This window comes from Pseudomonas sp. (genome assembly GCF_050739935.1).
In the GTDB taxonomy this organism is placed as follows: Bacteria; Pseudomonadota; Gammaproteobacteria; order Pseudomonadales; family Pseudomonadaceae; genus Aquipseudomonas.
Genome location: NZ_JBOICF010000121.1, coordinates 1 through 56,248, shown reverse-complemented (window position 1 = coordinate 56,248; position 56,248 = coordinate 1). Strand labels below are relative to the sequence as shown.

Sequence of the window (56,248 nt, the reverse complement as noted above, 5' to 3'; positions counted from 1 at the left end):
CATTTTCATTGCCGGACCCACCGCATTCGCCAGCAAGCCGGCTCCTACACGTGGTTGCGAAAATTAGTGAATCACCCCTTACCCTTCGTCCGCGTCATGTGCGGCCCGCCGTTCTTCTCGATGTATTGAATGATCATCCCCGCCACATCCTTGCCGGTCGTGGCTTCGATGCCTTCAAGGCCTGGCGATGAGTTCACTTCCATGACCAGAGGGCCGTGGTTGGAGCGCAGGATGTCGACCCCTGCGACGCTCAAGCCCATGACTTTGGCCGCGCGGATGGCGGTCATGCGCTCTTCCGGGGTGATCTTGATCAGGCTAGCGGTGCCACCTCGGTGCAGGTTGGAGCGGAATTCGCCGGGTTTGGCCTGACGCATCATCGAGGCGATGACTTTGTCGCCCACCACGAAGCAACGGATGTCCGCGCCGCCGGCTTCCTTGATGTACTCCTGCACCATGATGTCCTGCTTGAGGCCCATGAAGGCTTCGATCACGGATTCCGCCGCCGTCGCTGTTTCGCACAACACCACCCCAATGCCTTGGGTGCCTTCCAGTACTTTGATCACCAGCGGAGCACCGTTGACCATCTGGATCAGGTCGGGAATATCGTCGGGGGAGTGGGCAAAGCCGGTCACCGGCAGGCCGATCCCGCGCCGCGACAGCAGCTGCAGCGAACGCAGTTTGTCCCGAGACCGCGCGATGGCGACGGATTCATTGAGCGGGAACACGCCCATCATTTCGAACTGACGCAACACGGCGCAGCCGTAGAAGGTCACGGAAGCGCCAATGCGCGGGATCACCGCGTCGAAGCCTTCCAGGGGTTTTCCTCGATAGTGGATCTGCGGCTTATGACTGGCGATGTTCATATAGGCGCGCAGGGTATCGATCACTACGACCTCATGGCCACGCTGAATACCAGCTTCGACCAGACGACGAGTTGAATACAGACGCGGGTTTCGCGAAAGCACAGCGATCTTCATGCACCACCTGTGGCAGAGGAATTTGAAGCCGGATATATCGGCTTGTCTTGAACATAAGTAATGCCCGGATTAACCACTAACTGGCCGTCAATCAAGGCTTTGGAACCCAATAACAACCGGTAACGCATGGCCTTGCGACAGGCCAGGGTAAACTCCACTGGCCAGACCCGATCGCCCAGTGCCAGCGTGGTGCGAATCACATATCGCACCTGCGCGTGGCCGTTAGAGCTTTTGATGGTCTTCATCGCTACCAGCTGGGCTTCGCATCGGCGGTGACGCAACTGCACGACCGTGCCCAAGTGAGCGTTGAAACGCACCCATTTCTCGCCATCGCGCTCAAAAGGCTCGATTTCGGTAGCGTGCAGGCTGGACGTGCTGGCGCCGGTGTCGATCTTTGCGCGCAGGCCCGCGACCCCCAGGTTGGGAAGTGCCACCCATTCGCGAAGGCCGATGACTGTCAGATGGTCGAATGTTTTCAAAGCGATCCCGTACGCTACGCGTTCTGCCAGGCACCAGGATCGACCTGGGCCAACGACCTGAATGCGGGCTTGGCGAACAAGTAGCCCTGCATCAGAAAAATTCCGCAGTCGGCGAGAAAGTCGCGTTCCTCGGCATGCTCGATGCCTTCGGCAATCACTGTAACGCCCAACTCCATACACATTGTGACCACCGCCCGAACGATGGCCTGCCGCGCACGATCACGGTGCACGTCGCGCACCAGAGCCATGTCCAGCTTGATCAGGTCCGGCTGAAAGTCAGCCAGCAAGGTGAGCCCGGAATACCCTGCGCCGAAATCGTCGATCGCGGTCTTGAAACCGAATTCACGATACTCCGACAGAATATTCGTCAGATGGAGATTGTTATCCAGATGTTCACTTTCGACAGTCTCGAAGATCAGCCGGTCCAGTGGAAAGTGGTGCGTACGCGCGGCTTCCAGGGTGCTGCGAATGCACAATTGCGGCCGGTAGACCGCGTTGGGCAGGAAGTTGATTGACAGGTGCTCGGTCATATTCAGGCTCGCAGCCGTTGAAATTGCCCGCGTTCGGCACAATTGATCGAAACGGTATCGATTCTGGTCGTTGACGCGGCTCAGCATCGACTGCGCGCCTTCGCCGTCCAAGCCCCGAACCAGAGCTTCATGGGCGAATACAGAGCGACTGCGTATATCGACGATAGGCTGGTAGGCGAAATCGAAATCGAACTCCAGCTCGGGGCTGTCTTTGCAGCCCTTGCAAGCGCCAGTCAATGAGGTTGGAAAGTCTGTCACGTCGTACTCCGGAGTCGGCGCCATCTGTCTTGGCTGGCAGTGTAAACGACGGTCGGGATAACTGCGTGCCCGACGTTGCGTAGTACAGTTCTGACTATCACCATATTGAGGAATTCAGATGACACAAAAGTCAGACGAGGACGACAAGGTTCGCCTGGATAAATGGCTGTGGGCGGCGCGTTTCTTCAAAACTCGCGCACTCGCCAAGGCGGCGATCGAAAGCGGCAAGGTGCACTGTCGGGGAGAGCGTTGCAAGCCTGGCAAGGAACCGCGCATTGGCGACGAGTTTCAGATTCGCGCCGGGTTCGATGAGCGCACGGTGGTGGTTAAGGCGCTGTCCATCGTGCGCCGTGGCGCTCCGGAGGCTCAGCTACTTTATAGCGAAACCCCGGAAAGCCTGGCAAAACGGGAACAGGCCGCCGAAATGCGCAAGGCTGGAAGCCTGGGCTTGACCACCGACGGCAAGCCGACCAAGAAACAGCGTCGGCAGTTGTTTCAGTTTCATTCGGGGGATGATTGAGTTACCACGGACTCCCCCCTGTAACAGCACGGCTCGCCAGCGGTATTGATCTTCAGGATCTCACCGCCGGCAAGCCGCACTGTTACGGAGAAGATGAATTAGAGTCTTGCACCTGGCTTTATGATGCTCAAGCATTTGAGCACCGGCACCTTGGCGAGCAGATTGAAAATCGGCGCGGTCGCCCGCAGCAGGAAGCTCGTGACCAGCGCCGCGAACGGCGTATAGCAGCTCCAGCCCAATGCCAGCAAGGCGATCATCACACCGCCAATGTAGTCGTCCTGCCCCCAGTGAGCCCCTGCTACCAGACGCGGCATCATGAACAGGAATGCGAGCAACCAGATGATCACGCGCTGGCCAACGGTCCGACTGAATACTGTCATGAACATCGCCCAAATCAGCAACACCGATGCGTGATCGCCCGGAAAACTCTGGCTCGAGCGATCCTTGAGTTGCCATTTGTCTTCCAGCGTCGGAAAGATATCGCTGAGCTTGATCGCGTCCGGAATCATCATTGAGGCGCTGTCATGCTGCAGCGAAGAGTGATCGATGATCTTGGAAAATACGGTACGAATGATCAGCAACAGGATCAGCGTCGTCACGAAGCCGATCAAGGCAGCGCGGGTCTGTGCCGCTTTGAATACCCAGTCACCCTTGATCAGCAGCACCAGCAGGATCAGCCCGACGACGATATCGAAGGGGCGCATACTGGCAACTGTCCAGATCCACAGCCACACTTTGTTCTGCTCCAGAGGCCGGTTCAGCAGGTGGAAAAGCCACTCGTCGAATTGGGTAAAGGCGGCATGAGCCGTTGGCCAGATCCATACCAACAGCAGCGCCAGCGCTACCAGATTGCACAACAGGAATTTTTTGACGTTCCACCTGGGTTGGAACAACGCGGGATAGTCCATAAGATGCCCCCATCGGCATGGCAGTGCACCCGTCGGTGCTAAACCGCGCTTTATAAGCGCTTGTCATCACTTTGTCATTACCTCAGATACTTTCTCCTATGCATGATTTCCCCGATATCGATTACACCCAGCGTTTCATCTTCGACGAGAGCGATGTGCGCGGTGAGCTCGTGGCACTCGAACGAAGCTACGTCGAAGTGCTGGCCAAACATCCATACCCAGAACCCGTTGCGCAATTGCTTGGTGAAATGCTCGCCGCTGCAGCGCTTTTGGTAGGTACCCTGAAATTCGACGGTCTGCTGGTTCTGCAGGCGCGCTCCCTTGGCCCGGTCTCGCTGCTGATGGTCGAGTGTTCCAGCGAGCGAGAGATCCGCGGCATCGCTCGTTATGATGAAAGCCTCATTACTCCGGCAGCCACGCTGCAAGAGCTGATGCCCGATGGCGACCTGACCATGACCATCGATCCGCGTCAGGGCAAACGTTATCAAGGCATTGTCGGGCTGGATGGCGTTGACCTTTCGGCATGCCTGTCGAGTTACTTCGTGATGTCCGAGCAATTGCCTACACGCTTCTGGATCAAGGCCGACGGCAAGCGCGCCCGTGGCCTGCTGCTCCAGCAGCTGCCTCCCGCACGTCTAACTGATGCGGAAGAACGCGAAGCCAGCTGGCAACACGTCAACACGCTGGTCGACACTCTGACCGCCGAAGAGCTGCTAAGCCTGAACAACGAAACCGTGCTGCACCGTCTTTTCCACGAAGACGCCGTGCGCATGTTCGACGTTCAGCCTCTGGTGTTCCGCTGCAGCTGCTCCCGTGAACGTTCCGCCAATGCGCTAATCAGCCTTGGCCTGGAAGATGCACAGCAATTGGTGATCGAGCACAACGGCACCGTCGAGATCGATTGCCAGTTCTGCAATCAGCGCTACCTTTTCGACGCCGCCGATGTAGTGCAGCTGTTTGCAGGTGGCGGAATCGACACCCCTTCGGACACCCGCCATTGATGTAGTGCTCACGCCGGGCTGAATGGTTTCCGCCCGGCCGGCCTGGTTTTTCATTATGTAGTTCTGACAGTTGGCCCCTACCTTTTTTGGGCTTTTCTGGCATAATCCGGCCCACTTTTCAGCTGTAGTAGTTTGGGTTTTTCTACTACAAAACGTTTGGAGCACTCGGCCAGCGGGCCGACGGGGAATCTCATGACGCAAGCCAACAACGCCGTTTACACCGATCTCAGTGTCGACGAACTGGTTAAAGAAGCCCTCAAACGCGAAGAAGGCGTACTGTCCGATACCGGCGCACTTGTCGTAGAAACCGGCCACCGTACGGGTCGTTCGCCAGCAGACCGTTTCATCGTTGATGAGCCGAGCACCACGGCAGCAATCGCCTGGGGCCCGATCAACCGTAAATTCCCGGCTGACAAATTCGATGCCCTGTGGGCACGTGTCGAAGCGTTCAACAATGCTCAAGAACACTTTGTTTCCCACGTCCACGTAGGTTCTGCCGAAGATCACTACCTGGCCGTCAAGATGACTACCCAGACTGCCTGGCAGAATCTGTTCGGTCGTTGCCTGTTCATCAACCCCGCCCAGTACAACCCGGCTGGCCGCGACGAGTGGCAGGTGCTGAACGTTGCCAACTTCGTGTGCGAGCCTGAGCGAGACGGCACCAACTCCGATGGCTGCGTCATCATCAACTTCGCACAGAAGAAAGTGCTGATCGCCGGCATGCGCTACGCCGGCGAGATGAAAAAAGCCATGTTCTCGGTGCAGAACTTCCTGCTGCCAGCGGCCGACGTGTTGCCGATGCACTGCGCTGCCAACATCGGTGAAGAGGGCGATGTGACCCTGTTCTTCGGTCTGTCCGGCACCGGCAAGACCACTCTGTCTGCAGACGAAAGCCGTTACCTGATCGGCGACGACGAACACGGCTGGGGCGAAGGTGTAGTGTTCAACATCGAGGGCGGTTGTTATGCCAAGTGCATCGACTTGTCCGAGAAAAACGAGCCTGTCATCTGGAAAGCCATCAAGCATGGCGCAGTTCTGGAAAACGTCATCCTGGATACGGCCGGCCACGCCGACTATGCCGACAGCAGCCTGACCCAGAACAGCCGCGCCGCCTACCCGCTGGAGCATGTTGAAAAGCGCTCCGAGAAGAACTTCGGTGGCGAGCCAAACGCTGTGATCTTCCTGACCTGCGACCTGACCGGTGTTCTGCCGCCAGTCTCGATCCTCAGCGAAGAACAAGCGGCGTACCACTTCCTGTCGGGTTACACCGCACTGGTCGGTTCGACGGAAATGGGCTCGGGCAGCGGCATCAAGTCGACGTTCTCCACGTGCTTCGGCGCACCATTCTTCCCGCGCCCGGCTGGCGAATACGCCGAGCTGCTGATCAAGCGCATCCGCGGTTTCGGCTCCAAGGTCTACTTGGTCAACACCGGCTGGACCGGCGGTGGCTACGGCGTCGGTAAACGCTTCAACATCCCGACCACCCGTGGCGTCATCGCAGCCATCCAGAGCGGCGCGCTGATCGGTGCAGAAACCGAGCACCTGGACACCGTCAACCTGGACGTACCGAAGTCGGTCCCAGGCGTCGACACCGCACTGCTCAACCCACGCAATACCTGGGCAGACAAAGCAGCGTACGACGAAGCGGCCAAAGCACTGGCCGGCCTATTCATCGAGAACTTCAAGAAGTTCGAAGTGAGCGACGCGATCAAGGCAGCGGGTCCGAAGTTGTAAGCTCAGTTTACTGAACAAAAAAACCGCCCTTTCAGACTGTGTGAAAACCCAGCAATCTGGCGGTTTAGGAAAATGCCCCATATCGAAAGTTATGGGGCATTTTTCGTTTTTGGACATCAACTACTGTGTCGTACTTACGGACGGTTGTGATGTCCATTAGGTTTCTACAGCGATTAGCCACCAGAGTTTGTCGGCATCAAGTCCGCAGTCGCCTTCGTAGCAATAGGTTCGAGTCATGATTTCCGGCCTTTTTCAAAGGCTGGAAATGCTATGGCACAAGTCGCTATAGGCGGTGCAGCGCATGTCCGAGAGCGATGTCAGAAACGTCTGGTTGTTGGACCGACAGGGCGATCTTGGGTGCGTCGCGATCTTTGGTTCGGCGATGAGCCTCACCCCGCCTTGTTCATCGCTGGGAAATCCTGGGTGATGTCAAAGCTGCCCTTGGCGACAACGCTCTTGGCGTTGCACAGTTTTGCGTCGAAGCCGGGGTGGCGTTCGCCGTGTTCGGCGGCGTATTTGGCGGCTTCTCTGGTGCAGTCGTCGGGAGGCTGCTCTGGGGAAAGGGCAGCGTTGAATTGGAAGGTGCCGATGAGTCGATATCGGTCCAGCAGCTTGTTAGTGGACTCCAGTTTTTCGATTTTGCTGAAGTCGAGTTTGACGTTGCTGTTGGCGCCGCTTTTGTCGGCGTCGAAATATTGGTAGTACGAACCTGTGTCGTACGAGGCGCTGTTCTCATCGTGAGCGACTTCGACGCGGCCGCCCTGAAACATGATGGCCTGCTTCTGCTGATCCGGGTTGTCGAACGAAAAGCCGAGAATCGGACCGATGCTGACTTCATTTCGGTCGCCCTCGGCTTCCTGGTCTGCGCTCAGCGTCAGCCAGTTGGCCCCCGGCAGTTTTCCGGGAAGAAACCCCACACCGACCGCGTCGCCCTTGGCTTCGTAATGCAGATTCAGGGCGCCACTGACGTCGACTGTCATGGATTTCGTCAAGCCACGGGAGTCGGCAGAACCGCTGCTGGATTTTTCAGGGTTCTTGTCCCCACAGCCTGCGAGAGTGGCAATCAGAGCGGTGAGCAACAGCGGGAGGTAGCGGGTCGGGGTCATTACGGTTTCCTGAAGTGATCGGCGTAAAAGCCTCTGCTCGGCGGAGGTTATGACCACCGGAATCGGTTTTTGTCGACTCACGTCAGGAAAAATCTGCTATTGGCAGAAGCTCGCCCTCGACGGCAATTCGTGATCGCGGTCAAGGGCAAGCCGTGCCTGGAATTCTTGATGGCAGAGCATCATGTCATTTGATGTTTGGACATGAGCGCCGATCGGACTTTCGTTGTTACTTGGATATTCAGGATGATTTGTTCAGTCGGGGGTTCCAGTCAATATACTGCTCGTTTGTCAGTGTTATCCGAAACGTTGCGTCCTCAAGAAATGGGTTTATGGAAATTGGACGTTGGCGCCATCGGCGCGGCCAAGGCTGCATTGGGTAGAAAGACTGTACCGTTCACAGCAGAAAATTTAACGCCCTTGTCAGCCCAGGATACCCAGCGTTCGCCTGCATCGTGTTCGGTAATAGCGGTATAAGACTTTTTGCGCATATTGATAAATTCGCTTTCGTGACGCGCAATTGTTTTCAGATATTCGTCTATTTTTGCGGGAGTTAGTTTAAGCGTTTTATCCAGTGGCGCACCCCAACGCGTCAAACATTGTTCCGCGTAGTGACGAATGATGAGCCCCGGTTCTGGAAAGGCATGTTTACCGTTGTTGCCATCGATAGACGCGTTTCCAACTAACGTCGCATGGCGACCTGCCATTGGATATATGTGCATCTTTGTGCCGGGCGCCGTGCGCGGTATTACGCAGGCGAAGCCTTTGGAGCGCTCATCACGCGCATAGAAACCGACGTACTGTTTGACGTTCGGGCCGAGCGTAACGCGGTGGGTCTGAAAGTTTAATGCCCCCGGAACAGGATCGATTGCGAAGATGTTCACACTGATGTGCTTCAGTTGCGGATCCGCTTGCATCGCGTTTGCCAGCATGTGACAGCTGACGCCACCCCGGCTCCAGCCCACCAGATTCACCTGTTTCGGGATCGGCTGACCCTTTCCATCCTTCTTGCGGAAGAGGTGAATGATCTTTTCCTGAAGCTGCTGAGGCGTGACTTTACGCTCGCCATAATTGTAAGTCCGCCACAGCCACGAGCCGGTGCGGTCGAGATCTTCTACCGGAATATTGGCTTTCTTCAGCCGCTCGTACTCCTGTTTTGTCAGGGTTTTACGCTGCCAGTCCGCTTTCCCTTTGATGATATTGACCGCATGAGAGACGTTCTCCTCCCAGCCCTTGCCGAACAGTGTGCCGGTAAAACCGTAACCACCAGGAGCGGTGAACAATTCATCGGCCTGTAAGTTGCCGCTGCCGGGGCCATCGATAATGATCCAGTCGGCAAACTCCCGATTGGTCATCTGCGAAGCCAGCTTGGAAACAAGTTCACCATCCCAATAACTTTTATTGAATGGGTCAAAACGGTTGGAGCCGGTGCCACAAAAGAATACGGTAAAAACACTCATTGCTTAATACCTTTTGGTTGATTGGAAACCAAAAGGTAAAACGCCTTCTGCGAATTGGCAAAAGCGTGTTTGTTGCGCGATATGTAGTTTATTGGTTTTAAGCTGTAACCGATATTTCAATAATTAACGCCACGCCTCAATGCTCAGAAGCTGTTTCAAGGCGTGTAAGTTGAGCGGCCGCCCAATACTATTGTTAGGCCATCTGGTCGCTGGCTATTCTGAACTAGGCGCGGCAGATTGTCGGCAATTAGGGTTCAGGCGCAACTTAGATGACGTAATGTATCGGTGAGGTTAAAGGTATCCATGTGGTTTTGCCGGCAGTGCGTATTGATGCTCCGGCAGAGATGTATCCTGTCTGGCATTTCTGTAACGGTTTAGGTGTACTGCGCCTGAACCCAACGCGTTAAGGTCAGCACCTTCGCGACGGTCCATGGAGTGGCTGCACATGCATCAAACCCTTGAGCAGGTCTTCGGTTATCAGCAGTTTCGCCACGGCCAGGAGGCCGCCATCAGCGCGGTGTTGGCGGGACGCTCCGCAGCGGCGATTTTCCCGACGGGGTCCGGCAAGTCGCTGTGTTATCAGCTTCCAGCGCTGCTGCTGCCGCACCTGACACTAGTGGTTTCGCCATTGCTGGCGCTGATTCAGGATCAGTTGGCGTTTTTGCAGCGTCACGGCATTGCGGCAGCGAGCATCGATTCGGCACAGAGCCGCCAGGATGTCGCCGATGTGATGGCTCGTGCACGCTCCGGCGAGCTGAAGATCTTGATGATTTCAGTAGAGCGCCTGAAAAACGAGCGCTTCCGGCACTTCATCTCCCAAGTGCCGATTTCATTGCTGGTAGTGGACGAAGCGCATTGCATCTCAGAGTGGGGCCATAACTTCCGCCCCGACTACCTCAAGCTTCCTGACTATCAGCGCGAATTCAATATCCCCCAGACGCTGCTGCTGACCGCGACCGCCACACCACAGGTCATTGCCGATATGCAGAGCAAGTTCGCAATTGCGCCCGACGATGTGGTGACCACTGGCTTTTACCGGCCCAATCTCACCCTGGTGGTCGAACCCACACCGGGTCGCGACAAGCGCCGTAGCCTGGTGCAGTGGCTGGGCGAGCGCGCCGGGCAGCCGAGCATCGTGTACGTCACGCTGCAAAAGACCGCCGAGTTCGTGGCAGCTCATCTGGCGCAGAGCGGCATCCCGGCTCAGGCCTATCACGCCGGCTTACCCCACGATAAGCGCGAATCGATACAGCGGCAGTTCATGGATGGACGCTTGAACTGCATTGTTGCCACCATTGCCTTCGGCATGGGTATCGACAAGAGCGATATTCGGAATGTCGTGCACTTGGACTTGCCCAAGTCCATCGAGAATTACAGCCAGGAGATCGGCCGGGCAGGGCGCGATGGTGCCGTTTCTGAGTGCCTTGTGTTGGCCAACCGTGACAGCCTCAACGTGCTGGAGAATTTCGTCTATGGCGATACGCCTGAGCGCGAGGGCATTCGCCGGGTGCTGGATGACCTGCTTGGAGCGCGCGACGAGGGCCAATGGGAGTTTTTGCTGTTGCCGCTTTCGGACATGAGCAACATCCGCCAGTTGCCGCTCAAGACGCTGTTGGTGCAGCTGGAGCTGCGCGGAATCATCGCGCCGCGTTATTCGTATTTTGCCGAGTATCGCTTCAAGTATTTGATCGAACCGCAGGAGCTACTCCAGCATTTTCAGGGCGAGCGGCAGCAGTTCGTACAAGCGTTGATTGAGACTTCGCATCGCGCCCGGACTTGGGCGACGGTGAATTTCGACGCGATGTATCAGCAATATCAGGCTGAACGTGCACGGGTGGTGACAGCGCTGGATTTCTTTCAGGAAAAGGGCTGGATCGAGCTTGAGAGCAAGCAGATGACCGAGGTGTATAGCCTGTTGACGACCGACTTCGATGTACAGGCCTTGAGCGGAGAACTCCATGATTATTTCGTGCATCACGAGAGGACAGAAGTGGCGCGCATCCATGCGATGCTGGATCTGTTCGCCAGCGAAGAGTGCCTGAGCCATCGGCTGGCGCGCTATTTTGGTGAGGACCGTGCGCCTGAACGTTGTGGGCACTGCTCGGTGTGCGCCGGTCGTGTGGCGATCCTGCCTGAACCGCCCGCGCTGACACCCTTGGATCAACAGGATTTCGAGAGTTTGTGTAGCGAGTTCGTCGGCAAATATCTGCAAATGCGGGGGCATGATCCGAGCGCCGAATGTCTGACTCGATTTCTCTGCGGCATCAGCGTGCCGTTGTTCACCAAACTTAAAGCCCGGGCGATTCGCGGGTTTGCGGCGCTGGAGGATTATCCTTATGCGGTGGTGCGCGATTGGGTGCAGGGACAGATAGGTTAACGTTGCCGAGCGCGGAACTGTGAGAGTGGGCTTGTCACGAAAGCGGACTTTCAGACACCGAAAAACCAGTTGAGCGAGCTGGCCTTTTCGTGAGCAAGCTCACTCCCACAGGTGCAGAAGCGTTCCTTGAAATTGTCAGATCAGGGTCATCTCCAACGAGGATCAAGAATGAGCGAAACCCCACAACGCGCCGACTATCGCCACTTCCAACCGATCACCACACGGTGGCATGACAACGATATTTACGGCCACGTTAACAACGTCACCTACTACAGTTTTTTCGACAGCGCTGTGAACAGCTATCTGATCGAGCACGGCGGCCTGGATATTCATGATGGCGAGGTGGTGGGTTTTGTCGTCAGCTCGTCGTGCGACTACTTCGCATCGATTGCTTACCCGGACCTGATCGAGATCGGCCTGCGGGTCGGCAAGCTGGGCAATAGCTCAGTGCAGTATGAGTTGGCGGTATTCAAGGCAGGGGAAGCCGAGGCGTGTGCGGCGGGGCGCTTCGTGCATGTGTTCGTCGATCGGGCGTCGAACCAGCCGGTGCCGATCCCTGCGCAGTTACGCCATGCGATGGAGCGATTGCTGGCCTGAAATGACAACCGGCCGCGTTGTCGGCGGCCGGTCTGGACGCTTGCTATTAATGCGCGGACTATCAGCGATGGCGCCAGCCGCGATGGCGGCCATGATCGTAATGACGCTTACCGTGACCGTGGTAATCACGGCGGTCGCCACGATAGCTGCGGCGGTTGTCGTCACGACGACTCTCTTCGCCCATGTAATTACCCAACGCACCACCGGCGCCACCGCCCGCAGCTGCGCCAATCAGGCTGCCGGTGCTGCCACCGACGGAGCGACCAATCACGTTACCGCCCGCTGCGCCAAGGCCACCGCCGATAGCGGCTTCAGTACGATTGTGGCGGTTAGCGCCGACTGCGCCACCGGCCGCGCCGCCCAGACCTGCGCCGATGGCCGAACCGGTGCTGCCACCGATTTGCTGACCAACAGCCGAACCCAATACCCCACCCAATGCGCCGCCCACACCAGCCGTCACGTTATCGCCTGCTGAGGCAAAACCGGTGGCCAGGGAGAGGGACAACAGCAGAATCGAGGAATACTTCATGTATGGATGCTCGTAGGGATGACGCCGCGATCCTGCAATCATGAAGAAAATGTCACAATCGAAATCCGACGAATAGCACGACTTGTATACAAAACGCTAACTTATTGTTTTTGATCGGGAACTTAAGTCAGAGCGGTGAGTCCTAGATTACTTAACACAGGCTCGAATCATGCGATTCGGGCTTTTTTTGTGAGTGAAATTTGACCTCAGCCTGCAAACGAACGTGGGAGCGGATTCGTCCGCGAAGGCAGTTCACGGACGACGTATGTCTATCGTCCATGGCGGCCTCTCGCGAATAAATTCGCTCCCACAGTTGGCGCGGCGTTGTCGATTAGATAATCCGCGCCACTTCGCTATGCCGCTCCAGCTTGATCGCCACGAACTTGGAGGTCGGTGTATGGCTGCCATCGCCGACGCTTTCCAGTGGCACCAGCGGGTTGACCTCCGGATAGTAAGCCGCTGCCTGACCGGCCGGGATATCGAACGGCAGGAGCGTGAAGCCCTTGACCCGACGCACGATGTCATCGCCCCAGATTGACACGATGTCGGCCTTCTGACCCGGCACGAAGCCCAGGCGCACGATGTCGGCTTCGTTGAGGAACATCACGTCACGCTGCCCCTTCACCCCGCGATAACGGTCGTCCAGGCCATAGATCGTGGTGTTGTACTGATCGTGGGAGCGCATCGATTGCATGATCAGGTCCGGCAGAATGCCTGTCTTGCGAACGCTTTCATGAACCAGATCCTGTGGCAACAGATTCGATTTGAAGTTGGCGCGCGCGCTTGGCGTATTCCATTTGCGTGAACCTGCAGTGCTGCCCAGGTAGAAGCCGCCCGGATTCTTGATCTTCTCGTTGAAGTCTCTGAACGCCGGAATGGTGTCGGCGATCAGGTCGCGAATGCGGCTGTAATCTTCCACCAGCCACAGCCAGTCCACAGGCTGCTTGCCCACGGTGGCGTTGGCGATGCCTGCCAGAATTGCAGGTTCGGAGCGCATATGACGCGACAGAGGTTTCAGCTGGCCGTTGGAGGCGTGAACCATACTGAACGAGTCTTCCACGGTCACCGCTTGCGGGCCTTCGGCCTGGATGTCGATGTCGGTGCGACCGAAGCACGGCAGGATCAGCGCTTCCTTGCCATGGGCCAGGTGGCTGCGATTGAGCTTGGTGCTGATCTGCACGGTCAGGTCGCAGTTGCTCAGCGCTTCGAAGGTGCGCGGGCTGTCCGGCGTCGCTTGGGCGAAATTGCCGCCCAGACCGATGAAGACTTTCGAGCGGCCTTCAAGCATCGCGTGAATTGCTTCGACTACGTTATGCCCGTTTTCACGCGGCACCTTGAACTGGAAGCGTTTTTCCAACGCATCGAGAAAGAACGCCGGTGGACGCTCGTTGATGCCCATGGTGCGGTCGCCCTGCACGTTACTGTGGCCGCGTACCGGGCACAGCCCCGCGCCCGGCTTGCCGATGTTGCCGCGCAGCAGCATCAGGTTGGCGACTTCCTGAATGGTCGGCACCGAATGGCGATGCTGGGTGATGCCCATCGCCCAGCACATGATCACGTTCTTGCCTTTGGCGTACATCCGCGCAGCGCGCTCGATGTCGATCAGCGGCAGGCCGGATTGCTCGACGATGAACTCCCAGGAGGTGTCCTCGACCACTGCCAGATAATCCAGCACGCCGTGGGTGTGCTCGTTGAGGAAGGCGTGGTCAAACACCGCCGGTTCGCCTTTGGCCTGGGCTTCGCGTTCCCATTGCAGCAGGAATTTGGCCATGCCACGCAGTAGCGCCATATCGCCGCCCAGCGCCGGACGGAAGTAGGCCGTGTTGGTCGGCTCGGAACCGTTGCTGAGCATCTCGATCGGGTGCTGCGGGTGCTGGAAACGTTCCAACCCGCGTTCCTTGAGCGGGTTGACGCAGACCACCTGAGCACCGCGCTTTACGGCCTCACGCAGCGGTTCAAGCATGCGTGGGTGGTTGGTGCCGGGGTTCTGACCGAGTACGAAAATCGCGTCGGCATGTTCGAAGTCGTCGAAGGTCACGGTGCCTTTACCGACGCCCACGCTTTGCGACAGCGCGACACCGCTGGCTTCGTGGCACATGTTCGAGCAGTCGGGAAAGTTATTGGTGCCGTAAGCGCGCACGAACAGCTGATACAGATACGCCGCTTCGTTGCTGGCCCGGCCGGAGGTATAGAACTCGGCCATGTTCGGGCTTGGCAGGTTGTTCAGGTGCTTGGCGATCAGGGCGAAGGCGTCGTCCCAGGCAATCGGCTTGTAACGATCGGATTCGGCGTCATAGACCATTGGCTCGGTCAGACGGCCCTGATATTCCAGCCAGTAGTCACTCTGCTCCAGCAGCGAGCTGACGCTGTAGCGGGCGAAAAAGGACGGATCGACGCGGCGCTTGGTGGCTTCCCAGTTGACCGCCTTGGCGCCGTTCTCACAGAACTTGACCATGCCGCTTTCCGGCGAGTCGCCCCAGGCGCAGCCCGGGCAGTCGAAGCCGCCATTCTGGTTGGTCTTGAGCATGGTGCGAATATTTTTCAGCGCATTGTCACTGGTCAGCCAGAAATGGGCCACGCTGATCAACGCACCCCATCCACCGGCCGGGCCTTTATAAGGCTTGTAGCGAGGGGTTGAGACCTTGTCCGCTTCTTTATGCATGCTCACGCTTTATTCTCCAACGCAGGACTGTAAACCCGCGGCGCACTGTGTTTTGGCAGATGAATGAGGTTGAGATTGTGTCGACGCGCCCATTGCAGCGCCAAGCCGGTGGGCGAGGACAGGCTGATGAGGGTTTGAATCCCGGCACGCAGGACTTTCTGAATCAGTTCGAGGCTGCAGCGACTGGTGACGATCGCCAGACCGCCAATAGTCGGAATGTTCTGGCGAATCAGAGCGCCGATCAGCTTGTCGAGGGCGTTGTGCCGGCCAATGTCTTCGCGGCCCAGCAGCAACCGGCCCCGATCGTCCATGAACATCGCCGCATGAACAGCACCGCAGTGCTGGCCCAGCGGCTGAAATGCTTCCAGACGTTCGCGCAGGCCCTTGAGCCATTCGGCCGGCGGTAGCGGGGCACCAGGCAGCACGTTCAGTTCGGGTAGCGCCTGTTCCACCGCCTCTACGCCGCACAGCCCGCAGCCACTGGTGCCGGCCAACTGCCGACGTTGAGTCTTGAGGTTCCAGAACGCACGGCTGGCAATTTCCACTTCGGCGGTTTGCGCAGAGCCGCAACCACCGAGCTTGATGTCGTAAATCTCGTCCGGGGACTCGATGATGCCGCTGCCGATGCTGAATCCGACGATAAAGTCTTCCAGGTCAGTGGGCGTTACCAACATCACGGCCTGGCTGATGCCGTTGTAGGCAATGGCCAACGCCACCTCTTCGGCGAGCACATTAGGCTCGCAGGTATCGTGCTCGAGATTCGAGTAGCTGTAGGACTGGCTTGCGGCAGGCGCGGGCAGTGGTTTTGCGGGCGCCGTGCTCTCCGTGCGCTTGGCATGCATCGGGACGTACCGGCAGAGTTTCAGAACCCTAAGCCTAGGCCCCAAGTTGGATAACGTCTAATTGCTAGTACTGATGTCGTGATAGATGACGTCGATCAAGATGGCTCGATCATTTTCTGATACAGCGCAAAGCATGCCTCGGCCAGCGCCGAACGTGGCGCCGAGCGACGCATGATGAGTCCCAGCCGGGCGAGCGTTTGCGCATGTTCAATGGGTTGCAGGCGCAGGTGCTCGGTCAAGGTTTCGAGCCCGCCGTCCAGCGGCATGATCGCGCAACAGAAACCACCGTGAACCGCTTGCAGTAGCTGATGCACTGCGTCGGTCTGAATAAGCGGCTGAGGCTCAAGACCGCGACTGTGAAAGTTATGATCGATGGACTGACGGAAGTGCATGCCGCTGGTGAGCATGCCCAGCGGCAATTCCACCAGGCTCTCCCAACTGAGCGGTTCATCACCAAAGCTGAAATGGCGCTGGTCGTACATCAGGCCCATGCGGGTTTCGGCCAGTTCCAGCGAGTCGAAACGGTCGCTGTCCAGTCGCTCCAGGTACGACACGCCAAGGTCCAGCCGATTGCTCGCCAGTTGGTCGAGGATCTGCTCGGAGCTGAGAGAAGAAAGCTCAAAGCGCATGTTCGGATGAACGCTGTGCAAACGTTGCAGCAGCGCCAGCGGATCGAAATTCGACAACGGCACCACGCCCAGCCGCAACGTACCGACCAGATGCCCGCGACAGGCGGCTGCTTCGGCCTGCAAACCGTCGTAGGCCGCCAATACCGTGCGCGCCCAGGCCAACACGCGCTCGCCGGGAGCGGTGAAGCCTTCGAAGCGCTGGCCGCGATTGACCAGCGGCAGATCCAGTTCCTCTTCCAGACTGCGCAGACGCATGGACAGTGTCGGTTGAGTGATATGGCATCGCGCAGCTGCCTGCCCGAAATGACGGGTTTCGTCGAGGGCAATCAGGAATTTCAGCTGTTTGATGTCCATGTTTACTCCAAGGCGCAAGGCAGGCCCGAGGGATTCTAACGCGGCAGGATGTCGCATGGGGGATGATCCGGGCTTGATCACCGGTGTCGCTGGTCATGCGGTTCCCCTGTGGGAGCGAATTCATTCGCGAAAAATAGATCGGGCGATGCGGATGTACTGACCGAACTGCCCTCTCGCGAATATATTCGTTCCCACAGGTTTTGCGTCTCCGGTCAGCTCAGACAGCTGTGGCGGCATGGCTTGTGGCGTGGTCACAACCCTTGGATCAGCACCTGGTAATCCTCGACCGCTTCGAACTCTTCCGTATCCTTAGGTCCTTTGCGGCTGTCCGGCTCGCGCACGGCCAGCAAGTGCCTGATCCCGTAGCGCCCGGCGCTACGCAGGATAGGCAAGGTATCGTCGATGAACAGGCTGCGCGCCGGATCGAACTCGATGTCGGCATGCAGCGCGTCCCAGAACTGCGGGTTTTCCTTGGGATATCCGTAATCGTGGGAGCTGATCAGCCGTTCGAAGTACGGCGCCAGTTGCATACGCTCCATCTTCAGCGACAGCGAGTCGCGGTGGGCATTGGTGATCATGATCACACGCTTGCCAGCCTGTTTTATCGCTGCCAGAAACGTCTCGGCATCAGGGCGCAGCGCAATCAGATGGGCAATCTCAACCTTCAGGTCTTTCACCGACAACTTCAGTTCAGTGCTCCAGAAATCGGTGCAGTACCAATTCAACGTGCCGGCATTCTTTTCGAAGAGCGGCATCAGTTCCATCTGTGCCATTGCCAGGCTCACCCCGTGTACCTCGGCATAGCGTTTGGGCAAGTGCTCCAGCCAGAAGTGATTGTCGAAGTGCAGATCAAGCAGCGTTCCGTCCATGTCCAACAGGACGGTATCGATATCGCGCCAGGGCAAAGAAGGCATACAGATCTCTCGGCGTTGAATAAGTCGCTGTGATTTTTTCAGACACAGACAATCAGAAAAGCCACGGTATAGTACTCCGTCTACGCCAAGGAGCTTGTCATGCGCCAGAAACCCACTGTACTCGCTCGTGAAATCGTCGCGAGCAGCCGTCTGTTCCGAGTCGAAGAAGTGCAATTGCGCTTTTCCAATGGCGTCGAGCGTGTTTATGAGCGTCTGGTCGGACGCGGCACCGGATACGGCGCGGTCATGATCGTGGCGATGCTCGACGACGAACATGCGGTATTGGTGGAGGAATATTGCGGCGGCACCGACGAGTACGAGCTGTCCTTGCCCAAGGGCCTGATCGAGCCGGGCGAAGACGTGTTGGCGGCGGCGAATCGTGAGCTTAAGGAAGAGGCCGGTTATGGCGCGCGGCAGTTGGAACATCTCACCGAGCTGTCGTTGTCGCCGGGTTACATGAGCCAGAAAATCCAGGTGGTGCTGGCCACAGATCTGTATGAGGAGCGCCTGTTGGGCGACGAGCCTGAGCCGATGGGTGTGGACAAGATCAACCTGCGCGAGCTTGCAAGCCTGGCGCAACACCCGCAGTTTTCCGAAGGCCGCGCATTGGCCGCGCTGTATCTGGCCCGTGATCTGCTGACCCAGCGTGGAGCGTTTCAGCCATGACCGATGCATTCGCCCAATTGCCACACCCGTTGCTGGCGCCGGTGATCGACCTCTGCCGTCGCGCCGGAGAAGCCATCTTGCCGTTCTGGCGTTCGGGCGTCGAAGTGACGGCCAAATCCGATAACTCGCCGGTCACGGCTGCCGATCTTGCGGCCCATGAATTGCTGGTGGCGGGCCTGACGGCGCTGGACCCGAGCATTCACATCCTGTCGGAAGAAGACGCCGACATCCCGCTGAGCGAGCGCAGCCAGTGGCAGCGCTGGTGGCTCGTCGATCCGCTGGATGGCACCAAGGAATTCATCTCCGGCAGCGAAGAATTCACTGTCAACGTCGCGCTGATCGAGAACGGGCGCGTGGTGTTTGGCGTGGTGTCGATGCCGACCAATGATCGCTGCTACTTCGGTGGCGCGGGACTGGGCGCGTGGCGCAGTGACGATGCTCATCACATCGAACCGATCAAGGTGCGTAACAAGTCCACAGAAGGCGAGTCGTTTACCGTGGTTGCCAGCCGCCGCCATTCAAGCCCGGAACAGGAGAAGCTGCTGGCCGGATTATCCACCGTGGTGGGAGAGTTGAAGCTGATCAATATCGGCAGTTCGCTGAAGTTTTGTCTGTTGGCGGAAGGTTCGGCCGATTGCTATCCGCGTCTGGCGCCGACCTCGCAATGGGACACTGCCGCTGCCCAGGGTGTGCTGGAAGGCGCGGGCGGCGCGGTGTTGGATCTGGCGGGCGAGACGTTCGATTACCCGGCGAGAGAGTCGTTGCTCAATGGGTTTTTCCTGGCGTTGCCGGCAGAGGCGTCGTGGCGCGGGGCGTTGATCGAGTTGGCGAAGGGATGATCGCGTAGCTCAACTGAACACTGAACTGTAGGGGTCGGCTTGCTGGCGAAACCCGGAGTGTCAGCCATTTCATGCGGCACAGACATATCGCATTCGCCAGCAAGCCGGCTCCTACAGGGTTATGCGTTGATGCCGAAGACAGTGGCGCAAGCAGGCCTGCGTTCAACGATGCAATACGTACTGTCCGACAAACTCCACCGCCGAACCCGCCGAACCCGCGGCCACGATTCGCGTGTTCAACGCCAACCTCGCACGACCACGACGCTCATACGTTTTCACGAACCTGTCCCAGGTCGCTTCATCCGGCGCATCGCAGATCGCCACGCCGTCGCGTTTCACCGGTAAGGGATAGCTGATCTGGCCTTCCTGAATGACGATATGCCCATCGTCGATCCCGGCTTCCTTCAACCGCAGATACAACCATCCCCAGCCCGCCAGCACTGCGCCGCAATACAGGCTGCCGCCGAACAGCGTGCTCTTATGATTGATGTTCTGTGCCAGAGGAAGATGCAGGCGCAGTTGGTGGTTTTCCCAACTGATGACCTTCATGCCCATGTCGCGGGTCAGGGGGATGTCCTGATGCAGGACGTTTTCCAGTTGTTGGGCAATAGATTCCTGACTCATCTCATTCTTCCTGCAAATGACCTTCTGTAGCAGTTCGGCTTGCCGGCGGTGGCGTCTTTGAAATCGCCGCCGCCTGCAAGCCGTGATGCTGCAAGCTTGAGAGCACCCTACCTTGTCATAGCTGACGCAAAAACGCTGTAGCAGTCCGGCTTGCTGGCGGTGAGGTCTTTGGAATCGCCACTGGCTGCTAGCCGTGCTGCTACGGGGGATGGGGCCGGATCAGTCGTTGTCATCGGAGCCGCCGCCGCTGAAGTTCAGGCCATGTTTGCGCAGTTTGTCGTGCAGGGTTTTGCGCGGTACGCCCAAGGATTCGGCGAGGCTGCGAACCGAACTGTGGGGGCGGGTCAGTTCGGCGGCGATCAGGGCGCGTTCGAAAGCCTCGACCTGTTCACTCAGGCCGCCTGTCGCAGCTGGCGTGTTTTGCTGCGTGGCGCCTTCCAGTTCAAGTTCCAGCCCAAGCGCGAAGCGTTCGGCGGCGTTCTGCAGCTCGCGCACGTTACCCGGCCAGCTGTGCCGCAATAGCATCGCCCGGTGTCCCGGCTGCAGCTCATGGCGCGGCAGACCATGGCGCAGGCTGGCGGCGTCGGCAAAATGCTGGAACAGCACCAGCGCGTCTTCACCTCGCTCGCGCAGGGGCGGAATCCGTAACGGCGCCACGTTCAGACGGTAATACAGGTCGGCGCGGAAACGGCCCTGATCAGCCGCATGGCGCAAGTCCTCCTTGGTCGCGGCGACGATGCGGATATCCAGCGGGATCTGCTGATTGCCGCCCAAGCGCTCGACTACCCGCTCCTGCAAAAGACGCAGCAATTTGACCTGCACATCCATGCTCATGCTCTCGATCTCGTCGAGAAACAGCGTGCCGCCGTTGGCGAATTCGAACTTGCCGATGCGCCGCTTTTGCGCGCCAGTAAAAGCGCCAGGTTCGTGACCGAACAGCTCGCTTTCGACCACCGATTCAGCCAGCGCTCCGGCGTTGATTGCGACGAACGGGCCGTTGCGGCGGCTGGACAGGTCATGCAGCGCACGGGCGACGACTTCCTTACCGGCGCCGGTTTCGCCCAGGATCAACACATCGGCCTTGGTCGCTGCCAGTGCGCCGATCTGATCGCGTAAGCGCTGAATCGGCGTAGAAAGGCCCACCAGCCGCGCACTCAATTGCTGGCGATCGCTCAGTTCCAACCGCAGGCTGCGGTTGTCCAGCACCAGTCGGCGCAGGGCAAGTGCGCGGCGCACGCTGTCGAGCAGGGCATCGCTGGCGAAAGGTTTTTCAAGAAAGTCGTAAGCCCCGGCCCGCATCGCCTGCACGGCGAGCGGGACATCGCCGTGGCCGGTGATCAGCAACACCGGCAGATCCGAGTCTTGAGCATGAAGCTGGTTCAGCAACTCAAGGCCATCGATGCCGGGCATGCGGATATCGCTGACGATCACGCCGGGCCAGTCGCGCTCAAGTCGCGCTTTCAGGCCGGTGGCATCGCTCAGCGGCAGGATTTTCAAGCCAGCGAGGTCCAGCGTCTGGCTCAAGGCCTGACGCAGATGCGGGTCGTCGTCGATCAGCACAACCTGAATTCGGCTGTCGATGGCGGTATCCGTGCTCATTCAGATAGATCCTCCGGCGTTTGAAGACTGACCCCTGAAGCCCCGGCGCGCATGCGCAATGTCAGCAGGGCGCCACCCTCGGGGTGATTGGCGAACAGCAGCTCACCGCCCAGGGCGCGCATCAGGGTATCGCAGATCGCAAGGCCAAGCCCCAAGCCCTGAGTGCTGGTCTTGGTGGTGAAGAACGGCTCGCGTGCATGTTCCAGCGCCTCGCGGGAAAAGCCCGGGCCGTTGTCGCGAATGTACAGGTTGACGCCCTCGGCGCTGTGCTCGGCACTGATCCACAATTTGCGCGGCGGGCCTTTCTCGGTCAACGCATCCAGTGCGTTCGCCAATAGATTGCCCAGCACCTGACGCAGACGGGTTTCACCGGCCTGCACCCAGAGTGTTGCGTCCGGCAGGTCGCGAATCAATTCGACATCCATGGCTCGGCGACGCTTGGCGAGCAGCGCGAGGGCATCGTCCAGCGCCGGTTGCAGGGCCACGCTTTCCGGGGCGTGTCGATCGCGGCGGGCAAAGGCGCGCAGATGAGCAATGATCGAAGCCATGCGACCGGTCAGTTCACTGATCAGCTTGAGATTGCCGCGAGCGTCGTCAGTACGTTGATGGTCGAGCAGGACTTCGGCGTTTTCCGCGTAACTGCGAATCGCCGCCAGCGGCTGATTGAGTTCGTGGCTGATGCTCGCGGACATGGTGCCCAGCGCCGAAAGCTTGCCCGCCTGAACCAGTTCGTCCTGCGCGCGGAACAGCTCTTGTTGCGCATGTTCGCGCTCCAGCACTTCCTGGCGCAGGCGTCGGTTCAGGCCTTCCAGGTCGCTGGTACGCTCGACCACGCGCACTTCGAGTTCGCGGCGCGCCTTGCCCTCGAAGTTGATGCGATCCAAGTAGTGCCGACGTCGCTGCATCATGATCCCCAGCAGCAACATGAGCACTAGCAACGTCGCGCCACCAATCGCCACGACCGTGCGAACAGGGCGCGAAACCAGCGCCTTGGGCGCCAGGATGTTCACGCTCCAACCGGTTTCGTCAATTTGCTGGGTCTGCGTCAGCCAGCCGTTTTCATCCAGTTGCAAGGGGCGTGGATCGCGAGTCGGATAGGGCTGGATGGCGACGATCGCCTGTTTTTCCTGCTCGCTCAGCGGTCGGGTCGCGCGGAAGCGCCAACTGGGATTGGAGGTCAGGATCACGACACCGTTATGGTCGGTGACCAGCAGTTGTTCCGGCGTCTTGCCCCACAGGGTTTCGGTCAGGTCCAAGTCGACCTTGACCACCAGCACACCGATCACGATGTTGCCATCGTGCACGGCGGCGGCGAAGAAGTAGCCACGTTTGCCCGAGGTTGTACCCAGGCCGAAAAAACGCCCCAGCTTGCCCGCCATGGCGTTGCTGAAATAGGGCCGAAAGGCGAAGTTGCGGTCGACGAAACTGTCCGGTTTGTCCCAATTGGACGCAGCCAGCGTATCGCCGTTGGGGGCCATCAGGTAGATGACTTCGGCGCCGGTCTGCTGCGCCGTGTTCATCAGCAGCAGGTTGGCCTGTTCCCTGGTTTGCCGATCTTGTGGATTGGCCAACGCGGCGCGCAATCCTGGCAGATCACCGAGGATCTGCGGCAGCACTTCGTAACGGTGCAAGGTGCCGAGCAGGTTGGCGACATAGAGATCCAGAGTCTGGCGGTTCTGGCTCAGCAACTCGTTGCGATAGTAATGCTCGGCCAGACGCTCGAGCGGCCACAACAGGGGCGCCAGAATCAAGGCCAGCAGCGCGAGGCTGCGCCAGCGAGGGCGGCGTGGGAGGGAGGAATTGCTGGTCATCATATGGCGTACGCCGCTGGTTGCTTTGCTGCCTGCACCGACGTCTCGCGGATGAATCCGCTCCCACAGGAGCTCCACGTGCTTTCTGTGGGAGCGGATTCATCCGCGAACGAGCGCGTAGCGGTCGCATTGGGTACATGCGGTGTAGGCACGGTATGGACCGCATTATGCCTACCGCTGCTGCGCTAAGCACTCCAGCATTGCGTCATGCCAATCCGGCTGGCTCACGCCCCATTCGTGTTGCAGGCGGCTACAGTCCAGACGCGAATTGAGCGGGCGTGTCGCAGGCGTGGGATACGCGCTTGAAGGGATTGGCTCAAGGGTCGCGCAGGGCTTGCCGGCTTTGATCAATTCCTGACCAATGGCCTGGGCAAAACCGAACCACGAGGTCTTGCCGCTGGCTGTTAAGTGATACACGCCCCAGGCCCCAGGCTGATCGTCACGCCAACGCTCGATCAGCGCGCGAGTGCTTTGCGCGATAGTGCCCGCCCATGTCGGCGCGCCGATCTGATCGGCGACGATGGTGAGCTTTTCACGCTCCTGCAGCAGACGCTGCATGGTCAGCAGAAAGTTGCGTCCGGTCAGGGAATACACCCAACTGGTACGCAGGATCAGATATTTTCCGCCCGCTGCCGCGATGGCCTGCTCGCCCGCCAGTTTGCTGCTGCCATACACACCGAGAGGATTTGGCGTATCCGCCTCATTCCACGCATCGGGTTTGCTGCCATCGAACACGTAGTCGGTGGAGTAGTGAATGAACGGAATACCCAGCGCGGCTGCTTCTTCGGCAAAAACGCCGGGGGAGATGGCATTGATGGCGAATGCCAGATCCGCTTCGCTTTCAGCCTGATCCACCGCCGTATGCGCGGCGGCGTTGATGATCAGGTCCGGTTTGACGCCGCGCACAACCTCGCGAATCGACTCAGGCCGGCTCAGGTCCAACTGCTCGCGACCCAGCACGATCAACTCGCCCAGATCCTTGAGGCTTTGCTGCAACGCCTGCGAGACCTGGCCGTGTTGCCCGCTGATGAGAATCCGCAGCGGCGCACTCATGGGAACAGGTCCGCTTCTTCGAGTCTCTTGCCGACCTTGTCCTTGGCTGACAGCTGAGGTTCTTCATCCAGCTTCCAGTCGATGGCAAGCGTGCGATCGTCCCAACGAATGCAGCGCTCGGCGGACGGCGTGTAGTAGTCGGTGGTCTTGTACAGAAACTCGGCGTAGTCGCTGAGCACCACGAAGCCATGAGCGAAACCGGGTGGAATCCACAGCTGCTTGGCGTTTTCGGCGGACAGCTCAAGGCCGAACCATTTGCCGAAGTGCTCAGAGCTGCGACGGATGTCGACCGCGATGTCCAGCACCTTGCCGGCTGTGACGCGCACCAGTTTGCCCTGGGGGTTTTCGATCTGGTAATGCAGACCGCGCAGCACGCCCTTCTGCGAGCGCGAATGGTTGTCCTGCACGAACTGCGCGTTTACCCCGGTTGCGTCGGCGAAGGCTTTGGCATTGAAGCTCTCATAGAAGAACCCGCGCTCATCGCCGAACACTTTGGGTTCAATGATGAGCACCTCGGGCAACTCGCTTGCTATGACGTTCACTGACTTTCCCCTGCGACCTTGAACAGGTACTGACCGTAACCTGTCTTGCCGAAGTAGTCAGCCCGTTGCAGCAGGTGAACCCGATCGATCCAGCCATTCTGGAAGGCGATTTCTTCTAGGCAGGCGACCTTCAGACCCTGGCGATGCTCAATGGTCTGCACGTATTGCGAAGCATCGAGCAGGCTGTCGTGGGTTCCGGTATCGAGCCAGGCGAAGCCCCGGCCGAATCGCTCCACGCGCAGGTCGCCGCGCTTGAGATAGGCATTGTTCACGTCGGTGATTTCCAGCTCGCCCCGGGGCGACGGCTTCACGTCCTTGGCGATCTGAATCACTTCGTTATCGTAGAAGTACAGCCCGGTCACTGCGTAGCTGGATTTCGGTGCCTTGGGCTTTTCCTCGATGGATAGCGCGTGGCCGCTCTCGTCGAAGTCGATCACACCAAAACGTTCCGGGTCTTTCACCCAGTAGCCGAACACGGTTGCGCCAGATGCCTGATCGGCGGCGCGCCTGAGCTGATCGCTGAAGTGCTGACCGTGGAAGATGTTGTCGCCCAGGATCAGGCACACCGGATCATCGCCGATGAATTGTTCGCCAATCAGGAACGCCTGTGCCAGGCCGTCCGGCTTGGGTTGTTCGGCGTAATGGAAGTGAACCCCGAACTGGCTTCCGTCGCCGAGCAGGGCCCGGTATTGCGGCAGGTCCAGCGGCGTGGAAATGATCAGGATTTCCTTGATGCCCGCCAGCATCAGCACCGAGATCGAATAATAGATCATCGGTTTGTCGTAGATCGGCAGCAGTTGTTTGGAGACACCGAGCGTGATCGGGTGAAGGCGTGTGCCCGAGCCGCCTGCCAGTACAATTCCTTTAGTCATGCGATCAGATCCTTCACGTTGGTGCCCAAGCGTTCACCCTGGTAGCTGCCGTCCTGCACGTTGCGGCACCACTCCAGGTTGTCCAGATACCACTGCACGGTTTTGCGCAGCCCGGATTCGAAGGTTTCTTCCGGCTTCCAGCCAAGCTCGCGCTCGATCTTGCTGGCGTCGATGGCGTACCGCATGTCGTGGCCAGGGCGGTCGGTCACGTAGGTGATCAAGTCCGCATAATTGGCCACGCCTTTGCGTTGCTCTGGAGCCAGTTCTTCGAGCAGCGCGCAAATGCCACGCACCACGTCGATGTTCTTCTGCTCATTGTGGCCGCCGATGTTGTAGGTTTCGCCGACCTCGCCTTCGGTCACCACCTTGAGCAGCGCCCGGGCGTGATCCTCGACGAACAGCCAGTCCCGCACTTGCAGGCCGTTGCCATACACCGGCAGTTTTTTACCCGCCAGCGCATTGAGGATCACCAGCGGGATGAGTTTTTCCGGAAAGTGGAATGGTCCGTAGTTGTTCGAGCAGTTGGTCACTACCACCGGCAGGCCGTAGGTGCGCTGCCAGGCGCGGACCAGATGGTCCGATGCGGCCTTGCTTGCCGAGTAGGGCGAGCTTGGAGCATAAGGCGTGGTCTCGGTGAATAGGTCATCGACGCCGTGCAGGTCGCCATACACTTCATCGGTGGAGATGTGGTGGAAGCGAAACGCCGCACGCTCGGCCTCCGGCAGGGTCAGCCAATAGCCGCGAGTGGCTTCCAGCAGGCTGTAGGTGCCGACGATGTTGGTCTGGATGAATTCCGACGGGCCATCGATCGAGCGGTCGACGTGGGACTCTGCCGCCAGGTGCATGATCGCCTCAGGTTTGAAGCGCGCCAGCACCTTGCTGACCTCGGCCTGATTGACGATGTCTTGTTGCACGAACTCGTAGCGGGTGTTGGTCACAATGCTCTGCAGCGATTCAAGGTTGCCTGCGTACGTCAATTTGTCGAAATTCAGTACGTCGTGGTCGGTGTTGTTGATCAAATGGCGGATCAGCGCAGAGCCAATGAATCCGGCGCCACCGGTGACAAGTATTCGCATAGCTAAGCCTTCTTCCCTGGATGGACGTCAAGATAACGAAGCATAGCTTGTGGGCCGGCGAGGCCGGGCGCAAGGCACAAACCGCTCGAAGGCCATGAAATTAATTGATTGCCTGACCCGTAGAGCGTCATAAAAATGCCGTGAGTGTTTCATTCGCTTAACGGCTACGCTATCTATTGATCGCCAATGTGTTTCTTTAAATCCACACGGCCGGGGGTTGCTTGTGCACATCTCAAGTGGCGATATTGCTCGTCCACCCTTGCCTTCGGGGCCATGCACATGCCGCTTGCCACTCTGATTCGTCGCTCCAGCCTGCCTTGCCCGGAGATCACTGCTGACCAGGCCGCCGAACTGCTGTCGGCGTATTACGGATTGACGGGCATGTTGAAAGAGCTGGGCAGCCATCAGGATCGCAACTTCCTGCTGGATACCGGTGACGGACGGCGTTTCGTATTGAAGATCTGCCATGGCGATTATTCGACCGCGGAACTGGCAGCCCAGCATGCGGCGTTGCGGCATCTGGGCGCTCAGTCCGATGTGCGTGTGCCGAGCGTGTTGCTCGCCGCCAACGGGCAGGACCTGCTGTCCGTCGAGGTGGCGGGCCATGCAGTGCATGTGCGGCTGCTGGAGTTCATCGACGGCCAGTCGCTGGCGCATGTCGAGCACCTGAGCCGTCAGGTGGTGACCGGTTTGGCCGAGCTTTGTGCCAGAGTCGATGTGGCCCTGGCAGGTTTCGAGCATCCGGGTCTGGAGCGCATTCTGCAATGGGACCCGCGTCATGCCAGCGCGTTGATCAAGCATCTGCTCCCTGTCATCGAAAGCGCTGAAGAGCGCGCCTGCATTGCCGAGGCCGCCGAACAGGCCCACGCGCGTTTGCTGCCGCTGATTGCAGCGTTGCCGGTGCAGGCGATCCACATGGATATCACCGAGTACAACGTGATGTGGCAGCGCGATGCTCATCATCTATGGCGACTGCAAGGGCTGATCGATTTTGGCGATCTGGTGCGCACTTGGCGTATTGCCGATCTCTCGGTGACCTGTGCTGCGTTGCTGCATCATGCCGAGGGCGACCCGCTTTACATCCTTCCGGCCATCGAGGCCTATCACCGGATCAATCCGTTGCAACCCGAAGAATTGAAGGCGCTGTGGCCATTGATCGTCGCGCGCTCGGCGGTGTTGGTGCTCAGCAGCGAACAGCAGGCGAGCATCGAGCCAGGCAACACTTATATTCAGGCCAATCTCGACAGCGAGTGGAACATCTTCGACGTAGCGACTTCGGTGCCGATGGCGCTGATGGAGGCCGCGATTCTGAATGCCGTGGGACAACTCGAACAACAGCACAGTGACGAGTCATTTTCGCCACTGCTGCCGAGTCTTGGCGGGCAGGCGTTCACGACAGTCGATCTGGGCGTGCTCAGCGAACACTTCGCCGCCGGTAACTGGGAGCGAAGCGGCATTGACGAGCTGCTGCTCAAAGAGACAGCGCACACTCATGGGCTGGCGGCCAGCCGCTATGGCGAATACCGGCTGTCGAGGACGCTCCCCGACAGCGCTCGCGAGCCGGACACCTTTGCCTTGCACGTCGAATTGCTCATCCCGCATGGAACGGCGGTGCATGCGCCATTCCACGGCACGCTGCGTCACACCGCCGACGGTGCCTTGATGCTGGTGGGCGCCCGGTCGAACCTGCGCCTGTGGGGCGTACGCTCGGATTTCGATTCCGGGGTCGAATTTGGTGCCAGTGATGTGATCGGGCAGGGCGGCGGTTCGCTGATCGTGCAGCTGTGTTCCGAGCGTAACGTGAGCCCGCCATTGTTTACGACGCCTTCACGGGCGGCGGCCTGGCGGACGCTGTGTCGCTCGCCCAAGGCGCTGCTGGGTTTTGACTGCGATGCGCCGCTGTTGGCCGATTCCGCAGAGTTGCTGGCCCGTCGCGAGGCCAGTTTCGCGCGCTCGCAAAAGCACTATTATCAGGCGCCGCCACAGATCGAACGTGGCTGGCGCAACCATCTGATCGACATGCAGGGCCGTTCCTATCTGGACATGCTCAACAACGTAGCCGTGCTCGGTCACGGTCACCCGCGCATGGCTCGAGTGGCCGCGCGGCAATGGTCGTTGCTCAACACCAACTCGCGCTTTCATTACGCATCGATTGCCGAGTTTTCCGAACGCTTGCTCAAACTTTCTCCCGCCGGGATGGACCGGGTTTTTCTGGTCAACAGTGGCACCGAGGCGAATGATCTGGCGATTCGTCTGGCCTGGGCCTACAGCGGCGGGCGTGATGTCTTGAGTGTGCTTGAGGCGTATCACGGCTGGTCCGTGGCCACCGATGCGATCTCGACGTCCATCGCCGATAACCCTCAAGCGCTCAGCACCCGGCCCGACTGGGTGCATCCGGTGGTCGCGCCCAATACCTATCGCGGCGAGGCACGGGGCGCGGACAGCACGCCGTTCTACCTGAAGAGCGTCGATGCGCATCTTGCCCGACTGACTGAACAAGGACGTCAGTTGGCGGGTTTCATCTGCGAGCCGGTGTATGGCAATGCGGGCGGGATCTCGCTGCCGCCTGGTTATCTGCAAGAGGTGTATCAGAAGGTCCGTGCGCTGGGAGGCGTTTGCGTCGCCGATGAAATTCAGGTCGGATACGGCCGTTTGGGCCATTACTTCTGGGGTTTCGAGGAACAGGGCGTGGTGCCGGACATCATCACCATGGCCAAAGGCATGGGCAACGGTCATCCCTTGGGCGCGGTCATCACTCGCCGGGAAATCGCCGAGGCGCTGGAGGCTGAGGGGTATTTCTTTTCCTCGGCGGGCGGCAGTCCCGTGAGCTGCCAGATTGGACTGGCCGTGCTGGATGTCATGGAGGAAGAACATCTGTGGGAAAACGCCAAGCTCATCGGCGGCTATTTCAAGGAACGGTTGCTCGCGCTGATCAATGAACATCCCCTGGTCGGCGCAGCCCATGGTTCAGGGTTCTATCTGGGGCTGGAGCTGGTGCGCAACCGCCAGACGCTGGAGCCTGCCACCGAAGAAACCACCTACCTGTGTGATCGCCTGCGTGAACTGGGCATCTTCATGCAACCTACCGGGGATTATCTGAACATCCTCAAGATCAAACCACCGATGGTGACCACTCGCAGCAGTGTCGATTTCTTTGTCGACAGCGTTTCCAGGGTGTTGAGTGAACTTGAAAGCTGAAATTTTCTCTGTCTGTACGAACCCTTTGCGCGTGAGCTTGCTGACGAAATCAAACTGCATCCAATAGATTTCCAGTGCTCATGCCCGCGCTTTCGCCAACAAGCTCACTTTCACAGCTGGGATAGAGATGCGGATTAATATCGGTATTTAAGTTTTCTCATCTGATGATTTAAATGGGAAGCGCTTTTAAAGCAGATATTTATCGGCTATAAGTGCGGCCGAATTGGTATTTCTCGTTTCTCGTCCCAGCCAGTACGGCCCGTTCGAAAACCCTCGATCGCTCATTGGAGTCCTGATTAGATGACCACACTCAACAGCACACCACGCGCCGATGGCTTTTACATGCCCGCCGAATGGGCAGCGCAGACCCAGACCTGGATGGTCTGGCCTGAGCGTCCGGATAACTGGCGCCTGGGCGGCAAGCCGGTGCAGACCGCCCACGTCGCTGTGGCCAAGGCCATCGCACGCTTCGAACCGGTGACCGTCGCCGTTTCCGCCGCGCAATACGACAACGCGCGAGCGCGTCTCGATGTGCCGAACATCCGGGTCGTCGAGATCAGCAACGACGATGCCTGGGTGCGCGACACCGGGCCGACCTTCGTTATCAATGATCAAGGCGAAGTACGCGGCGTGGATTGGGGGTTCAATGCCTGGGGCGGTTTCGACGGCGGCCTGTATTCGCCATGGAACCTGGATCAGCAACTGGCCAGCAAAGTCCTGGAAATCGAGCGCTGCCCGCGCTATGTCACCGAGGGGTTCGTCCTTGAAGGCGGCTCGATCCATGTCGATGGCGAAGGCACGTTGATTACCACCGAGGAGTGCCTGCTCAATCGCAACCGCAATCCGCATCTGTCTCGCGAAGAGATCGAAGCGGTGCTGCGTGATCATCTGTCAGTGGAAAAAATCATCTGGCTACCGGATGGTTTGTACAACGACGAAACCGACGGCCATGTGGATAACTTCTGTTGCTATGTGCGCCCCGGCGAAGTGCTGCTGGCCTGGACCGATGATCCGAAAGACCCCAATTTTCCGCGCTGCCAGGCCGCCATGGGCGTTCTGGAGAATGCGCGTGATGCCAAGGGCCGACCATTGATCGTGCACAAGATGCCGATTCCGGGGCCGCTGTTTGCCACCGAAGAAGAGTGCGCCGGCGTTGATCAAGTGCACGGCAGCCAGGAACGCAACCCTTCGGTGCGTCTGGCCGGTTCGTATGTAAACTTCCTGATCGTCAACGGCGGCATCATTGCGCCGAGTTTCGACGATCCACTGGATGAACAGGCACGGCAAATCCTTCAACGGTTGTTTCCCGAGCATGAGGTCGTCATGGTGCCGGGCCGCGAGCTGCTACTGGGCGGCGGCAATATCCACTGTCTGACCCAACAACAGCCGGCTCCCCATCGTCGCTGAGTTGGTTCACTTCTTGCTGTGATGAAGCCCATCGGACGATGGGCTTTTTTGTGCGCAGCATTTTCTTGCTGGTCTGCCGAAAACGAGCCGCGGGGTTAGCTAATGGTTACTGCGTTCGTCCGTCTGTAACAAAATCTCCGTAGATTTCGCAGTCCAAGACGCAAGAGGTTATCCCAATGAACGCACGTCAGGAGTCGCGGGTGACTCGAGGTTTGTCTGCAAGCAGTGAAGCTCGGCCGATGAGGGCGGACTGGTTACGGATAACCCAAACTCCCAAGTGTCCGGCTGCGGAATACCGTGCCATGCTCATTCAGCGATATCCCATCGGCCTGATCAATGACGCTGAAATCGAGGCGCTGCTCGGCATATTGCACAGCTGACGTTTTTACCGCTGCCAAGCCCGGGCTGGCGGGCTCATCCGTCGTTTGGCATGTATCAAATTGACACTTACCTGTGCCGGCGATAGGATTCTCGGCTCAACCGCCTGTGGCCAAGCGCCATGTACGTGCATCAGTAGTCCACTGCGATGATTTCGTGCGGGCTTCCAGAACTGTGATCAGTCGTGGGAGACGCAATTACTCTCTGGGTATTTGCCACAGCGCGCGATAAATCTGCCAACAAGGACAATAAGATGAAACAACGTATCGGCATGCTCGCTCTGGGCATCCTGGCCGCCACCCATGCCATGGCTGACGGACAAGCGGACTCCAAAGGCTTCGTCGAAGACAGCAGCCTGAAGGTCAATCTGCGCAACGCCTATATCAATCGCGATTACAAGCACGATGGCCCTCAGGACCGCGCCGAATGGGGTCAGGCTTTCATGGCCAACTATTCGTCGGGTTACACCCAGGGTGCTGTCGGTGTCGGTGTCGATGCTTTCGGTCTGTACGCTGTGCGTCTGGACGGCGGCAAAGGCAAAAGCGGCGCGGGCGGTATCGACTTCTTCAAGCAGGGCGACAGCGGCAACGCGGCCGACGATCTGCAGCGCTTTGGTGGTGCGGTCAAGTTCCGTGTCTCCAACACCGAACTGAAATACGGCGACATGATGCCGCAGTTGCCGATCCTGAGTTACGACAGCTCGCGTCTGCTGCCTGAAACCTACACCGGTACCATGATCACTTCCAAAGAGATCAAGGATCTGGAACTGGTGGCTGGCCGTTTCACCGCCCAGACCCGCAAGAGTGCCGAAGGTCGCGACAGCGGCGATCTGAAAAGCATCAATATCTACGGTGCCAGCTACAAGTTCACCGACGCGTTCAGCGCTGCGTTCTACGCTTCGGACGACGAAGACGTGCTGAAAAAGCAGTACCTGAACCTGAACTATGTCTGGGCCTTGCCGACAGATCAGTCGCTGACATTCGACTTCAACGGCTACAAGACCAAGCTGGACAAGGACTTTGCTGTCGACGACGCGCGTGACAACAAGATCTGGAGCCTGGCAGCGACCTGGGCCGTGGGTATCCACTCCTTCACCGTCGCGCACCAGCGCAGCACCGGTGAAACCGGCTACAACTACGGCGGTTACCGCAACAATGGTGGCACCAGCGATGGCGGCAACACCATCTACCTGGCCAACTCCTACTGGTCGGACTTCAACGGCAAGGACGAGCGCTCCTGGCAGCTGGGCTACGGCGTGAACCTGGCCACCGTGGTCACCCCGGGCCTGAGCTACAAGATCGCTTACGTGCGCGGCGACAACATCGACGACGGTTCCGACCGTGGCCGTGGCGAAGAGCGCGAATGGTTCAGCCAGCTTACTTACGTCGTCCAGAGCGGCCCGGTCAAAGACCTGTCCGTGCGCCTGCGTAACTCGTTCCTGCGCGTCTCCAACGACGTGGATAACTACAACGTCGGCGGTAACGAGACCCGCATCTTCATCGACTACCCGATCAACGTTTTCTAACGTTGAACGGCAGTTGAGCTGATGTTAAAAAACGCCCCGGTCGAGAGATCGGGGCGTTTTTGTTATGAGTAACCCGCCGTGACGCAAATTCCCTGTAGGAGCCGGCTTGGCGAATGAGGTGTGTCAGTTAGTGTTGATGTAGCCGGTATGACGCATTCGTGAGCAAGCGGCTCTTACAAGAGACAGGGCCACCGGATAATCTCTGATCGCTGGCGGTGACATATGGCGCCCCGCTAACATTGCAAACATCGCTCCCTCACCGGTCACGCCCATGGCCCTTGCCGCTCCGCCCGATCTCTCCAATACCACCGTCCCCGTACAGCGAGTGTCGCGCACTTATCCGCGTGGTTTGTATATCGAACCGCACCAGCATGACTGGGGACAGGTCTTGTACGCGATGTCGGGGGTAATGTGGGTCGAGACGCCACATGAGGCGCTGGTGGTTCCGCCGCAACGGGCGGTTTGGCTGCCGCCGGGGGTGCCTCATGGGATTCGCGTGGTTTCTGATCTGGAGATGCGCAATATCTATCTGCGTCCGGCGCTGGCTAAGACCCTTGAACCTGGTGTTCAGGTCTTCGAAGTGGCGCGTCTGTTGCGCGAGCTGATCGTCAATCTGGTAACCGAACAGGACAAGGATTCCGAGTATTACCATGCGCTGGTCGGTCTGGCCTTGCTGGAACTCAAGCGCGCCAAGCGGTCGCTGCTGAAGGTGCCGATGCCCGACGACAGCGACCGTCGATTGATGAACGTCTGTCAAACCGTGATGATCGAGCCGTCCATCCATGTGTCGTTCGAGCAGCATGCCGAGAATGCCGGCGCCAGCGTCAGGACCCTCTCGCGTCTGTTTCAGGGCGTGCTCGGCATGGGCTTCGCCGAGTGGCGCAGACAAGTGCAATTGGCGACCGCAGTGGCCGAGATCATTCAGGGGGTGCCGGTCAGCACCATCGCCCGGTCCCTGGGCTATTCCCCCAGCAGCTTCAGCGATATGTTCCGCCGCGAACTGGGTATGGCCCCGTCCCAGTATCCCCTGGGCGAACGGGCAAACTGAGCCCGTCGCCGAACACAGCCCCTGTAGAAGTCGATTTGCTGGCGAATGCGCCGGGCCAGCAATGAGATATCGACTGACGCACCGCTTTCGCCAGCAAGCGGGTTCCTACACCGGTTCGCCGGTCTGTCCGAAATCCAGAAGTACTTGGCCGGTACACTTTTCGGCCATTCCTTAGACTCTGATCATCGCCAATCGCCGTCGTGACGCAATCAGCCCGCACGACGCCCGGCCCCAGGAGGTCGTGATGAGCTACATCATTTCACTCGCCATCGGCATCGCCGTCGGCCTGCTGTACGGCGCTCTCGACTTTCGTTCGCCAGCCCCACCACTGGTGGCGTTGGTTGGCCTGCTTGGTATGCAGGCGGGGGAAAAGCTCTGGCCCATGGCCCGTCAGCTGTTCGCCAATCTGATTTCCTGAATCCAACGATTTCCGCCTCTCACCTCTGGATGTGAACCCCATGAAAGCACTGCAATTTTCTCGAACCGGCGACCTGGCTGCTCTGGAAGTCGTCGACCTGCCCATGCCAACCCCTCTGCCAGGTGAGGTATTGGTACAGATCAAGGCTGCGGGCCTGAACCCGAGTGATGTCAAGAACGTCCTTGGGCGCTTCCCCTACACCACCTTGCCACGGGTGCCAGGACGCGATTTCGCCGGAGTCGTGGTCGAAGGCCCGCTAGAACTGATTGGTCAGGAGGTCTGGGGCACGGGCAACCAGATCGGGTTCTCGCGCAACGGCTCCCACGCCGGTTACATCACCCTGTCGGCCAAAGGCGTGGCGCTCAAGCCAAAATCGCTGAGCTTCATCCAAGCCGCGAGCCTGGGCGTGCCCTATACCACGGCGTGGGATGCGTTGGAGCGCAGTCTGGTCGACGCCAATACCCGGCTGCTGGTCATCGGCGCCAATGGCGCGGTGGGTAGTGCTGCCATCGCCCTGGCAAAGGTCCGCGGTGCGCAGGTGCTGGCGGCGGCGCGTCGCCCGGAACAGGTGCAGGCGCTTCAGGATCAAGGCTACAACGCTATCTTGTTGGGCAAGCCCGAAGAGCTTTCGGCTCAAGTGAGCGCGGTATTCCCAGGCGGCGCGGACGTGATTTTCGACACCACCGGCTTCTGGCTCCCTGCTTCGGTTCAGGCACTGGCAACTTTCGGGCGCATCGCCATCATCGCTGCGCCGGTGGACGGTCACGTGCAATTGCCGGCGCTGGCGCTGTATCGCAAAGGCGGTTCGGTGGTTGGCATCAACTCGCTGCTGTACGGCGTCGAAGCCTGTGCGCGTATGCTGGAGCAGTTCGGCAAGCTGTTCGATGAAGGAACGTTGCCATTACCGACGGGGTTGCTGGAATCACCACTGGAAGACGGGCCGGCGCGTTACGCACAAGTGGATCAGGGGGGTGCGGACAAGATTATTCTGCTGCCTTGATTCGCGATCAACCGGGCACAGGCGCTGGTTTGTGCCCGGTATCACCAAGCCGGCAATGCCTTTAGACACCCCAACTCGATGATCTTGGCAGCGCTCTCATCGATCACAAAAAGTGTTGAATCAGGTCTTGTTGTGCTCATTGGTATAACGGCCGCTCAGCACCCAGCCACACTCCATCAGCGTATCGAGCCAGTCTTCGTACGAGTCATCGACATCGAGCAGATTCATGAACTGATCTTCGATGTGGCAGCGAAACGTCTGTTCCTCGACGTTCCACTCGACTTCCCTGATCTTCCAGGCGCGCTGCATGGGCAACTGGATATTCAGGCCGTGATATGGCACGAACGGCAACTCGACCTCATACAGAAGCTTCGACCATTCAGAGGAAATCTCGGGGGTCTGATGAGTCCAGACGTATTTGATCAAGCGGACTTTGTGCACGGTTGGGCCTTCTATCGTGTTTCGGGAGGCGGGTCGCGCTCGCCGGGTGCAAGGGCGGCGGCCCGTCGGGAATGCCTATACGTTACTAGATGGGCGCGTTATCGGGGAGGGGGCTAGCAAGATCGGCGTGCCGATGCTGTTACTGAACCTACGTACCACCAAGCTGATAGCGACCGATAGGCGGCGGGCTGCCGGCGTAAGCCATTAAATCTCTTTGCGTTTTTATTGAAGATAGTTATCCACACAGCAGTTTGGTTTACGGCCGGATAGCAGATTTTACCTGCCGATATCCATCGTTGTTTTGCGTGTATTCTTCCTCGTCCAGTGGTCGGGAGCTTTTCCATGCTGCACAAGAACCTCATCCGTCGCCTTGATCTGATCACCCTGAAGCTTTTCGTCGCGGTGTACGAAGAAGGCACGCTGACGCGCGCGGCGGCGCGTGAGGCCATTGCCGTGTCAGCGGCGAGCAAGCGCCTGATGGAGCTTGAAGAAGTGCTGGGCATCGGCCTGTTCGTGCGCAACGCCAAAGGCATGGTGCTCACGGCGGCAGGCGAAACGCTGCTGCATCACGCTCGGCGCATGCTGTTCGATCTGGAGAAAATGGGGCTTGAACTCGACGAGCATCTGCAAGGCATGCGCGGTTATGTGCGCATGCTGGCGAACCTCTCGGCGATCATTCAGTTTCTTCCGGAAGACCTGCACGACTTCACCAGCAGCCATGCGCGGGTCAAGGTCGATCTGGAAGAGCGGCCCAGCAATGGTGTCGTGCAAGGGCTGATCGATGGCGTCGCCGATATCGGAATCTGCTCTGAAGACACCGACGTAGAAGGCCTGTACAGCGTCCCTTACCGGCAAGATGAACTGGTCGTGGTCATGCGCCCGGACCATCCCTTGGCCAAGTTGAGCGAGGTCGCGTTCGAGGACACCTTGGGCAGCGATCACATCGGTCTGCACGCTGCCAGCTCCATCAACATGCGTACGCATACCGCCGCCCGGTCCCACGGCAAACCACTACGCGTGCGGATTCATGTACCAGGTTTCGACGCCATGTGCCGGATGGTTCAAGCCAACATGGGCATCGGTGTGTTGCCGCGCAAGGCGTTCGAGTTGCTCGGCACGCCCTTGGGATTGACCGCCGTCTCCCTGAGCGATTCGTGGGCGCAACGCACGCTGATTCTGGTGGTGCGCGACCAAGCTGCGTTATCGCCGGTCAGTGTGCTGTTGTTCGAACACTTGCAGCAGGCTTCTCGCTAGCGTTCGCGCTTCGCGAACGACCCTTGCCAACATACGGTTGGATTTGCCAAACCCCTGTCCTCTAGTCTTGGCCGCAAATTCCAAGAAACACTAGAGGTATCCGCTATGACAGGCCCCCTGAACGGTGTGCGCGTGATTGAAATCGGCACACTGATCGCAGCGCCTTTCGCCGCACGCCTGATGGGCGAATTCGGCGCCGAGGTGATCAAGATCGAATCAATGGGGCAGGGCGACCCACTTCGTAAATGGCGAAAGCTGCACGAAGGCACTTCGCTGTGGTGGTACCTGCAATCGCGCAACAAGAAATCCCTTTCGCTGAACCTCAAATCCCCCGAAGGCATCGAGATCATCAAGCGTCTGGCCGAAAGCGCCGACGTGTTGATCGAAAACCTGCGCCCTGGTGCGCTGGAAAAGCTCGGCCTTGGCTGGGATGTCTTGCATGCCCTGAATCCCAAGCTGACCCTGGTGCGCATTTCCGGCTACGGCCAGTCCGGCCCTTATCGCGATCGTCCCGGCTTTGGCGCCATCGGCGAGGCCATGGGCGGCATTCGCTATACCACCGGCACGCCCGGCTCGCCGCCTGCCCGGGTGGGTGTCAGCCTCGGTGACTCGCTGGCTTCAATGCATGCCGTGATGGGGGCGTTGATGTCGTTGCTGCGGGTGAAAACCGGGCAGGGCGATGGCCAGATCGTTGACGTGTCGCTGGTTGAAAGTGTGTTCAACCTGATGGAAAGCCTTGTGCCTGAATACGACATGCTCGGCCACGTTCGCGAACGCAGCGGCGGCGCCCTGCCTGGCATCGCGCCCTCCAATACCTACCCGACCGCCGATGGCGCCTACGTGGTGATCGCCGGCAACAGCGATCCGATCTTCAAGCGTTTGATGACGACTATCGGCCGTGCGGATCTAGGCGAAGCCCATGAGTTCGCGCACAACGACGGTCGCGCCGCGCAGAGCGAAATGCTCGATGGCGCGATCAGTGCGTGGTCGTCCAGCCTGCCGATCGACGAGGTCTTGCAGTCGCTGGAACAGGCCGAAGTACCGGCGGGCCGCATCTACAACGTCGCCGACATCGTGGCCGATCCGCATTATCAGGCGCGGGAGATGATTCTCGACGCACAACTGCCCGGCGGCGCCCAGGTGAAAATGCCCGGCATCGTGCCCAAGCTTTCTGAAACGCCGGGCTCGGTGAATTGGCAAGGGCCTGCGCTGGGACAGCACACCGATAGCGTACTCGGCAATCTGGGCCTGACCGCTGCCGATATCGCGCAACTCAAGACAAATGGGGTGGTGCAATGATTACCGATTTTTCCGAGCGCCTGATCGTTCAGGAAGTCTCTCCACGCGATGGCCTGCAGATCGAACCTACCTGGGTCGAAACCACAGACAAGATCGACCTGATCAACCAGCTTTCTCTGGCCGGTTTCAGCCGCATCGAGGCCGGCTCTTTTGTTTCGCCCAAGGCCATTCCGGCGCTGCGCGATGGCGACGAAGTGTTTCGTGGCATCGAGCGCCATCCGGGCGTGATCTATGTGGCTCTGATTCCGAATCTCAAAGGCGCGCTGCGCGCAATGGACGCCGGTGCCGACGAGCTGAATCTGGTCATGTCCGCCAGCCAGACCCACAATCTGGCGAACATGCGCATGCGTTGTGAGCAATCGCTCAGCGCCTTTGGCGACATCGTTTCGCAGGTTGCAGGAAGCTCTTTCAGCCTCAACGGCTCGATCGCCACCACCTTCGGCTGCCCGTTCGAAGGCAAGATCGATGAAGACCGTGTGCTGCAGATTGTCGATGCCTATCTTGAGCTGGGCATGCAAGGCATTACCTTGGCCGACACAACCGGGATGGCCAATCCGCGCCAGGTGCATGGCCTGGTGCAGCGCGTTCTGACGCGCATTCCAGCGTCGGCGCTGACTCTGCATTTCCACAACACGCGGGGCTTGGGTTTGAGCAACGTGCTGGCGGCCTATGAAGCCGGTGCACGTCGTTTCGATGCCTCGCTCGGCGGGCTTGGTGGCTGCCCGTTCGCTCCTGGCGCTTCTGGAAATATCTGCACTGAAGACCTGGTGAACCTGTGCGACGAGATAGGCATCGAGACCGGCATCGACCTGCCGCACCTGCTGAAACTGTCACGCCGTCTGCCTGCGCTGCTCGGTCATGAAATGCCGGGGCAGGTCGCCAAGGCTGGACGCAACTGTGACCTGCACCCTGCGCCCGAGAATTTGCCCGGCTGAGCCAGCGAATCGTGTAATTCGTCACGCAGAAAATCTGTGGCAGCACCGAATGTGCGTGACATCGATGAGCGTTGAAAACGAACGAGCACGCCCTGCCGCGTGTTCGTCCAGACAACAAAAACAAAAGGGCTCCCTTTGGGAAGTCCTACTGGAGTTACCGCAATGACTATTTCTGTTCTGAACCCGAACAGCAGCCTCGCCGAGGTTGTGAGCGCCGAAAAAGCGTTGATCCGCAAAGTCGCTTGGCGCCTGATGCCGCTCATCATGATCTGCTACCTGTTCGCGTTCTTCGACCGCATCAATATCAGCTTCGCCAAGTTCCAGCTGCAAACCGACTTGAGCCTTAGCGACACCGCATATGGCCTGGGCGCGAGCCTGTTCGTGATCGGCTACGTGCTGTTCGAAGTGCCGAGCAACATCATGCTTTACAAGGTCGGCGCACGTCGCTGGATCGCCCGCATCATGATTTCCTGGGGCATTGCGACGGCGCTGATGGTGTTCGTCAACGCTGAATGGCAGTTCTACGTGTTGCGTTTCATCATCGGCGCGATGGAGGCCGGTTTCGCACCGGGTGTGCTGTTTTATCTGACCCTGTGGTTTCCACAAACCTATCGTGGCCGCATCACCTCGATCCTGTTCCTTGCCTCTGCGTTCGCTGGTCTGCTCGGCGCGCCGATATCCGGTCTGGTGCTCGGCCACATGGACGGCGTGATGCAAATGCGTGGCTGGCACTGGCTGTTCCTTTTAGGCGGTCTGCCTTGCGTCGCGCTAGGCATCGCTGTGCTGAAGATTCTCAAGGACCGCGTTGCCGACGCACACTGGCTGACCGATGCCGAGAAGACCTACCTCTCCAGCCGCATCGCTCAGCATGAACCGAACAAACATGGCTCGCTGCTGACGGCGCTGAAAATGCCCGGCTTTCTCATGCTTGGCCTGATCTACTTCCTGATCCAGGTGGCGTCCTACGGCCTGAATTTCTGGGCGCCCCAACTGATCCGCAGCGCAGGCGTTGAAAGCCCTGTCGTTATCGGCTTGCTCACAGCGATTCCGTACATCTGCGGCGCAATCGCCATGGTCGTTGTCGGGCGGCTGTCCGATGCCAGCGGCGAGCGTCGCAAATTCGTCTGCGGCCTGGTTGTGCTCGGCGCCATTGGTTTCTTCAGTGCCGGCATCTTCGCCCAACACACCAGCATGCTCATCGTTTCATTAGCCATGCTCGGCGGCGGTATCGTCGCTTCCATCCCCGCCTTCTGGACCCTGCCACCAAAACTGCTGGCCGGTGCTGGCGCCGGGGCAGCAGGTGGCATCGCCCTGATTAACACCCTTGGCCAGTTCGGCGGCATCGTTAGCCCGATCATGGTGGGCCGCATCAAGGACCTGACTGGCAGCACGACGCCCGCGCTGTATGTCATCGGCGCCACGAGTGTGATTGCCGCGGGGTTGTTGCTCTGGGCGCTGCCGCATAAATTGCGCACCTTGGACAAAAGCCACGATTAAGCCCGCTCCAACAAAAACGCCCCGGAATTCCGGGGCGTTTGACTACATCGTTCACTCACACTGTCGCGACGACCTTCGCAGCCGGTTGAGTACGGCGACCCAGCACGCCCGCACCCGCAGCCACTAGACCGGAGATGATCAGCGTGATCAGCAACAGCCAGCTTGCCTGCGAGACACGTTTGGCAGCGACATCAGCCGCTTCTCGGGCCTTGCGCTCTGCATCGGCTTTCAGCTCCTGATACTTGGCGTAAGCCTGGTGATACGCCTGCTGAGCCTGATCGACCATCTGATTGGCTTCTTCATCGGTTTTGCCGGTGCGTGCCTTGATCAGATTAACGAACGCCTCACGATCAGCGGCATCCCAGGCCTGGTCGCCTTTAGCCTTGATACGATCCAGCAGACCGCTGAGTTGCGTATCCGTCGACTGAGGATTCTGCGCACTGCGCTGTGCCGTGTTCCTCGCATCCTGGCCTGTCGCGTTGGCTTCCTGCTTTACAGTGTCGGGGTTCAGCTCAGGTTTACCCGTCTGGCGCATCGCGGTTTCGAGTTCGCCCTGAATGTCGTCCAGATTGAAATCGATGCCCTGTTTGCGCAGTTGGTCCTGAACCGTATTCCCCAGGCGCGGCGCAACTTGCGAGATGCCAGTGCCCACAGCCGACAGCCCACTACCCGCCAGGTTGAGACTACTGCTCACGATGCCCGTCACGGCGCTGGACACCAGATACAAGGTCACCAGCGAGGTGGTCGCCCACACCAGCAGGCCATGCATTGCGCCTTCACGCTGGGCCAGACGCCCTGCGACCCAGCCTCCGACGAACAGCGAGATGATCCCGCTGGCGACAACCCAAATGGCCGTACCTTTGCCTAAACCGTCGAGCGGGTTGCCTTCCTGCAGCGGGTCAATGCTGGCAGTACCAATCGCGGTGCCCAGCAGGTTCAGAATGAGAGAGACCACCATCGCAAGCGCAACGCCCGCGAAGATAGCGCTCCAGGAAATGCGCTTGAGTAGCGGGGCCGAGGTCAGGTGTGTCTCGGGATACACCACTGGGTTAGTGCGGTCGTCAGTGATCATGGATGATGCTCCTTTGGTAATGCTCCCTGGTTTTACTTGCCGCGCCTGAGGTCAGGCGCAGCTCCTTGGCGTCAGACAGGCTTAGTTAGTGCAGATCCGTCGGGACATTCCCGCCATTCTCAGCCAGCTTCTTCAAGACAGCCTTGTGCAGCGCCTGGTTTTGCTCGGCGGTGCCCTCGTAGGCGCCGAGCCCGACGTCTGCAGCCAATTGCTTACGGTTTTCCAGGCTGCTGTCGAGGCCCAGGACCTTCAATAAATCGACGATGGACGTCCTCCAGTTCAGGCCCGGGTGTTGAGCGGACAGCGCTTCAAGCTTGGCGCTGACATCCACCGGCGCAGCGGTCGTTGTCGCAGTCGTCGGAGCGCCCCCGACAGGAGGAATGTTCCCTTGGGGCTGAACGACAGCTGGATCGGAAGCAGCTTGAGTGCTCGCATCAGCATGGCCGATACCCAGTGCAGACAGGATTTTATTGAAAAAGCTCATGGTTATTCCCTTTTAAAAGTAGTCAATCTATCCGGTGCTGGTCGGCTGATATACCCACCTTGAACTTCTCACCGAGATGCGTGATGTCAAACAGCTACATCAATGCGACAAATATCAGTCAATGCAGTTTTCTCGCGATTAGAAGGCGGTTCATTCAAGCAACTTCTTCTAAGCGCCAACTGTAGTGACCATACCTCGATGCTTGCCGCTATTAACTGGAGTTTCCTGCTTGCATATCGGTTCCAACTAATGACGGGTCCCGAAGTTTATCGGACGAATGGTATGAGTTAGCGGGAGTTGGTTAGCGACCTATCTAAGTTCGCTCTTACAAGGTATAGCCGAGCCATCGCATGCTTGCCATCTGCATGCCCGCCATCTGGATGGTGCGAGTGGGAAACGAGCGTTTATCCGCGAGTGAGAAATATCGCGAAAGCGGATACATCCGTGACAGCACAGGGCAGAGGTTTTACGTCATTGCGGTCGCCCGGCCTTTGGCGAATGCAGGAGCATTGTCTTGGCTCGGGCGCGCAAGTGTGAGTCGAGTGGGAGGGATGAAGATTCGTCAGGGCCGCCGCGATAGAGGCGGCCCAGCGTTTGTTTAGGGCGCAACCCCAGCGCGACCGGCCAGACCTGCTATAGACGCTTCCACCAACGCTTTCGCTAGTTCGATCTGATGCACGACCGATCTGGCCAGGGGGCGAAATTCTGCCGAGGTGTTATCGGCTGCTTCATAAGCCGTGGCAGCGGCGCAGTTCAGGTATTCGGAGACGAGCGTGAGCGCGTCATCGACTCTGATGCCCGATTGGACGCTGAACAGGCTCTGGTGGCCAAAGTCGACACCGAAGGGGGTGGATTGAGTGACAGGGATTTCGGGGGGATGAGGGGTGGAACGGATCATCGAGACATTCCTTTGATTGGTTGAGCCTGCACCGTCTGCTGTCAAACAGGATGGGTGGCAGCTGTACGCGGGTTGACAGACCAGTAACCAATCCAAACCTGGCGCACACAAGTGTGCCCCACGTACGGCCGCCATTGAATAACCTGCAGATGCTATCTGCCCGGTCTGGAGCGCGTTACGTAGATTGGTCCGGCCTGTCAAAACCGGTCGCTGAATCCAGCGACGCGGAGGAGGGTATGCCGTGATCCACAAAGTCGCAACGCGCCGAGGAGGATAGCTACAAATTTCAGAAGCGTCCTACAACTCTGAATTGTTTTTGTTCGGGAATATGTCTTTAAACATACCGCTTTCAACATTTCGATCGGTTCACAACCAAGCGTTTACGAATTAGAGTTTGCCGACACTCAGGCTAAGAGAACCGATATGGAACGGTACGCAAACCTAAGCGGCGATTCAGGAGTCATCGCTTTCAAAATAGGCGAAGGATCAATCCTCGTGGAATTCAGTGACCGATCTCGATATCTCTACAACACAATCAAGCCCGGGGCCGCAGCGGTTGCCGAACTGCAGAAACTAGCTCGCGCAGGAAGGGGATTGAACAGCCACATAAACCGGATTATCCGTAAAGATTACTCCGAGAAGATCAGTTGATATGGATATCCCCGCTAACGACTATGAGGTGAGTCGGGAGTGGATTCGCAGATTGGCCGCGCTCGAATAAAAGGGGCTTGCGCCCTGGTTCCAAGGCTCAATCAGGAGAACAGCTATGGACGCACTCACCCAAACACTCAGACAAATAATCGAATCTGCAGACCGGGCTATCACCGCGCAGAACTACGACGCACTCATGGAATTCTATGCAGAAGATGCAAGTCTGGTGGTCAAGCCAGGGTTGATCGTTACGGGCAAAGCCAGCATTCGCCGAGCATTCATAGCCATCGCCGAGCACTTCAACCACAGCATCGTCGTCACCCAGGGAAAAATGCAGGTCATACCGGGCGGTGACATCGCGCTCGTGGTCATGGAGACGTTGCTACACGCCACCGACAACACTGGCGCAGAATTGGAAATCACGCGCCGGGCGACTTATGTCTTCCGACAGGTCGCGGAGAAGTGGTTATGCGTGGTGGATAACTCGTATGGTACGGCGTTGTTGGATGCGGACGTTGAGGTTTAGAAACGAACAGGCGCTCATGTCGGCGAAGCTATCAAAGGTCAGGACCAGTCTCCCCAAATGGTTGGTTCGAGATTGATGTGAGTCCGGGTGACACCCCTTACGTCAGACTTCATTGACGTACCCTCCATAGCCAAGCGCCATTAGGCTGCGAGTCGCAAATCATCTCTGCTTCATTACCAATTTTATGTAGATTTTATCTTCTAACCCGCTTTCTTTTCGGTCGATGCTCTTTAACACATCGACGACGGCCTCAAAAACTGAGTTTCTGATCTGCCTTCGCGAATTCTTTGACTTCTACGATTCGCTCCTCGGGCGTTAGCGGCCTGTCGGGCTGATCCACGAAACGAGACCTCCTGCCCCGAATGCCATAGCGTTCTTGGACCTTAACTAACCCTTTCAACCTGATCGACGACGGACAGGCTGAAGGTCAGCAGGTAGTCACGCTGCTCGCCCCATTTTCCGGTGCCCATTACCTGCTGCTGAGAACTGGTCAAAAGGTGCAAACCTCATTCAAAACGAGACGGCCGAAACAAAAAAGGACCACCGTTCGGTGAGCCTTCGTTGAATCGTGGTGCGGCACCAGGAGTCGAATTAAACACATAACTTTTTGATAAATGGCAATTTTTAATTTTTCCATCACATCCTCTACCCCTATTACTACCCCTGATAGGGAGCAAAAAAACATTGCTGTTACCACGGGTGGGTGAATTTCTGCGACGTTTCTTTGCGTCCTGTCACTGACCCTATTTCATCTAGCAAAAAAAGTACGAGAGAAGGATCTTGTGAATTCTCAAAATGGTGGTAAGATTTTCTTACTAGCGGTAAGAATTTTATGGGGGGCTATATGAATGCTGACTTTGTGCGGGAAAAGCTCGTAGAGGTTCTTCAGCTCATCCAAGCCACAAGCGGGCTTGATTGTCCAAAGCTGGAAGGTACGACGAAGCCAACGGAAGCACTAGCTGAGTTTGACAGTAAAATTTGGCCGGTCGCTATCGGCATACTTGCATCGAAGCTTGATATCTCGATTGCCGATGACGTGAATATTTTCGCCCAGGAGAAAAGTTGTATCGCTCTGACTATAGATGAAACTGTGGCAGTAGTGATGAAGCTTGCTGAGGAGCAGTCTGGAGAGATTGTTAAGCAGGTTAAATTGAAATGATGGATACGCAGCAGTCAAAGCGCGCTCTAATCGCAGATCGATTGCGGGAGGCCAGAAAAATGGCGGGCTTGTCGCAAGGGCAAGTCGCCAAATTGCTTAATATGCACAGGCCAACTGTATCTGAGATTGAAGCAGGTAATCGTAAGGTGTCTGCAGAAGAGTTAGGAGCGTTCGCCGAAACCTATGATGTAACTGTTCCGTGGCTGATGGGGGAGACACCTGAGCAGTTAGACATTGATGATCCTCGCCTGCAGCTCGCGGCAAGAGAACTGAGCAAACTTAAATCTGAGGATTTAGATAAATTGCTTAGGCTTTTAGCTTCGATGAGGGATTCAGATGATAAAGCGGGAGACGCCGGATGAGTGCAGAGACAGGGCAAAAATCGTCTACCGTCCAGGCATTGGCAATGAAAGGTATGCAGGCATCTATTGCTGCGAGAACTAAAGCAGGAATCGACCTAAAAAGTCCTATATGCATATATGACCTTTGTGAAAAATTAAAAGTAATAGTGCGCTTCAATGACATAAACATGGAAGGCATGTACGACCGAGAGCCAAAACCGAGAATTCACCTCTCATCCTTGAGGCCTCTAGCTCGCAGAGCTTTTACATGTGCGCATGAGCTTGGGCACCATATCTTTGGGCACGGTTCAACGATAGACGAGCTTAATGATAGCCAGTTGAGTAGTGCAAGCCGTCCACCAGAAGAAGTGCTTGCAGATGCCTTCGGAGCATTTGTTCTGATGCCGACACTGGGGGTAAAAGAAGCATTTCATTTAAGAAACTTGGATCCTAATAAAGCTAGTCCTTTGGAGCTTTTTGCCATCGCATGTAGTTTTGGGGTGGGACAAGCAACGCTTGTCAATCACTTAGCTTATGCGCTGAAACTGATAAACCCGGTTCGACGAGATCAATTGGGAAAAGTTACTCCTAAAGCAATCAGATCAGAAATATTGGGCGAAGTAGTATCTGAGCCTCTTACAATCGTGGATCACCATTGGCTTTCCCCGACGCTCGACATGGAAGAGGGTGCACTCGTTTTGTTACCGGCCGGCGTAGCATTAGATATCACCGTGTTGATGCCAGAGAAGGAGCTTGCGAGTGGTAGGCTATTCAGAGCAACGAAAACTGGTATCACGAGAGTAGTACTTCCGGGTACATCTTGGGCGCTTTATGTAAGGGTGTCTCGCAAAAGATATGTTGGCTTAGCTCGGTTTCGCCATTTGGAGGATACATCTGATGACTAAACGAATTGCTGTTGTGGACGGACCATTACTGATAAATGAGGATAGCATTTCAAAAGCTTGGGCCAAAGCCATCCTGCATGTAATTGGGCATACCGGTCATGAGATCGCACCTTTAGTACTAAGCTTCACTGGTTTCGATGAGACGGGTAAAGCGAACGAGCATGCTGGCGTAAGAGCTGCCCTAGATCAGTTGTTGAGGGCGAATGAACACAGATCTGTGTCTGATGTAGCTCATACTATTTTTCCACAGCGTATTTGGCAAATCGCGCAGGGTAATCGATCCTATTTTTACTCGTTGTATAAAGATGTGTTCCCCAGGTATCGAGCGATGAATGCAAAGGGGAATCGACGCGGTCTGTATTTTGAACGACTTATAGACTACAAGCGCGGTCCAAATGACGGCAATCAGTTGGAATGGATACTCTCTCAGTATAATGGCAGAGCTGGAGTGAGGAGGTCGATGTTTCAAGCCAGCATATTCGATCCTGAGAGAGACCATATAGCGGATGCACAGCTTCAGTTTCCATGCATGCAACAAATCAGCTTTGAGCCTACTAAAGATGGATTGGTTGTAAATGCTTTCTATGCAACGCAGCAGTTATTTGTCAAGGCGTATGGCAACTATTTGGGTATTGCTCAGCTAGGTGCGTTTATGGCTAATGAAATGAATATGAAGTTAAGTCGAGTAAATGTCATTGTCGGTGTGGCTAAGCTCGAGAGAATAACAAAGACCAATGAAGCGTTAGATCCGTTAATAGCGGAATGTGAGAAATGTATTGAGGGCGAACTATTAGAATCTGATGTGAGAGCTTCTGAAGTCGGAGCTATGGCGTGAAGAAGGGGGAAAACGTCCGGTTGGACTTCGGTCCGGAAAAAGAAGCTAGTATTTCTGTACCGTCGAAAAAAGTGATTTCTCATCTGCTACCAATAAAAATAACAGAGGCATATGATACATATTGGAAATTTGCAGTTGAAAGACAGAATATTTTCTTTCGACGTTTAGAAGGTAGTCCCAAACCTTGGACAGAAGACCCTATTTTATCTGTTCATAAATTTACCAATGCGTATCGTGCATCCGATAGAGTAAGTCAATACTTAATAAGAAGTGTTATCTACAGAAAGGATCTTCCGAATTCTGTAAATGAAGTTTTTTTCAGGGTGATGCTTTTTAAGATTTTCAACAAAATTGAAACCTGGCAGCTTTTAGAAAATGCCTTTGGTTTGATAACGTATGAGGATTACAGTTTTAATTCTTACGACCGTATTTTGAGTCAGGCAATGGCTTCCGGGAGGCGTATATACTCGGCCGCATATATTATGCCTCCGGGAAGTTCGGCTTTTGGGCATTCGGCGAAACATCAAAATCACCTGAAGTTATTAGAAATGATGATGTCCGATGAGTTGGCAAGTAAGCTTGCGAGCTTAAACAAAATGCAGCCAGCCTTCGAACTTTTTAAAGGCTACCCTACGATTGGGGATTTTCTTGCCTATCAGTTTGTTACGGATGTCAACTACAGCGAAATAACTGATTTTACAGAGATGGATTTTGTTATACCTGGACCCGGCGCCCGAGACGGATTACGGAAGTGTTTTGAATACACGGCAGGACTCAATGAGGCTGAGTTGATCCGGCTAATGGTTGATAATCAAGAGCTTGAGTTTGAAAGATTGGGTCTAGAATTTAACTCTTTATGGGGAAGGCGATTGCAGTTAATTGATTGCCAGAACCTTTTTTGTGAAGTGGATAAGTATTCTCGAGTTGCTCATCCAGATATCAGTGGGATATCGGGGAGAACTAAAATTAAGCAGAAATTTACTCCAACAGGCCCTATAGAGTTTCCTTGGTATCCTCCAAAATGGAAGTTGAACAAAAAAATTACTGAAGATGCTGTGGCTCGCCACGGGGTCGATATTAAAGAGCTGTCTGAAGATGAAGAGTTTCGCCAAACCAAAATGATACTATAGGAGCGTTTTATGGAACTTAATGCTTATCAGCAACAAGCGCAATTCACTGATCAAGTAGCTCTGCGAGATAATAGTGCACTTGATTCGAATGTTATTGTACCGCTTCTCGGTCTTGCTGGTGAGACTGGTGAGTTATTAAGTGAATATAAAAAGCATCTAAGGGATGGTAAGGCACACCTGCTATTCAAGGATCGGGTAGCTGAGGAGCTGGGGGACTTGCTTTGGTATGTTGCAAACGTCGCAGAAAAATTTGATCTTAAACTCGAGGAAATTGCTCAAAAAAACTTGCACAAAACTTTGGGCCGCTGGGGGGCGCCAGGCTCACTTTTGACTAATTTTGATTCTGGGTATGAACATGGTGAACGCTTTCCTAGAAAGTTTGAAGTCGAACTTCGCGAAGTCTCCGCTGAGGGTGGCACTAAGATTCGTACTTTTATTGATGGGGTAAAAATCGGCGATGATTTAACTGATAATGCTGATGACGCTGACGGATACAGATTTCATGATGTCTTTCATTTGAGTTATGTTGCGATTCTTGGATGGTCTCCCGTGATTCGTAAGCTGCTTGGACGGAAACGGAAGAGCGTTTCAAAGATAGATGAAGTGCAAGATGGAGGGCGGGCTCAGGTTATTGATGAGGCCGTTGCTGCGTTGGTTTTCGATTATGCTAAGGAACATAATTGGCTTGAAGGTGTGGGTGATATTGACTACAAGTTGCTTCGCACTATTAAAGGTATTACTTCTTTGTTGGAAGTAAAACAACGGACGATGGGGGAGTGGCAGAGAGCCATCTTAACTGGGTTTGATGTTTGGAGAAAGGTCTTGGCTAACTCCGGCGGCTTGATTGTTGTGGATCTAGATAGTAAGTTGTTGAGCTACGTTGAGGCTGATAAGTGATTAATTGTTAATTCGAATTCAAAGGAGTGTCCGATGAAGATGCCAATGGCGGCAGGTTATCTAAAAGGTCACGGTGTCGATATAGTAGACATTGATCGTTTTTCAGTATTGCTAAATGCTGAATTCGAACCTTTTCTTAATCGATATTTTACAAGTATTGAATTGAATTCGATAATTGGAAGCTCTTCTGGTTTAGAGAAATTGGCTGGAAAATTTGCTGTAAAGGAATCCGTATTAAAAGCTCTGGGAGTAGGGTGGGGTAATGGAATCTCATTCGTCGATGTGGAAGTTTATAATCACGACAGCGGCGCTCCCGCCGTCAGGCTTTTCAGGCAGTTAGCGGAGCTAGAGACTGAAATGAATATCACGGGATGGCTCGTAAGCTGTACTCATACAAGGACTATCTCTATGGCTAGTGTTGTAGCTGTAGGAGCCAATCCTTAGTATGGATTTTAATTAACTTAGCGATATGTGTTATTTATATTATTCGAGTTGGCGATTTCAGATATTGATGGGTGTTTTTACTCCAGCGTAGTGCGGCATATCCAGCTATCAGGCGGTGCCCTATCCAGCGAGTATCTACTATTGAGATAGTCCCTGGAGCACTGGCAAGGAGTAATAAGCCCATAAATTTTATCCACTCGTCCTGGGTGAGTAACTTTTCGCCATATCCGTGATATGAACGTCCACTTTCATAAATATTAAACTTTAGGTTTGAGTGTTTTTCAATCCAACTCAAGTCCTCTTCGGATGGTTTGGTTGGTTGAGAAAAGTCGATCATTGGTATATGCAGTTTTTTGTTCTTGCTTATTAGTTCGGAATGTAATGCTAGCTCGGAGCCGCTAGGTAAAGCTTCGAGTTGTCTATTGAGCCAGTCTGTTGTTAACTCTTTAGCTCTAATGGGGATTATTATGCGCGCATCGTCTACCTGCTGTGGGCAATACTGATAAATTGACACGTGTGCGGTCCACTCCCCCTTCAGTTCATTAAGCCAAAGGGGTGTCATTTCAATTGGATGTGACTCCAGGATGGGACTCATATGTTGTTTGCTCCGCCACCGTATAAGCGCCGATATGTTACTATTGCAAAATCATCCGTCATTCCTGACAAGTAATCCACAATTAAGTGCGCTCTTGCTGTCCATTCAAGTAGTTCGAATCGCTTTCTTGAATTTTTAGTTTTCCGTATTTCAAGCAATGTATGCTCGTATACTTTTATGTGCTTGCGAGGTAGAAAACTTTGTAGCGTTGAGGCTAATGCCGAGCCTGTAGCCTTGGGTTGTACTTTCTTGATTAAAAGCTGTTCTGCATCATGGCTAGATAGGTCAAGTAAAAGGCCAAATCTATCTAGGATGCCGGTAATTACTTGAAAGCCGACAAGCTCTCTTTCCCTGATGACGGCACTGGAATATAGATATTCTTTCGAGAACTTTCTGATGATATCTAGCAGTGCTTTAGCAGCTTTTGATTTATCAAGAAGTGAGAAATATTCACCCGCCTCTATTTTAGCATGATGTCTTATATATAGCTGGCATGAACGGTCAACCAAAACATTTGTCACAGTGGTTCGGAAAGAGGTAAACCATGCAGGATCTTCGGAGTGTTCCAGTGGCAATGAGTTGAGAATTTCCAATGCAATTCTATTTTTATTGAGCTTTCCTAAGCCGGTCCGTAACGCAAATACAACATCATAGCATCTGACAATGTTCTTTTCTAATGCATCCTCAATGTCGCTTAAGCAATATGATATGTCATCCGCAGCTTCCATTATGTATGATAACGGATGCCTGGACATCGTATTCATATTTAATTTACTTTGTAGTTCTGAGAGTATTTTTTTCTCGCTATGGAATACTCCTGATTTTTTTACAGGCTTACCATTTTGCACCTCGCCAATACGTTCTGGGGTCCATGGGTACTTTAGTGTTGCAGATAATTGTGAGTAAGTTAGATTGTAGCCAAATTCATCTTTGTTCCATTGCAACCTTGTTGCCATCCGGAAACCTTGAGGGTTGCCGTCAAAATATGTAAAGTCCTGGTACAGTTGTGTGAATTCAGAATGATAATATTTAGCGAATTTTTCTTTGTGTTTTTCGATTCTTGCAGCAAACCACTCTTGGATTGACGCCTCTCCGAAGTGCCCAAACGGTGGGTTTCCCAGGTCGTGCATCAAGCATGAAACTTCGACAAACGAGATGAAGGCGTTGGTTCTATAAAGGGTCTCTATGCTATTTTGTTCTCCGAGCATTCCTTTTTCGAATAGCTGCTCTGAAATCTTTTCCGCTAGGTAACGTCCAATTGATGCTACCTCTAGGGAGTGTGTAAGTCTCGTTCGTACCGATGCGTTCCACTCTTGTGGAAAGGCTTGAGTTTTGGATTGAAGCCTGCGAAATGCTGCAGAAAATAATACTCGCCCCCGGTCACTCGCTGCCTGCATCGCGAGATTTCTACCAGAAGGGCCTGCAGAGTCGCGTCTGCGAATATCCGTAAGCATAGAGAGATAAAACTGAGATATTCCTGATTCGCTCATGACAATCCTTATCTGATATTCGCTGACGAGCCTTGCCACTGCTAAGTCGGTTTTGGGAGCTAGCCCCAAAGGTGGCCTTTGAGTTCACCTTATCCGTTTGATTTCAAGGACACAAAGGTTTCCGGGGGCTCGTCTGTGGGTGATCGCCGTTGCCGTATTGTCTTGCCCGATGAGGTTAGCTCGGGTCTTTCTCAAAAAATGCTTCCATGATTCGTATTTCTGAATCCGCCTGCTGATGATGCAAGCCGTCAGCGAATAATAGTACTGAGTGGAGGCGGACTTTTCCTGGAGAAATACCTCTAGAAACCAAAGGACGTGTTTCATTTGCCAGCTCCATGGCGTTTTGCGTTGCCAGCGCTGCTCGATGGCCATCTGCATTACTTGCGCTTGCCTGACGTGGCGGCGTTGAGAGGCGGGCGCGCCTTTCAGGGTACCGCTCAGAAACAGCTCCATATCGAATACCTTACTCATGCTCGGCCACCAATGTAAGCCGACGCCACGTCGATACGACCGTGTCCCAGCTCATAGCCGATTTGTGCTCGGGCCTCCTGATCGAGGTGATGATCAAGTTGGTAGCAATTGCCACCGTTGATGGGCGCAGGATGCTGGGTGATTTGCTCATAGCGTTCGCACGCATAGGTCGCCCGCAATCCGTGGAAGCCCTTAAAGTTGTGCGTATGGAGAATCTCCCGTGCGGGGCGAACGATTACCTGTTGGAAATCGACGTAGCGTTCATTTGCTGCAAGCAGATTGCGGCTACCATCAGGCGAGACTTGAAGGGCGAATGCCAGAGCGTCGTGGATGTGCTCATCCACCGTTATCCATCGAGGGGCCGAGGCTCCCGAGCGGCCACCTTTGGTGCCGTCTTGGATGTTGATCCTCCCGAGTTGCTCGGCTTCCCGTTGCAGTCGAGGAAGGTCGGCCAAAATGGCCTCGCGCAAGCGCATTCCGGCGGCTCGCGCCAAGTACACGATGGCGGCAGCGCGTTGCATTTGGTGTTCGCAGAGTACGTCGACGATCCGTTTCACATGTTCGTGATCTTTGCCTTGCGGCACCGATTGACGAACACTGGTGCGCCGCATTCCCAACGCCTTGCTTGGACTCACGACCTTCACATACTGATCACCGCGAAGCGCAGCCATGGTCCGGTTCACGCTGGACAATCGGTTTTGCGCGGTGGCGATGCCTATAGCGCTTTGTTCAACTTGCTGACGCAGATATTCGGCGTATTCCATCAAGGTCTGCCGATCAATTTGCCGTACATCGTTAAACCCCGGTCCATCCTCCGACCGACACCAGCGTACAAACGCCTGCCAGCGATCACTGTGCGCCTTGACCGTGCCGTAATGCCCACCGCCAAACAGGTCTTTCAATGCCTGTGGCCCGGCATAACTCAGTTGCCGTCCATAGCCAAAATTGCGTCCATCCCGTCTACCCACCAATGCCATGATCAAACTCCTCTCGAAGCCAAACCTTTGAAACTTTCCCCACGTCATCCCGCCACGAATGTTAAGTGTTATCAGGGATCAAGGCCCCTGCGACCTGTGAGGGTTGTCCACTAACGCGGGACTGGCGGCTCTTTACGACCGGGAGCTTGGGCATCTCATGATCTGGCCTCCTGAGCACTTCCGCAGAAGTGGGCAGGTGGAGGCTGCACTGGCTGACGAGACCGTTGCCGCGAGATCCTGAGTCAGGTGAAGGCAGAGAAGCGATGACCGGGGCGTGCCTGACTGTCAGTCAGGTGCAGTCCATTCCTGAGGCTGCGGCACCATCATCTGCATCGCTGTTGCTGGTGACATCGGTGTTTGTCACGCCGATTGTCACGAGGGGGAATGCCGCAATGCCTTGTACGAGTTGGGCTGCAGCAGCTGTAGGAGCGCCCGTCTCTTTCCGGGAGAAAGAGACGGGCGCAGGTTGGCGCACGGGAATGGCCAAGCGGATCAGTGGTTTTCCACAGATAGTTGCGTGGGCTTTAGATTTTTTAAGTGAGGTCCATCCAAACAGGGCGGCTTTGCAGCCCTGTTTGGATGGACCCGCGTGGACAAGCGGATCGCTGAGATATGAAGACCGAGCGCTTACTCGGTTGCGCCACGTTTTGCTTTTAGGCGAGTGACGTTCGCTCCGGTCTGGTTCGCAAATTCGTGTGGAGTGACATGCTCCTGCCGGTTGGCCTCCAGATACCGGCTCCACCAGTTCATGATCAGCCTGCGCTCCTCGATGAATTCTGCCTTGTGGATGTAAGCGGCGCGGACGTTGTTGCGTTCCTTGTGGCTCATCTGCCTTTCAATGGCGGTCTCAGACCACAGTCCGGACTCGATCAGTGCGCTGCAGGCCATTGAACGAAACCCATGCCCGCAGATATCGGTTTTGGTGTCGTATCCCATCGTCCGTAGCGCGTTGTTCACGGTATTTTCGGACATGGGTTTCCAGGGTTTGGCATCACCTGCGAAGACCAATGCGAATTTGCCTGTGAGTGCATGGATTTTTTCGAGTAGCGCCACTGCTTGCGGCGATAAGGGTACTAAATGGATATCCCCGGCCATCTTCGTACCCCTTGTGGAAAAAGGTACTCCCTCCAGCGCAGGTCGAGTGTCCGGTATCTCCCAGGTGCCGCGCTTGAGGTCGAACTCGCTCCAGCGTGCGAAACGCAGCTCGCTGGATCGTACAAACACATGCAGCGACAGCATCACCGTCAGACGGGTAAGTGCCCGGCCTTTATAGGTGTCGATCCGCTCCTGCAGTTCCGGCAGTCGCGATAAGGGTAGAGCGGGGCGATGTACCACCCGCGGGCTTTGATCGAGCCTTCGAGATCGTAAGCAGGGTTTATGGTGATAAGCCGGAGGCGCTTTGCCTCGCGCATGATGCTCTGCAGGTAGTTTTGTACCCTTAAAGCAACGTCGATCGTTCCGCGCTTCTTGATCGCTTCCAAGGGCTGCATAAGGTCATGGGTGTCGAGATCAACAATGGCGCGTGCGCCAATCAGCGGGAATACGTGGGTTTTGAGGCGGCTCATCACTGTCTTGGAATGGCCAGGTGCCCACTTGGCCGACATTTCCGTGTGCCAGTCCAGCGCAACGCCTTCAAAGGTTCTGCCTTTTGATCACGGCTTCCGCCTTGGCTTGGTGCTTGGTCACTATGGGATCAATGCCATTCGCCAGCATTCGCTTGATCTCCAAGTGCTTGCGGCGCGCATCGGCGAGGCCAATGACGGGGTAGTTGCCGAACGAGGTCAGTCCTTCGCGTCCGTCAGGTTTGACGTAGCGGAGCCGCCAGCCTTTGCGGCCATTGGGCTGGACTAGGAGGTAGAGGCCATCGCCGTCGAAAAGCTTGTAGGCGCTGTCTGTAGGTTTTGCCAAGCGGCAAGCTGCGTCGGAGAGCGGAGCTGTGGTGCGCGACATAAGGGTACTCCCTTTTATCGAAGTGACCTGTATCCCAAACTCTACCCTTAAAACGGTTGGAATCCAC

52 protein-coding genes and 1 pseudogene are annotated in these 56,248 nt (G+C 56.5%); 26 read left to right on the top strand and 27 right to left on the bottom strand.

Annotated features, from left to right (window positions below; translation table 11 throughout):
• Positions 1–71: 71 nt before the first annotated feature.
• Genes rimK through ACRER8_RS24325 form a run of 3 tightly spaced genes read right to left on the bottom strand, consistent with a single transcriptional unit; the run spans position 72 to position 2,244 of the window.
• Positions 72–977: a 30S ribosomal protein S6--L-glutamate ligase gene (gene rimK / locus ACRER8_RS24335; RefSeq protein ID WP_093465889.1), complete on the bottom strand. Its 906-nt coding sequence runs from the start codon at positions 975–977 to the stop codon at positions 72–74.
• The gene (locus ACRER8_RS24330) at positions 974–1,429 is read right to left on the bottom strand and encodes an ATP-dependent zinc protease family protein (protein ID WP_431748728.1); all 456 of its coding nucleotides are present in this window, start codon (positions 1,427–1,429) and stop codon (positions 974–976) included. Before ACRER8_RS24330 ends, rimK begins: the two co-directional genes overlap by 4 nt.
• Positions 1,430–1,470: 41 nt before the next feature.
• Positions 1,471–2,244, bottom strand: coding sequence for an EAL domain-containing protein (locus tag ACRER8_RS24325; RefSeq protein WP_431748725.1), 774 nt, complete (start codon positions 2,242–2,244; stop codon positions 1,471–1,473).
• A 118-nt stretch (positions 2,245–2,362) separates the two neighbouring features.
• On the opposite strand from ACRER8_RS24325, the gene ACRER8_RS24320 reads away from it, so the two are divergent.
• Positions 2,363–2,764, top strand: a complete 402-nt coding sequence (locus ACRER8_RS24320; protein WP_431748724.1) for an RNA-binding S4 domain-containing protein — start codon at positions 2,363–2,365, stop codon at positions 2,762–2,764.
• Between the two features lie 98 nt (positions 2,765–2,862).
• On the opposite strand, the gene ACRER8_RS24315 is transcribed toward ACRER8_RS24320, so the two are convergent.
• Positions 2,863–3,672, bottom strand: a complete 810-nt coding sequence (locus ACRER8_RS24315) for a phosphatase PAP2 family protein (RefSeq protein ID WP_431748723.1) — start codon at positions 3,670–3,672, stop codon at positions 2,863–2,865.
• A 98-nt stretch (positions 3,673–3,770) separates the two neighbouring features.
• On the opposite strand from ACRER8_RS24315, the gene hslO reads away from it, so the two are divergent.
• Positions 3,771–4,673, top strand: coding sequence for an Hsp33 family molecular chaperone HslO (gene hslO / locus ACRER8_RS24310; protein WP_431748722.1), 903 nt, complete (start codon positions 3,771–3,773; stop codon positions 4,671–4,673).
• 192 nt (positions 4,674–4,865) lie between these two features.
• A complete protein-coding gene (locus tag ACRER8_RS24305) occupies positions 4,866–6,407 on the top strand; it encodes a phosphoenolpyruvate carboxykinase (RefSeq protein WP_431748721.1) in 1,542 nt (513 codons plus the stop codon).
• A 389-nt stretch (positions 6,408–6,796) separates the two neighbouring features.
• Here ACRER8_RS24305 and ACRER8_RS24300 read toward each other — a convergent pair whose 3' ends face one another.
• Entirely contained in the window at positions 6,797–7,513 is a 717-nt protein-coding gene (locus ACRER8_RS24300) for a hypothetical protein (RefSeq protein WP_431748720.1), read from the bottom strand.
• 314 nt (positions 7,514–7,827) lie between these two features.
• Positions 7,828–8,970 (bottom strand): hypothetical protein, encoded by a 1,143-nt coding sequence (locus ACRER8_RS24295; RefSeq protein WP_431748719.1) that lies wholly within the window; start codon positions 8,968–8,970, stop codon positions 7,828–7,830.
• Between the two features lie 445 nt (positions 8,971–9,415).
• On the opposite strand from ACRER8_RS24295, the gene ACRER8_RS24290 reads away from it, so the two are divergent.
• Both ACRER8_RS24290 and ACRER8_RS24285 read left to right on the top strand, forming a co-directional pair.
• The gene (locus ACRER8_RS24290; RefSeq protein ID WP_431748718.1) at positions 9,416–11,347 is read left to right on the top strand and encodes a RecQ family ATP-dependent DNA helicase; all 1,932 of its coding nucleotides are present in this window, start codon (positions 9,416–9,418) and stop codon (positions 11,345–11,347) included.
• Positions 11,348–11,515: 168 nt separating this feature from the next.
• On the top strand, positions 11,516–11,944 hold the full coding sequence (locus ACRER8_RS24285) for an acyl-CoA thioesterase (protein WP_431748717.1): 429 nt from the start codon (positions 11,516–11,518) through the stop codon (positions 11,942–11,944).
• Between the two features lie 61 nt (positions 11,945–12,005).
• Here ACRER8_RS24285 and ACRER8_RS24280 read toward each other — a convergent pair whose 3' ends face one another.
• The 5 genes from ACRER8_RS24280 to yrfG all read right to left on the bottom strand — a co-directional run bounded on the left by ACRER8_RS24280 (position 12,006) and on the right by yrfG (position 17,874).
• Complete coding sequence (locus ACRER8_RS24280; RefSeq protein WP_431748716.1) at positions 12,006–12,473, bottom strand: glycine zipper domain-containing protein; 468 nt, start codon at positions 12,471–12,473, stop codon at positions 12,006–12,008.
• Between the two features lie 331 nt (positions 12,474–12,804).
• Positions 12,805–15,135 carry an FdhF/YdeP family oxidoreductase gene (locus ACRER8_RS24275; RefSeq protein WP_431748727.1) on the bottom strand — a complete coding sequence of 777 codons (2,331 nt, stop codon included), beginning with the start codon at positions 15,133–15,135 and terminating at the stop codon, positions 12,805–12,807.
• Positions 15,136–15,137: 2 nt separating this feature from the next.
• Positions 15,138–15,977 carry a formate dehydrogenase accessory sulfurtransferase FdhD gene (gene fdhD / locus ACRER8_RS24270; RefSeq protein ID WP_431748715.1) on the bottom strand — a complete coding sequence of 280 codons (840 nt, stop codon included), beginning with the start codon at positions 15,975–15,977 and terminating at the stop codon, positions 15,138–15,140.
• A gap of 95 nt (positions 15,978–16,072) precedes the next feature.
• Positions 16,073–16,960: a LysR family transcriptional regulator gene (locus ACRER8_RS24265; RefSeq protein ID WP_431748714.1), complete on the bottom strand. Its 888-nt coding sequence runs from the start codon at positions 16,958–16,960 to the stop codon at positions 16,073–16,075.
• A gap of 251 nt (positions 16,961–17,211) precedes the next feature.
• Positions 17,212–17,874: a GMP/IMP nucleotidase gene (yrfG, locus tag ACRER8_RS24260; RefSeq protein ID WP_431748713.1), complete on the bottom strand. Its 663-nt coding sequence runs from the start codon at positions 17,872–17,874 to the stop codon at positions 17,212–17,214.
• 99 nt (positions 17,875–17,973) lie between these two features.
• On the opposite strand from yrfG, the gene nudE reads away from it, so the two are divergent.
• Entirely contained in the window at positions 17,974–18,540 is a 567-nt protein-coding gene (gene nudE, locus ACRER8_RS24255; protein ID WP_431748712.1) for an ADP compounds hydrolase NudE, read from the top strand.
• Positions 18,537–19,379 carry a 3'(2'),5'-bisphosphate nucleotidase CysQ gene (cysQ, locus tag ACRER8_RS24250; protein WP_431748711.1) on the top strand — a complete coding sequence of 281 codons (843 nt, stop codon included), beginning with the start codon at positions 18,537–18,539 and terminating at the stop codon, positions 19,377–19,379. Before nudE ends, cysQ begins: the two co-directional genes overlap by 4 nt.
• A gap of 162 nt (positions 19,380–19,541) precedes the next feature.
• Here cysQ and ACRER8_RS24245 read toward each other — a convergent pair whose 3' ends face one another.
• The 7 genes from ACRER8_RS24245 to rfbB form a co-directional block, all read right to left on the bottom strand.
• Positions 19,542–20,003, bottom strand: coding sequence for a thioesterase domain-containing protein (locus ACRER8_RS24245; protein ID WP_431748710.1), 462 nt, complete (start codon positions 20,001–20,003; stop codon positions 19,542–19,544).
• 219 nt (positions 20,004–20,222) lie between these two features.
• On the bottom strand, positions 20,223–21,602 hold the full coding sequence (locus tag ACRER8_RS24240; protein ID WP_431748709.1) for a sigma-54-dependent transcriptional regulator: 1,380 nt from the start codon (positions 21,600–21,602) through the stop codon (positions 20,223–20,225).
• Positions 21,599–23,413, bottom strand: coding sequence for a sensor histidine kinase (locus tag ACRER8_RS24235; RefSeq protein WP_431748726.1), 1,815 nt, complete (start codon positions 23,411–23,413; stop codon positions 21,599–21,601). The genes ACRER8_RS24240 and ACRER8_RS24235 overlap by 4 nt, the downstream gene beginning before the upstream one ends.
• Before the next feature lie 171 nt (positions 23,414–23,584).
• A complete protein-coding gene (rfbD, locus tag ACRER8_RS24230; RefSeq protein WP_431748708.1) occupies positions 23,585–24,466 on the bottom strand; it encodes a dTDP-4-dehydrorhamnose reductase in 882 nt (293 codons plus the stop codon).
• Entirely contained in the window at positions 24,463–25,008 is a 546-nt protein-coding gene (gene rfbC / locus ACRER8_RS24225; protein WP_431748707.1) for a dTDP-4-dehydrorhamnose 3,5-epimerase, read from the bottom strand. The genes rfbD and rfbC overlap by 4 nt, the downstream gene beginning before the upstream one ends.
• Positions 25,005–25,880, bottom strand: a complete 876-nt coding sequence (gene rfbA, locus ACRER8_RS24220) for a glucose-1-phosphate thymidylyltransferase RfbA (protein ID WP_431748706.1) — start codon at positions 25,878–25,880, stop codon at positions 25,005–25,007. Before rfbA ends, rfbC begins: the two co-directional genes overlap by 4 nt.
• Positions 25,877–26,956: a dTDP-glucose 4,6-dehydratase gene (gene rfbB, locus ACRER8_RS24215; RefSeq protein ID WP_431748705.1), complete on the bottom strand. Its 1,080-nt coding sequence runs from the start codon at positions 26,954–26,956 to the stop codon at positions 25,877–25,879. The genes rfbA and rfbB overlap by 4 nt, the downstream gene beginning before the upstream one ends.
• Before the next feature lie 279 nt (positions 26,957–27,235).
• On the opposite strand from rfbB, the gene ACRER8_RS24210 reads away from it, so the two are divergent.
• The 7 genes from ACRER8_RS24210 (at position 27,236) to ACRER8_RS24180 (ending at position 35,930) form a co-directional block, all read left to right on the top strand.
• The gene (locus ACRER8_RS24210; RefSeq protein ID WP_431748704.1) at positions 27,236–30,154 is read left to right on the top strand and encodes an aminotransferase; all 2,919 of its coding nucleotides are present in this window, start codon (positions 27,236–27,238) and stop codon (positions 30,152–30,154) included.
• Positions 30,155–30,454: 300 nt separating this feature from the next.
• The gene (gene aguA, locus ACRER8_RS24205; protein ID WP_431748703.1) at positions 30,455–31,561 is read left to right on the top strand and encodes an agmatine deiminase; all 1,107 of its coding nucleotides are present in this window, start codon (positions 30,455–30,457) and stop codon (positions 31,559–31,561) included.
• 176 nt (positions 31,562–31,737) lie between these two features.
• On the top strand, positions 31,738–31,941 hold the full coding sequence (locus ACRER8_RS24200; RefSeq protein WP_431748702.1) for a hypothetical protein: 204 nt from the start codon (positions 31,738–31,740) through the stop codon (positions 31,939–31,941).
• 251 nt (positions 31,942–32,192) lie between these two features.
• On the top strand, positions 32,193–33,464 hold the full coding sequence (locus ACRER8_RS24195) for an OprD family porin (protein WP_431748701.1): 1,272 nt from the start codon (positions 32,193–32,195) through the stop codon (positions 33,462–33,464).
• A 271-nt stretch (positions 33,465–33,735) separates the two neighbouring features.
• Positions 33,736–34,512 (top strand): AraC family transcriptional regulator, encoded by a 777-nt coding sequence (locus tag ACRER8_RS24190; protein ID WP_431748700.1) that lies wholly within the window; start codon positions 33,736–33,738, stop codon positions 34,510–34,512.
• Between the two features lie 244 nt (positions 34,513–34,756).
• Entirely contained in the window at positions 34,757–34,930 is a 174-nt protein-coding gene (locus ACRER8_RS24185) for a DUF1427 family protein (protein ID WP_431748699.1), read from the top strand.
• A 40-nt stretch (positions 34,931–34,970) separates the two neighbouring features.
• Positions 34,971–35,930: a quinone oxidoreductase family protein gene (locus ACRER8_RS24180; protein WP_431748698.1), complete on the top strand. Its 960-nt coding sequence runs from the start codon at positions 34,971–34,973 to the stop codon at positions 35,928–35,930.
• Between the two features lie 120 nt (positions 35,931–36,050).
• On the opposite strand, the gene ACRER8_RS24175 is transcribed toward ACRER8_RS24180, so the two are convergent.
• A complete protein-coding gene (locus ACRER8_RS24175; protein WP_431748697.1) occupies positions 36,051–36,371 on the bottom strand; it encodes a hypothetical protein in 321 nt (106 codons plus the stop codon).
• A gap of 342 nt (positions 36,372–36,713) precedes the next feature.
• On the opposite strand from ACRER8_RS24175, the gene ACRER8_RS24170 reads away from it, so the two are divergent.
• The 4 genes from ACRER8_RS24170 to ACRER8_RS24155 all read left to right on the top strand — a co-directional run bounded on the left by ACRER8_RS24170 (position 36,714) and on the right by ACRER8_RS24155 (position 41,356).
• Positions 36,714–37,625, top strand: coding sequence for a LysR family transcriptional regulator (locus ACRER8_RS24170; RefSeq protein ID WP_431748696.1), 912 nt, complete (start codon positions 36,714–36,716; stop codon positions 37,623–37,625).
• A 105-nt stretch (positions 37,626–37,730) separates the two neighbouring features.
• Positions 37,731–38,924, top strand: coding sequence for a CaiB/BaiF CoA transferase family protein (locus tag ACRER8_RS24165; RefSeq protein WP_431748695.1), 1,194 nt, complete (start codon positions 37,731–37,733; stop codon positions 38,922–38,924).
• Positions 38,921–39,859, top strand: a complete 939-nt coding sequence (locus ACRER8_RS24160) for a hydroxymethylglutaryl-CoA lyase (protein WP_431748694.1) — start codon at positions 38,921–38,923, stop codon at positions 39,857–39,859. The genes ACRER8_RS24165 and ACRER8_RS24160 overlap by 4 nt, the downstream gene beginning before the upstream one ends.
• Positions 39,860–40,021: 162 nt before the next feature.
• Positions 40,022–41,356: an MFS transporter gene (locus ACRER8_RS24155; protein WP_431748693.1), complete on the top strand. Its 1,335-nt coding sequence runs from the start codon at positions 40,022–40,024 to the stop codon at positions 41,354–41,356.
• A gap of 55 nt (positions 41,357–41,411) precedes the next feature.
• On the opposite strand, the gene ACRER8_RS24150 is transcribed toward ACRER8_RS24155, so the two are convergent.
• The 3 genes from ACRER8_RS24150 to ACRER8_RS24140 form a co-directional block, all read right to left on the bottom strand.
• The gene (locus ACRER8_RS24150) at positions 41,412–42,428 is read right to left on the bottom strand and encodes a hypothetical protein (RefSeq protein ID WP_431748692.1); all 1,017 of its coding nucleotides are present in this window, start codon (positions 42,426–42,428) and stop codon (positions 41,412–41,414) included.
• A gap of 85 nt (positions 42,429–42,513) precedes the next feature.
• Complete coding sequence (locus tag ACRER8_RS24145) at positions 42,514–42,912, bottom strand: DUF3597 domain-containing protein (protein ID WP_431748691.1); 399 nt, start codon at positions 42,910–42,912, stop codon at positions 42,514–42,516.
• Positions 42,913–43,510: 598 nt separating this feature from the next.
• A complete protein-coding gene (locus ACRER8_RS24140; RefSeq protein WP_431748690.1) occupies positions 43,511–43,810 on the bottom strand; it encodes a DUF6124 family protein in 300 nt (99 codons plus the stop codon).
• Between the two features lie 766 nt (positions 43,811–44,576).
• On the opposite strand from ACRER8_RS24140, the gene ACRER8_RS24135 reads away from it, so the two are divergent.
• From ACRER8_RS24135 to acpS, 8 genes are all read left to right on the top strand, one after another.
• On the top strand, positions 44,577–44,987 hold the full coding sequence (locus ACRER8_RS24135; RefSeq protein ID WP_431748689.1) for a YybH family protein: 411 nt from the start codon (positions 44,577–44,579) through the stop codon (positions 44,985–44,987).
• Between the two features lie 844 nt (positions 44,988–45,831).
• On the top strand, positions 45,832–46,146 hold the full coding sequence (locus ACRER8_RS24130) for a hypothetical protein (protein ID WP_124373600.1): 315 nt from the start codon (positions 45,832–45,834) through the stop codon (positions 46,144–46,146).
• Entirely contained in the window at positions 46,143–46,508 is a 366-nt protein-coding gene (locus tag ACRER8_RS24125; RefSeq protein WP_124373601.1) for a helix-turn-helix domain-containing protein, read from the top strand. The genes ACRER8_RS24130 and ACRER8_RS24125 overlap by 4 nt, the downstream gene beginning before the upstream one ends.
• Positions 46,505–47,392 carry an ImmA/IrrE family metallo-endopeptidase gene (locus ACRER8_RS24120; protein WP_431748688.1) on the top strand — a complete coding sequence of 296 codons (888 nt, stop codon included), beginning with the start codon at positions 46,505–46,507 and terminating at the stop codon, positions 47,390–47,392. The genes ACRER8_RS24125 and ACRER8_RS24120 overlap by 4 nt, the downstream gene beginning before the upstream one ends.
• Positions 47,385–48,227, top strand: a complete 843-nt coding sequence (locus tag ACRER8_RS24115; RefSeq protein WP_431748687.1) for a hypothetical protein — start codon at positions 47,385–47,387, stop codon at positions 48,225–48,227. The genes ACRER8_RS24120 and ACRER8_RS24115 overlap by 8 nt, the downstream gene beginning before the upstream one ends.
• A complete protein-coding gene (locus ACRER8_RS24110) occupies positions 48,224–49,357 on the top strand; it encodes a nucleotide kinase domain-containing protein (RefSeq protein ID WP_431748686.1) in 1,134 nt (377 codons plus the stop codon). Before ACRER8_RS24115 ends, ACRER8_RS24110 begins: the two co-directional genes overlap by 4 nt.
• Before the next feature lie 9 nt (positions 49,358–49,366).
• Complete coding sequence (locus ACRER8_RS24105) at positions 49,367–50,254, top strand: nucleoside triphosphate pyrophosphohydrolase family protein (RefSeq protein WP_431748685.1); 888 nt, start codon at positions 49,367–49,369, stop codon at positions 50,252–50,254.
• Positions 50,255–50,287: 33 nt separating this feature from the next.
• On the top strand, positions 50,288–50,698 hold the full coding sequence (acpS, locus tag ACRER8_RS24100) for a holo-ACP synthase (RefSeq protein WP_124373604.1): 411 nt from the start codon (positions 50,288–50,290) through the stop codon (positions 50,696–50,698).
• Positions 50,699–50,732: 34 nt separating this feature from the next.
• Here acpS and ACRER8_RS24095 read toward each other — a convergent pair whose 3' ends face one another.
• The 5 genes and pseudogenes from ACRER8_RS24095 to ACRER8_RS24075 form a co-directional block, all read right to left on the bottom strand.
• The gene (locus ACRER8_RS24095; protein ID WP_431748684.1) at positions 50,733–51,293 is read right to left on the bottom strand and encodes a hypothetical protein; all 561 of its coding nucleotides are present in this window, start codon (positions 51,291–51,293) and stop codon (positions 50,733–50,735) included.
• Positions 51,290–52,783, bottom strand: coding sequence for a dGTPase (gene dgt, locus ACRER8_RS24090; protein ID WP_124373606.1), 1,494 nt, complete (start codon positions 52,781–52,783; stop codon positions 51,290–51,292). Before dgt ends, ACRER8_RS24095 begins: the two co-directional genes overlap by 4 nt.
• An 84-nt stretch (positions 52,784–52,867) precedes the next feature.
• On the bottom strand, positions 52,868–53,254 hold the full coding sequence (locus tag ACRER8_RS24085; protein ID WP_431748683.1) for a hypothetical protein: 387 nt from the start codon (positions 53,252–53,254) through the stop codon (positions 52,868–52,870).
• Positions 53,251–54,231, bottom strand: a complete 981-nt coding sequence (locus tag ACRER8_RS24080; protein WP_431748682.1) for an integrase domain-containing protein — start codon at positions 54,229–54,231, stop codon at positions 53,251–53,253. The genes ACRER8_RS24085 and ACRER8_RS24080 overlap by 4 nt, the downstream gene beginning before the upstream one ends.
• A 627-nt stretch (positions 54,232–54,858) precedes the next feature.
• Positions 54,859–56,181, bottom strand: a pseudogene (locus ACRER8_RS24075) (tyrosine-type recombinase/integrase).
• Between the last annotated feature and the right edge of the window lie 67 nt (positions 56,182–56,248).

Coding starts and splice junctions, on each gene's coding strand:
- rimK (WP_093465889.1), bottom strand. CDS start 977: ATGAAGATCGCTGTGCTTTCGCGAAACCCGCGTCTGTATTCAACTCGT.
- ACRER8_RS24320 (WP_431748724.1), top strand. CDS start 2,363: ATGACACAAAAGTCAGACGAGGACGACAAGGTTCGCCTGGATAAATGG.
- ACRER8_RS24315 (WP_431748723.1), bottom strand. CDS start 3,672: ATGGACTATCCCGCGTTGTTCCAACCCAGGTGGAACGTCAAAAAATTC.
- hslO (WP_431748722.1), top strand. CDS start 3,771: ATGCATGATTTCCCCGATATCGATTACACCCAGCGTTTCATCTTCGAC.
- ACRER8_RS24305 (WP_431748721.1), top strand. CDS start 4,866: ATGACGCAAGCCAACAACGCCGTTTACACCGATCTCAGTGTCGACGAA.
- ACRER8_RS24300 (WP_431748720.1), bottom strand. CDS start 7,513: ATGACCCCGACCCGCTACCTCCCGCTGTTGCTCACCGCTCTGATTGCC.
- ACRER8_RS24295 (WP_431748719.1), bottom strand. CDS start 8,970: ATGAGTGTTTTTACCGTATTCTTTTGTGGCACCGGCTCCAACCGTTTT.
- ACRER8_RS24290 (WP_431748718.1), top strand. CDS start 9,416: ATGCATCAAACCCTTGAGCAGGTCTTCGGTTATCAGCAGTTTCGCCAC.
- ACRER8_RS24285 (WP_431748717.1), top strand. CDS start 11,516: ATGAGCGAAACCCCACAACGCGCCGACTATCGCCACTTCCAACCGATC.
- ACRER8_RS24280 (WP_431748716.1), bottom strand. CDS start 12,473: ATGAAGTATTCCTCGATTCTGCTGTTGTCCCTCTCCCTGGCCACCGGT.
- ACRER8_RS24275 (WP_431748727.1), bottom strand. CDS start 15,135: ATGCATAAAGAAGCGGACAAGGTCTCAACCCCTCGCTACAAGCCTTAT.
- fdhD (WP_431748715.1), bottom strand. CDS start 15,977: ATGCATGCCAAGCGCACGGAGAGCACGGCGCCCGCAAAACCACTGCCC.
- ACRER8_RS24265 (WP_431748714.1), bottom strand. CDS start 16,960: ATGGACATCAAACAGCTGAAATTCCTGATTGCCCTCGACGAAACCCGT.
- yrfG (WP_431748713.1), bottom strand. CDS start 17,874: ATGCCTTCTTTGCCCTGGCGCGATATCGATACCGTCCTGTTGGACATG.
- nudE (WP_431748712.1), top strand. CDS start 17,974: ATGCGCCAGAAACCCACTGTACTCGCTCGTGAAATCGTCGCGAGCAGC.
- cysQ (WP_431748711.1), top strand. CDS start 18,537: ATGACCGATGCATTCGCCCAATTGCCACACCCGTTGCTGGCGCCGGTG.
- ACRER8_RS24245 (WP_431748710.1), bottom strand. CDS start 20,003: ATGAGTCAGGAATCTATTGCCCAACAACTGGAAAACGTCCTGCATCAG.
- ACRER8_RS24240 (WP_431748709.1), bottom strand. CDS start 21,602: ATGAGCACGGATACCGCCATCGACAGCCGAATTCAGGTTGTGCTGATC.
- ACRER8_RS24235 (WP_431748726.1), bottom strand. CDS start 23,413: ATGACCAGCAATTCCTCCCTCCCACGCCGCCCTCGCTGGCGCAGCCTC.
- rfbD (WP_431748708.1), bottom strand. CDS start 24,466: ATGAGTGCGCCGCTGCGGATTCTCATCAGCGGGCAACACGGCCAGGTC.
- rfbA (WP_431748706.1), bottom strand. CDS start 25,880: ATGACTAAAGGAATTGTACTGGCAGGCGGCTCGGGCACACGCCTTCAC.
- rfbB (WP_431748705.1), bottom strand. CDS start 26,956: ATGCGAATACTTGTCACCGGTGGCGCCGGATTCATTGGCTCTGCGCTG.
- ACRER8_RS24210 (WP_431748704.1), top strand. CDS start 27,236: ATGCCGCTTGCCACTCTGATTCGTCGCTCCAGCCTGCCTTGCCCGGAG.
- aguA (WP_431748703.1), top strand. CDS start 30,455: ATGACCACACTCAACAGCACACCACGCGCCGATGGCTTTTACATGCCC.
- ACRER8_RS24200 (WP_431748702.1), top strand. CDS start 31,738: ATGAACGCACGTCAGGAGTCGCGGGTGACTCGAGGTTTGTCTGCAAGC.
- ACRER8_RS24195 (WP_431748701.1), top strand. CDS start 32,193: ATGAAACAACGTATCGGCATGCTCGCTCTGGGCATCCTGGCCGCCACC.
- ACRER8_RS24190 (WP_431748700.1), top strand. CDS start 33,736: ATGGCCCTTGCCGCTCCGCCCGATCTCTCCAATACCACCGTCCCCGTA.
- ACRER8_RS24185 (WP_431748699.1), top strand. CDS start 34,757: ATGAGCTACATCATTTCACTCGCCATCGGCATCGCCGTCGGCCTGCTG.
- ACRER8_RS24180 (WP_431748698.1), top strand. CDS start 34,971: ATGAAAGCACTGCAATTTTCTCGAACCGGCGACCTGGCTGCTCTGGAA.
- ACRER8_RS24170 (WP_431748696.1), top strand. CDS start 36,714: ATGCTGCACAAGAACCTCATCCGTCGCCTTGATCTGATCACCCTGAAG.
- ACRER8_RS24165 (WP_431748695.1), top strand. CDS start 37,731: ATGACAGGCCCCCTGAACGGTGTGCGCGTGATTGAAATCGGCACACTG.
- ACRER8_RS24160 (WP_431748694.1), top strand. CDS start 38,921: ATGATTACCGATTTTTCCGAGCGCCTGATCGTTCAGGAAGTCTCTCCA.
- ACRER8_RS24155 (WP_431748693.1), top strand. CDS start 40,022: ATGACTATTTCTGTTCTGAACCCGAACAGCAGCCTCGCCGAGGTTGTG.
- ACRER8_RS24150 (WP_431748692.1), bottom strand. CDS start 42,428: ATGATCACTGACGACCGCACTAACCCAGTGGTGTATCCCGAGACACAC.
- ACRER8_RS24145 (WP_431748691.1), bottom strand. CDS start 42,912: ATGAGCTTTTTCAATAAAATCCTGTCTGCACTGGGTATCGGCCATGCT.
- ACRER8_RS24140 (WP_431748690.1), bottom strand. CDS start 43,810: ATGATCCGTTCCACCCCTCATCCCCCCGAAATCCCTGTCACTCAATCC.
- ACRER8_RS24135 (WP_431748689.1), top strand. CDS start 44,577: ATGGACGCACTCACCCAAACACTCAGACAAATAATCGAATCTGCAGAC.
- ACRER8_RS24130 (WP_124373600.1), top strand. CDS start 45,832: ATGAATGCTGACTTTGTGCGGGAAAAGCTCGTAGAGGTTCTTCAGCTC.
- ACRER8_RS24125 (WP_124373601.1), top strand. CDS start 46,143: ATGATGGATACGCAGCAGTCAAAGCGCGCTCTAATCGCAGATCGATTG.
- ACRER8_RS24120 (WP_431748688.1), top strand. CDS start 46,505: ATGAGTGCAGAGACAGGGCAAAAATCGTCTACCGTCCAGGCATTGGCA.
- ACRER8_RS24115 (WP_431748687.1), top strand. CDS start 47,385: ATGACTAAACGAATTGCTGTTGTGGACGGACCATTACTGATAAATGAG.
- ACRER8_RS24105 (WP_431748685.1), top strand. CDS start 49,367: ATGGAACTTAATGCTTATCAGCAACAAGCGCAATTCACTGATCAAGTA.
- acpS (WP_124373604.1), top strand. CDS start 50,288: ATGAAGATGCCAATGGCGGCAGGTTATCTAAAAGGTCACGGTGTCGAT.
- ACRER8_RS24095 (WP_431748684.1), bottom strand. CDS start 51,293: ATGAGTCCCATCCTGGAGTCACATCCAATTGAAATGACACCCCTTTGG.
- dgt (WP_124373606.1), bottom strand. CDS start 52,783: ATGAGCGAATCAGGAATATCTCAGTTTTATCTCTCTATGCTTACGGAT.
- ACRER8_RS24085 (WP_431748683.1), bottom strand. CDS start 53,254: ATGAGTAAGGTATTCGATATGGAGCTGTTTCTGAGCGGTACCCTGAAA.
- ACRER8_RS24080 (WP_431748682.1), bottom strand. CDS start 54,231: ATGGCATTGGTGGGTAGACGGGATGGACGCAATTTTGGCTATGGACGG.